Raw genomic sequence first — 55652 nt, 5'->3', positions numbered from 1 at the left:
AGTCCAATCAAATTCCAAGCATTTCTTATGAATTAGATATCGTAAAAGTTGCTAGCTCTCTCGGAATTGATCAAGATCGCTTATTGGCTTATGTGTATGCAAACTCGGACTCGAAGAAACAATATGAGGTAAAGGAAACCTTTCCCGACTATAAAAGTGGCTGATTGTATAAAAAAAAGCACTACAACATAATGGTTGTAGTGCTTTAATCGTATTAAACCATGATTTTGCAGATATCGTTCGTAAATTCAACCGGATCTTGTAGGGGCAATCCTTCGATTAAGAGCGCTTGATTGTACAGCAGGGCCGTATAAAGATTCAGCTTTTCTTTGTCTTTGTCAAAAGCGTCTTTTAAGGATGCGAATACTTCGTGATTGATGTTGATTTCCAGTACCTTTTCAGCCTTCACGTTAGGATTATTCGGCATCGCATTTAAGATTTTTTCCATTTCGATCGTCACATCGCCGTCCGTTGATAAGCACACAGGATGCTTTTTAAGACGCTTGGATGCTTTTACGTTTGTAACCTTACCCGACAACAGGTCTTTCATATAATCGAAAAGCTCTTTGTTGTCATTTTTGTCAGCCTCGGTTTCCGTTTGGTTGTCATCCACTTCAATACCAAGATCACCGCTTGAAACGGATTTAAACTCTTTTTCTTTGTAGGTCATGATCATTTTGATCGCGAACTCATCGATATCATCAGTGAAATACAAAATCTCATAGCCTTTATCAGTGACTAACTCTGTTTGTGGAAGCTTATCGATTCTTTCCATCGATTCTCCAGAAGCGTAGTAAATGTACTTCTGATCTTCCGGCATTCTTGCCACATATTCGTCCAGCGTAACCAGCTTTTTCTCCTTGGAGGAATGGAACATCAATAGATCCTGCAAGAGGTCCTTATGGCTTCCGTAATCGCTGTAGACACCGAATTTGAGCTGTCGGCCGAAGGATTTGTAGAATTGCTCATATTTCTCTCTTTCGTCCTTCAGCAGGCTTTGCAGCTGGCCTTTGATCTTGCTCGAAATGTTTTTGGCAATCAGCTTCAATTGACGGTCATGCTGCAGCATTTCTCTGGAAATATTGAGCGATAGGCTTTCTGAATCAACCATTCCTTTAACGAAGCTGAAATAGTCAGGAAGCAGGTCCGCACATTTGTTCATGATCAATACGCCATTAGCATAGAGTTCCAAGCCTTTTTCATACTCTTTGGAATAATAGTCAAAAGGTATATTTTCCGGGACAAAGAGGATAGCTTGATAGACTACAGCTCCATCTGCGCTGACGTGAATATGTTTGAGCGGCTTGTCGAAGCCGTAATGTTTCTCGTGATAGAACTTCTCGTAATCTTCCGGAGTCAGTTCACTTTTGTTTTTTCTCCAAATTGGAACCATGCTGTTGACATGCTGCTCTTCTTGGTAATCCTCGAAGTCGCTTTCGCTGCCTTCTTTCAGCCTTTTCCCGGTAATGTCCATTTTAATAGGGTAACGGATGAAATCGGAGTACTTTTTGATGATCGCTTTTAAACGATACTCGTCTAAAAACTCGTCGAAGTTCTCATCTTCCGTATTATCCTTAATTTTCAGGATGATTTCCGTGCCCACTGCATCTTTCTCCGCCGTTTCGATCGTGTAGCCGTCAGCGCCAGTGGACTCCCACTTGTAAGCAACATCACTGCCTAAAGCTCTACTAATTACCGTAACAACATCTGCAACCATGAACGCTGAATAGAAGCCAACACCGAACTGGCCGATGATATTGTGGCCGTCTTTTGCTTCATTTTCTTTTTTAAAGGCCAAAGATCCGCTCTTCGCAATGATCCCCAGGTTATTCTCCAAATCTTCCTTCGTCATACCAATACCAGTATCACGCAGTGTGAGTGTGCGATTCGTTTTGTCGGCAATCACTTTAATAAAATAACTATCTTTGTCAAAAACCAACGTATCATCGGTTAAAGCTTTGTAGTAAATTTTGTCGATAGCATCGCTGGCATTGGAGATAAGCTCTCTTAGAAATATCTCTCTTTGCGTATAAATCGAATTGATCATCATTTCCAATAAGCGCTTGGATTCAGCTTGAAACTGTTTCTTTTCCAATGGGAGATCTCCTTTCAAATATGTAGAAATTAGTCAGAGATGATTATTAGCACTCTCAGTTGCTGAGTGCCATTCCTTACTTTTATAACACTCCTTAATTTTATTGTCAATATTTCATTCGATATATGAACATGAAAAAAGATTGCCAACCACCTGGTCGTGAAAGACCGGATAGGGGCAATCTTTATTTTATTGCTATTTAAAACCCAAAGTTTCATTAAAAGCTTTAAAGACCTTCTTAGGAGCTACAAGGCTCCAGGCAAGCATAAACATATTACGACATTCATCTCGCTGGATACGATCCATTCGAACAATCATGAACGCTAAGTTTTGGAAGCTTTCCGGCATCTGATAAACATCAGGATCCATCGTGGTGTAAGCAACTCGATCCTCTTTGGTCGTTTTAATTACGAGTGATACACCATCCGGTTGGATGACCGCAAAAATTTTGCTGCGTACATGAAAGGAAGGTTTGTCCCAATGGTCATGTTCTTCCGTCTCCGGAAATGACAACGCGATGCTTCTAATTTCATCAGCAGTAACCATAATTGTCTCCCCGAATTCTTCTCAAATGAGATTGATATCACTGCTCTCGATGATTGATTTTGGAAAACCTTGCTTGGCAATTTTTATCATTGCGCGTCCGATCTTTTCTGAAGTCGTAATCGAATTCGGGAACCATTTTTCTAACAAAGGGTAGAGAGGTTTCGATATGGTGTAAATGCTCTGGTACAGTTTAGTCTTGGACTTGACGCCGTGCAATGGAAGAATACCTCCTGGACGGAACATGTAAGCTGCCTTAAAAGGCAGTTTAAGCAAATCATTCTCCGTTTTTCCCTTAACTCGCGCCCACATACTGCGACCCTTTTCCGTACTATCGGTTCCCATTCCTGTTACATAGAAGAACGACATGTTTGGGTTCAATCTCACTAATGTCTGGGCAACATGCATCGTAATATCATAGGTTATAGCCCGATAGCGGTCTTCGGTCATACCCGCGGAAGAGACACCAAGGCAGAAAAAACAAGCATCGAAGCCCGATAGTTTATGCTCAATGTCAGTTAGATCCAGAAGATTAGCATGTACCTGTTCGTGCAATTTGGGATGATTCTGACCGGTGGTGTTTCTACCTACAGTTAGCACACTTTGAATTTGAGGATCGAGGAGGCATTCGCGCAGCACGCTCTGTCCGACCATGCCCGTAGCTCCGAAAAGAAGGACGTTCAATCTATCACACCTTTCACTTCAATTGTATCGAAATTACGTTAATGGTTATTTGCTTTCCCATCTCTTGGCCCATTTATCCATTTCTTTGAGAGCGGTCTGAAAATCAATTCCTTTTTCCGTTAATGAATACTCTACCATGATGGGTACAGTTGGAGTTACTTGACGTAGAACTATCCCGTTCTGCTCTAAATGCCGCAGCACATCCGTTAAGGATTGTGTCTTGACGATCGCTAAATCTCTATGAAGCTGTTTAAATCGTTTCGGGCCTTTAGATAGCTCCGCGATCACTAGAAACGCCCATTTCGCACCAAGTATGGTCAATACGGAACAGATGTTAGAGAAGTCATGCCCTTCTTCTTGCAGAGGTTCCACGTAGCTTCACCTTCTTACTTATAGTTAGTTAGTCAAAATTCTTGGATAATGTCCAAATAATTTGCCTTCTTACATTAAGATCGTAACATTATTATACTTCAATTAAACGATCACGGAATAGCAGAAAGGAATGAATCGAATGAATCGACTGTCTATCTACATCCTTGCCCTGGGGGTATTTCTAACGGCGACCTCGGAGTTGGTTGTTGCCGGAATTCTTCACGTCATCGCTGAAGACTTAAACATTTCTATCGCTCTTGCGGGGCAGCTAATCACAGCCTATTCTCTTGCGTTTGCGATTGGAACCCCCATCGTGGTGTCACTTACTTCCAGGATGGGGCGCAGGAAAGTGCTGCTCGGCTCACTGGCTGTATTTATCTTAGGCTGCCTGGCTTCTTTTGGGAGTTCAGAGATTTCGGTCTTCATGGTTTCTCGTATTATTCTTGGGGTAAGCGCAGGCGTCTATCTTGTTGTAGTGTTTGGCGCGGTTGCCAAATTAGTGCCTGCTGAGAAACTAGGAAGTGCGATCGGCACGATCGTTCTTGGGTTTAGCAGCGCTATGATCTTAGGGGTCCCAATTGGAATTGCCATTACCAACTGGTGGAGTTGGCAAGCCATTTTCATTATTTTAGGATTATTCAGCCTGTTAATTACTTTCGTAATCTTCCGCCTTCTACCAGAAATCGAGGGGGACGCACCGGTTCCATTCGGGCAGCAATTTAAAGTGTTGGGAAGTCTCATCATCGTAAGCGGTTTGTTCCTCACTTTCTTTAGGGAATCAGGTAACTCGATTTTATTTACTTATCTGACGCCATTTATACAAGACGTCCTTCATGTGAAAGCCTCCAACATAAGTATCATTATGCTTGTTTTCGGTATTTTCGGAGCCATCGGTTCTCGTTTAGGCGGTTATGGCGTTGATAGATGGGGAGCGGCTCGCGTCATTACGCTGAGTATTATCGTTCATGTAGCAGCTCTAGCTCTACTGCCTTTTTTTATAGAATCATTAGTTATCAGTTTAGTGTTAATCGCCCTTATGGTGTTCTCCATGTTCGTGACCGGTCCAGCTATCCAAACGTATTTTATTCAACAAGCGCCGCTGTCATCCAATCTCGTTCTCAGTTTGAATACATCCATCATTCATTTGGGATTAGCTGTGGGAGCTGGAGCGGGGGGAGTGATGGCGAACGCGACTTCGACTGTCTTCTATCATCCATGGATGGCAAGTATCATTGTAGCGCTCGGGTTGGCGGCTGCCTTCGTCAGTTTTAGGATGGAGAAGAAGATTCAAAGTTATCGTCCCGAATGATTTTTAACCTACCACACGCATCCTTACAATTTACGGAATGCTTGTTAAACATCTAACGGGAATCTAATAGTAATTAAACATTTCATCCTGAAAACTTTTAACATTGAATCGGTAATTAAACCGCTTTCAAATTATTTCACTTTTAACTATGTAAGGAAGAAGATCACAAGATATATCCGCTTTGAGATCAAGGATACATTGCAAAGCTTGCTTCTCATCAATACCCAGAATACTGGTTAAGTAAAATAGCATATGTTCATAGATCGAGCCGAAATTCTCTAGTTCGTTGGGGTTATCGGACAAATATGTTTGATGTTTCTTAACGAAATTCTCGCTGATAGGATTCAAAATGATATACCTCCAACTGGTTATAAAATCAATCTATCACAATTGGTTAGAGGTGAATAGGGATTTTTTTAATGTTTATGGATAACCATACATTTGATAAGCAACCTAATGGAAAGAGAACAGAGCCGCACGGGAAATTCGCCCGACTCTGTTACCAATTTATTTGTGAGTTTGTTCTCCTCTGTGCCCACCTTGCCAATTACCTTGATGATCTTGATGTTGCCCTTGCCATCCACCCTGTTGGCCGGTCCACTGTCCACTGTGCATACCATGATAAGGCATTGGATAGTGATGTGGATGGTGAGGATGATGCGGATATGGAACAGGATAAATGATCACTGGATGATGATGCATATGCGGATGATAGTGGTGATGAGGGTGATACGGGTGATGTGGATGATGTGGATGATGTGGATGATGCGGATTAACATAATGACCTTGGTTGTAACTCATTATTCAATCTCCTCCAAAATTTTGATACACCAACCTATGTAGAAAAGTAATAACTGGATGCTTGACTATATCGATTTGGGCATCCAAAAGGAACATAAGCAGCTTTTAGTGGGGCTCAGAGAGGCTAAACAGCAAACGTTCAAGACAATTCAAGCATGGAAGACACTAGGTGCTTTGATAGGAGTTGACGCAAAAGGAAGGACTGTGTTTTTACTAGTGTGGAATCAAGGGGGATGTATGAATCTGATTGGCCATCTTTAAAAGAGGTCAATATAGTAAAGGCTATAGCCAATTCATAGTAAATGTTCCAGGGCTCCCCAAAAGCTAGAGCTGGGCGATAGATTCCAAGTGACTTTTACTGAATTCGGTAGTATCGATGATTCTGTAAAAACAATGGTGGCAATTGATAAACTAGGAAATCGCTATAAAATGTCAAGGAAGTTAGTAAAACATTTGAAAAAGAGTAAACGGTACTGCAAAAGCACCAGATGCAGAATCAATTCACGAATTTACAGTAACTTACTCAGCTATGATAATCCACGATTAAGTTCTTTAGCACTCCACACGAGTGCCTTTTTTTTTGCCAATCAAACCGCATTTAAATGGTGAAATGATCCTTTTACGCAGAGGTCGAGGATACAGCGGGTGGGAGCGGTCTGGAAAGATCCCAACGGATAGTACTTATCGTTTCACTTTTTAAGTGCGGTTAATAACTCTCCATGAAGTGGTTGCATTGAACAAACCGAAGCGCGAGAAGAAGAAGCCTAAGCAGCTAAGAGCAGCAGAGAAGCAGAGAAGCAGAGAAGGCACATGATGGGTTGTGCAGTCGAATGGAATATGTGTTCTGTATCTGTAAATCGCTAGAAAGTGGCAATTTGGGCTTTGAAAGATGGATTAAAGGGGAGTTAGATGAATAGATTTTGAAGTAAAGAGATTACGGTACTAATAAGCTAATTCACTATTCAGGAGAGTGTAACTATGGAAACAGGTATGAATGCAAGAAAAGGATCGACTTTAACCAAAGGGATCAAATATGGAGTCGGTGGAGTTGCGATACTTCTTTTGATTTTGACTGCGTTTAGTACAGTAGAGAACGGTCATGTTGGGTTCAGAAAAACCCTAGGTAGTGTTAACCCGACAGTGCTTGAGCCGGGTCCGCATTGGAAGTGGCCGTTCATCTCAAGCATTGTAGAAGTCAATACGCAAGTAGCAAAATCGGAAGCTGACGCAGCAGCGTCTTCTAAAGACTTACAACCCGTACATAGTCATGTTGCTGTTAACTATACAATTCCTAAAGGAGTAGCTTATAAGTTACTTCATGACGTTGGTTTAGATTTCGACACCAAAGTCATTAATCCTCACGTACAGGAGATCTTTAAAGAAGTTACAGCTAAGTACAGTGCAGAGGAGTTAATTTCTAAACGTGAACGAGTAGCATTAGAAACAAACGAATTATTAAAGAAAGCTCTAGAGGCATACAACATCCAAGTAGGGGATATCTCTATTGTTAACTTTACATTCTCCGATGCATTTAATCAGTCTATTGAGCAGAAACAAATTGCGGCACAAAATGCAATGAAAGCTCAGAACGATCTAGATAAAGCTAAGATCGATGCTCAACAAAATGTAGTAAAAGCGGAAGCAGATGCTACAGCGGCGAAAGCTAAAGCGGATGCTGATCTATATGTTGCGCAACAAAAAGCAAAGGGTAACATAGAGCTTGCAAAGTCAATTACTGCTGACTTGGTAGATTATAAATTCCTTGAGTCTTGGAAAGGCGATGTGCCTGACGCTTGGGGTAACGGTTCTTTGATTAACATGTTACCAAGCAAAACTCCAGTGCCTACTGAAACTATTAAGAAGTAATTTAATAAGAGGAGAGTCGTAATAGTGATTTGAATGGACTATGAGACACTATAAAGCACATGACCTAATGGCCATGTGCTTTATTTATTCTCAATGGAATCAAAGGGGATGTATGAATTTAGATTTAAACGGCTGACGAAGAAAATTCGACGCATACGAACTCAGTGGTAGATATAAACGCCGTGCTCCTACACTGACGTTCCGTCCGCGCGGGCGAACCTGCGGGGTTCTCTCCCCCGACTCCACACAAAAAAACGCGATCCCGAGGGACCGCGTTTTTCTAGTATGGAATCAAGGGGGATCGAACCCCTGACCTCTTCGCTGCCAGCGAAGCGCTCTCCCAGCTGAGCTATGACCCCTTAATGTCGTTCAATTAATGTCGACTTTTCGTATTATACATGAATTATCCAGCTCAAGCAAGCCCTGCGTCGGAGAATTTTTCTATAGTTTTTCTTCCATGCATAACCATTTGACGTTTCTGTTGCAAAGGGCGGCAAACGTTGTTTTCAGCCGGTTATTCATGCTAACCTATTAGAATAAACTAGTTGATCGTGTGGGAGTGACGGAGAGTGTCGAATGCGGTGTTGTATTGGGTTTTCTTAGGTGCAGCTTTTGTAATTCCGTTTGTTATCGGTGTGTGGTTAATGCGGAAAACGAATCGATTAGGATTCTCTTTCTGGATAACGACAGCTTTGAATATGGTTATGACGTTGGCTGCTGCGTTTTGGTGGAAGTCTGTGACGGATGATCCGTTCCGCATGATGTTTGGGATGGCCTTTTATGGGGTATCCGCAGTAAATCTGATGGTTATTGAATTTTTTGCTTTATTCAGCATTCGTAAGAAAATGAATCCTTAAGGGGAATGATTCACTCATGTCGAAATCATATTCGAAATTTTATTATTATTTTTTCTTGACTGCTGCCGTCCTTTGGATGGCGTTTATTTTTTTAAAGTCGGCAGAATCGTATCAGCAGCAGAGCTTGCGGCCGCTGTTGGAATCCAAGCTTGCGGGCGTTCAACTGATGAACATATTCCCACATTGGGAGTTCTCCTATGACCACCAAAAGATCTCATGGCAAGACCCTATCGGTGTCATCGAGTTCTTCATAAGAAAAGCAGGGCATGTTAGCGAGTTCGCTATCCTTGCCCTGCTCTGGTCCTTAGCACTGCTGGCGAAGCCTGTAAAAGTCGTCATGGCACTGCTCACCTCCTCCATCATTTCGTTAGTTTATGCGGCTTCCGATGAATGGCATCAAACTTTTGTAAAGGGTCGAACGGGGCATGGGATTGATGTTGCGGTCGATGCCATGGGTATACTTCTGGCAGTTCTCTTTGTCCTAATGGTTCTTTGGATAAGAACTAGGATTAAACGAAGAAGAATAAGTTAGTTAGAAGCATGTAGACTTTTCTTTTTTTAATCGATTTCCATTTCCAATGCTCGCGAGCTTCGTTTTCCAAATCTTGCTGCTGCCATTGCATCAGCTTCTCGGATACGTATAGATCTGTAGGTTGCATACGGTTCACCTTCCTTTCTTTTCCTGTTAGATCTAGTTTACATCTAGAATAAGGGGAACAAAAAGAGTATAATTCTCTTTAACTATTTCCCCTTTTATGGAAAGGATGTTGAGTATGCAGCTTTTGACCCATTTCTTAGAGCTTCGAGCTAGTTTTGAACATGGGGTAGAACATGAACCACAGCCTATAACGTTAGATGAATTGGCAGATAGATTGTATTGTACAACACGTAATGTAAAGATTTTGCTTAAAAAAATGATGGAGCAAGGCTGGGTATACTGGAAGCCTGGAAGAGGAAGAGGTAATGTCTCCGAGATTACATTTCTTGTCTCCTCGGAGGATATGATTTCGAAGCAGGCGATGGAGTTGGCGGGCCGAGGCGATTATAAAGGAACGATTGAACTGATTCACCAATTGGGTAGAGGAGAGGCGCTGCAGGACTCTTTCATCGATTGGTTGTTCAGTTTTTTTGGTTATCGTGCAGTCGAACTTGAGGAGCGTTATAAGGACACACTGCGGTTTCCGGTCTACAAATGGCTGGTGACATTGGATCCGGCGCACTCTTTTTATGCATTCGACTGCCATCTCATTAATCAAATCTTTGACACGCTGATTGTGTACAATCCGCAAACAACGGTCTTTGAGCCCCATTTGGCCCATTATTGGGAAGTTAGCGAGGATGGCTTACATTACACGTTCTATTTGCGAAAAGGCGTGCTGTTTCATCATGGCAGAGAGATGACGGCGCATGATGTTTTTTACACATTTTCGAGATTGAAGGAGCTTGGCCTATCGGCGTGTCAAGGTTGGATGACCGAAAGTATTGAGAATATGACGGTACTGAATCGAAGTGCGATTGCTATCGAGTTGATGCAGCCGAATGTGCTCTTTTTGCAGCAGTTATCGCATTCCTCGATGGCCATCCTGCCGGAGGATATTTGTCGGGATAACGAGGGAATCTTTGGACGTATGCCCATTGGGACAGGGCCTTTCAGGCTTGAACGAAACGATGATTATATCTGTAAACTTCGTGCTTTCGATGATTATTTTGGGGTTAGGCCTCATCTGGATCAAGTGGAAATCTGGCTTTTGCCTCAGGATTTATCCGAGGTTGGCCCTAGTTGGGATATGGTGCAAGTGCTTTGCGACCATACGAATTCCCGGAAACCTGTAGGTGCTGTCGGTAAAGATACGGAATGGCATCAGATTGAGCAGTCGATTCTCGGCTGCAGCCTGCTTACTTTTAATCGGAATAAAAAAGGGCCTCAGCAGGATACTCGTTTCCGCAAAGCGATTGACCTGATTATCGATCGTGATCGAATGATTGAGGAGCTTGGAGGCTTCAGAGAAGCACCAGCCAGCAGTTTTTTACCAACGTTGGATCGCAAAGGAGCTGTCTCCGGTTATCATACTGATTTCGTTGAGGCTAAGCGCCTTCTTGATGAAATGGGGTATAACGGTGAGTCCCTTCACATGTACATCTATAGTAACAACAACGAAGATGCGCTATGGATCGTTGAGCAGTGTTCCAAAGTTGGAATTAGGATTGTACTGACAACCCAGAGTAAGTCAGATATGATGGGGCTGGACACGATTCAGGAAGCGGATCTCATATTCTATCACATTTGTATGGAAAGCGATTATGACCTTCATATTATTCAGACGCTTAAGCAAAGCAACAGCTACGTCCGCGCCCATTTAAATAGCGAACAAAAGGCCTGGGTTGATGCAGAAATCGATCAAATTCTCCAAAATGCAAGTCAAGAAACGCGTATATGCAAGCTAAACGAGTTGATTGAAGTGCTGCAAGAGGAGAAATCGTTTCTCTTTGTGCTTCATCGTTCTCAGCAAACCACGTATCATGATTCGATCAAGGGAGTGAGTATTAACGATTTGGGTTGGGTTGATTTTCGGAAAATATGGTTCACTCCTAGCGTTTGATAAATCCTATAAAACTGGAAATACTCTTCTTTATGATAGGTAACATTAGGAGGGTATGACATGAGAATTAAGCAGGCAAACATTGTTCGCTTCACGGAACGTAATGATATTCGGTGCGCCGATGTTGAAGTTAAAGCCAATGGCATAAAAGGGATTTTATTAACTGAATTCACAGCCTTGAAAGATAACGACTTTGACATGAGACATGTGTACCGCAAAGACGCATCGAATGAAATCGACTGGTATGATAACAATTTACATGAGGCGTTTAAAGATGTTTCTGAGGAATTGTTCAACAACAACGGACTTGATAAGGAGTGGGGCAAGCGCGAGGCGTTCATAGAAGAGATCCTGTCGTTCGGTTCGATTCGTAAAGAGCTGGAAGAGCATTTTCAACGTACTCACACAGCTTCGCTTTTTCATACAGACGATGTGGATGATCAGACCTTTTTACATTAATAAAAAAATAAACGACCCTTAAGGTCGTCTAGAATAGGGTTCGTAGCGGCTTTCCATGGCGTGCCAGCGTGCGTTAGCCACGAAGAATCCGATGAAGACGAAGACGAGAAGACGAATCGGTAGCCAAACCCATTTGAGCTCCTGAAAACTAAGAAATTCGATGACACTAAACAATAACGTGAGTCCGATGCCCCAAGGGAGCAGGCCGAACAGAATTAAATACTTGGATCTTCCCAGTTGTTTTCTTTTGTGCCAAACTTCTTTACGTGGATCGCTCATAGATAAACTCCCTTTTTCTTTTCATTATAGCACCGCTTCAAAAAAATCTCGAATGAGTGATCCATCTTTCAAATATAGTAACTTGTAGAAGCACTTGGCCGAAGGCTGGGTGCTTTTTTCTTTGAATAGGGATGACCAAACAAGGAAGATTATGGTAGGATAAGGAAGTCGAAAGGAGGGTTTATCGTGCTTATCAAATTACTTGTTTTCGGTTTATTATGGCGCCTTGTTGGTAATCCGTTTCTTGCTCTTCTTATTTTATTAGTCATTCTGTACGTGTTGGACAGAAGATTTGTCGGGTTAACACCAAACATATTCAAGCCATTTCAATTAAGCCGCAGAGCATCTAGATTGCGAAGTGACTTGCACGCTAATCCGCATAATACGTCAGCTAAATTGGAGTTGGCAAGGATTCTAATCGAGCGTAAAAAGTTCAGCGAAGCGCTCCCCTACTTGGAACAAACCCTGTCTATTATGGAAGAATCCGCAGATGTCCACTATGAGATTGGCCTTTGCCTCCTTAAGCTAGGGGATCTCATCAAAGGTGAAAGCTATATGCTCAAAGCGGTAGAATTAAATCCACGAGTCAAATTTGGTGAAGCTTATTTACGACTTGGTGAAGCTTTAGCTCCATCATCCCCAAAGAGAGCGGCGGAATTCATCGAGCAATTCCGAGACCTGCACTCTTCGTCGGTTGAAGCTTACTACCGTCTTGGCCAGCTGTACCAGCAGCTCGGCCGCGCAGAGGACGCTAAGCGCGCTTACCGCGAAGCGCTGGATATTCACCGCGGCTTGCCGCGTTACAGCCGCAGACAGCAGCGGCGATGGGCGCTATTAGCTCGCTTCAAATGAAAGAAGGTTCCGCTCAGTTGGCGGAACCTTTTCTTTGTGCGCTCGCATACAGCCGCACGAGCAGCCAAGAGCCAAACAGTCCGATGAGAATCGACGCGACTGTGTGGAGATCGTACAGCCATAGCTGCTCCTGCGCTGGCGCGATGCGATCCCAGAGCGTTAGCAGCACGGGATGCACGAGATAGATACCGAAAGAAGCTCCGCCTAAGGCAGATAACGCGGTGCCAAACGGTGAGCCGCTTTCCAGCCGCTTACGACCCCATTGGATGCAGCATAGCGGGATCGCCATACAATAAAGGAGAAGTGCTAGCTCGAACCATGAATTTTCGATAGATGCGAGCCCGTATTCATGGAGCAATAGCATCCCGACAAAAGCGACACCTGCAAGAAGCATGATGCTCCAAATCCAACTTGCATACCTTATAGACCAAGCAACAATCGCCGCATAATGAATGCCCATGAAAGCGCCGAAAGCAAATAGGGCTGAATAGCTTAGAAACAGTGAAGCGTATTCTGGAAGAGGATACACCCAATGATGAAAGCAATAGGCAGCTGCTTGAATCCCGATACCAATAGGAATAAGTCCTTGACGAAACCGATGCGACCGTCTAGCAGCCGTCATCATCAGGGGGAATAAGAGATAGAACTGAACAATAATGACCATATAATAGAGATGATAGCTGGCATTTCCCGACATGAGCAATTTGATTACGTGTATAACGTCAAAACCAATGTTGCCATGAAATATGAATTGATTGAATAGGTAGTAAAAAAGTGACCAAAGGACATAGGGAATCAGAATTTTTCGCAGCCGTTTTATCCAGAAAACCCGCGACATTCCCAGCTCCCAGCGGTCGTAATACGTATAAAATAGGACAACACCACTGATCCAAATAAAGAGTGGAACCGTGAATAAACTGGCCTTGTTGAGGATGAAAAATACGGCATGAGACCCAGTTCCTAACGGTAGCTGAGTCGCGCCTGAAGTACCATGAATGACGAGAACTGCGATGATCGCTATAGCACGCACGATGTCGATTTCGGTAAGTTTGGGCCTTGATAACATGTCTATGACTCTCCTTTTTTCACTTTTTTCACTCTATCATGAAAGAAATGAGAGAACAATACGGTTTCCAAGAGAATCTTGCTCGGCTTGACGCTCCCCCGTACCCACGATAAACTGAGAGTAGAATGAACCAAGTGAGAGTCAAGAGGGTGAATGAACGTGAGTTATGAATACGTCATGCAGGCTGTATTGTTAGTATTTCTGGTTATTATTACTTTTTTTGCAATGATGATTTGGACGAAATGGCGAAAAAGAGGACGGAGATAGCCCCATGTATTTTATTAACCATGAACAGATCAATCAAAGAATTCAGTTTCTGACTTCATTAGCTGATGCAAGCAAGCAATTAGAAGAGCAGTGGGCGAAAGGCACCAATGATCTTGTATGGCAGCTTGCGCAGGAACGTGTGCTGCATTTAGCGATCGAAACAGTGACAGATATTGGGAGCTTGCTGATTGATGCTTTTATACTAAGAGACGCTAGCAGTTATGAGGATATCGTGGAAATTGTACATGGAGAAGGCGCCTATTCAGAAACATTGAAAGAGACGCTGCTTCAGCTCGTGAAGCTCAGAAAACCTCTTGTCCAGGATTATGTTGACTGGAACCGCCAGGAATTAAACCCGTTAATCCCGAAACTTCCAGCTGCTTTTGAAGAATTTGCAGGTAGTGTTCGAGCTTTTATTAAGAGCGAATTGGAATAACATACATAGTTGTTTCTTAATTTACTTATGGTTAACAATGCTGTAAAATGAGACTTAAATGACAGTTCCGAGGTAGGTGAGAGAGTGAATCATGCACTTGAGACATCCACGCGTAAAGTGATTCTTTCTATGCTCAAAACTCAGGGACCGCTAAGTGTCCATGATATTTCCAAACAGCTCGGAATTACGGAAATGGCTGTCAGGCGTCATATCCATTCCTTGGAGAAGGATGATCTGCTTGAAACGAAGCTGGTTAGGCAAGCCATGGGAAGACCGTCTAACGTGTACACGCTAGCTCCGCAAGCAGATGAATTGTTTCCCAAGAAATACATGCAATTGACGCTCGATTTGCTAGATGAATTATTAGAAGGCGAAGGTCAGGAGAAGATCGAACGTCTTTTTGAAGGCAGGCAAGCTAAGCTTGAATCCCGGTATCAGCCGCGCATGAACGAGAAAAGCTTGGAAGAGCGGGTAGCTGAGTTAGCGCTTATTCAGAACGAGAATGGATACATGGTGGACTGGTCACAGCTTGGAGAGGACGCGTATATGTTTAGTGAACATAACTGTCCGATTACGCAGGTGGCGAATACATTCACGCAAGCTTGCCAGTGTGAGTTAGCCTTGTTTCGGAATTTGCTTGACGCGAACGTGGAGCGAACCGAGTGTTTAGCGAAGGGTGCTAGCAAGTGTGTCTATATCATAAGTCAAAATAAATAACCATCAACCTCGCATACGGAGGAAGATGGTTTTTTTGTGTGCCCTAACGCGAAGCAGCAAGAAGACTGGCAGCTTTATCTGTAATCCACTCGAAGCGGCCTGCTTCGATTTCTTTTAGATTAATTAAGGAACCACCGATTCCTAGTCCGTAACAACCAATGTTTAGGAATTGTTTGATATTCTCTTCCGTAACCCCGCCGACGGCTATCAAAGGAATTTGGTCAAGAGGACCCATCAATTCTTTGATATAAGTGAGACCTAAGCTCGCACTCGGAAATACTTTAACAGCTGTAGCGCCTGCCTTCCATGCTTTAACGATTTCTGTTGGTGTCATTGCGCCTGGGAAAATCGGAATCCCCTTCGTACTAGCCCAAAGGATAACTTCCTCATCCATATTCGGAGTTACCAAGAATGAAGCACCAGCATGGACTGCTTTCTTAGCATCTTCTAGATCTAGTACAGTACCAGCGCCAATAAACATGTTCTGACCCGATTTATCCTGCAGCTCGCTAATCATTCGCAGAGCCCCTGGTGTATTGAGTGTGACCTCCATTACGGTAATGCCGCCTTTAAGAAGTGCGTCAGCTAAAGAGAGAATGTGGTTTTCTTGCACACCTCGAACGATGGCAATGATACGGGTGCGTTCGATTTCTATAAGTCCTTGCTCTCTGTTCATCTTAGTCCTCCAAGTGTTCTAGTTTGATTTGTTTTTATTATGACAGGTCTCAGAAATTTTTCCAGCTTTTTTGTGTCAAAACAAGCTGCTCCTACCTATACTGTAGTAAATCATAGGCATTCGTCTAGAAGCCGTCATCCACCCTCACAGCTGTAAGGTCCAGGAGGTGCCCGTCATGACATGGATAGAGATAAGTATCGTCAGTTCAGCAGTTGCCTTTATCGTGCTCGTCGGCTTTGCCATTCGCATGTTGATTACCATTGTGCAGATACTAGGCAAGTTGGGCGATACGGTTGTTCAAGCTAAGATGAACGTAGCTGAGACAGCAGAGCAAGCGGAGCAGTTAATGACGAAGGTAGGGCTGCTCACCGAAGAGGTGCATATGCAGATACTTACATTAGAGCCGAGTATCCAATCTGTGGAGAAGGCAGGAGCTGCTATAGGGGATGTCGCTTCTGCACTTCGCAAAGCCTCACGAGTGATGAACGAATCGATTCATGGTGCGGAAAAGGTTGTACATACCCACCAGAAGCGAATCCAAGACGCCATGGAGTGGGCAACGACGGGTTTTGAGCTGTGGCAAAGATGGCAAGCGCTTCGGAATGCCAAATCAGACAATTAAGGAGTGGATTTCTCATGTCCAATGAAAAAAAAGGTAAAGATCTTCTCATCGGTGCGGTTGTTGGAGGCTTACTCGGAGCGGCAACTGCGCTTCTATTTGCACCGAAATCCGGCCGTGAATTGAGAAGTGACATTGCGGAGCAAGCTCAAGTGGTTAGTGATAAAACCGTGCAAATCGCAAACAACGTAAGTCAAAAAACGCAAGAAGTTGCGAAAACCGTGAGCACAACAACATCTGATCTGTATGGAAAAGCAAAAGACACAGCCGTAAACGTTGTGGATACCGTCCGTTCCTGGAAAGAGACCAAAAGTGACGAAGAGCTGGACGCCCCGGTTGAAGAAGTAAGCGAGGCTGCGGAAGATTTGGTCATTCTAGGAAATCGTTAAAAACAAAAAAAGCAGAAAGCTCCGAGAATAGAGCTTTCTGCTTTTTCTTTTACCACTTGGAAGGATCGATTTTGCGAATATCTAAACCTTCCCAAACGTTCTTGATGTTCGCAGTTTCCGGATGATCGAAGAGAAGCCACGCTGTAGGGAGGTAACGTTCCCCGTATTCACTTGATGGCTTGTTGATGATCTCATTCTTATGAACGAGCACCGTTGAGGCTCCGCCGTCTAAATTCGCAGCCGTTACAGCGCCATGCTCTAGGAAAATCTGCTGTACATCATACAGCGTCGCTCCAATGCTATGCTTCTGTCTGCCATCGATGATGGCGAATAGAATGGAGCCGTCCTTCGTCTGCGCCATACTGGTCCGCGGAGCAATTCCCCAGCCATCGGCTTGGCTCTTAATCTGCCCAACCCCATTCACAATGAACCGAGGGCTGAACGAAACAGCTTCCTGTACGCCCATGTCCACAAGCTCGGAAACCTTGTACTTGCCTGCAATCATGCGGCCTTCTTTATCGATACCAACAACCTGCACAGTACCGTTCATGCCTTTGTCATTATAAAAGATTTTGCCTCCGGAGATGACAATTCCTTCAGGCTGGAAGCCGTTTCCTTCCCAATTGGGATCGATGAATCCTCCGCCATTAACACCGAGAATAGCTCCGGTTCTTTTGACCATAGAGGAAACCTTCTCCCCTTTACCCACTTTCTCAGGTACGGCAATTCTAAGCTTTTTTGGATCCGAAATCGTGACGAGCTGTCCTTTGAAATTTGACCCCGAAATCGGCTCAATGGTGACCAAATCTTTCTTGGCAACAACTGGGGCAAGAGGGGAGTTAGGTTCAATTTCAACGAATCCTTTATCTTTCTCATCGCCCATTTCGTCGAATTGCTTCCAATAGGCTTCCACGCGCTTCTGCAACTCTGTAGATCCTATCAAATATTTGGCCCACTCCCGGTGTTGGGTTGTAATCAAGGTGTCAGCCATCATTAATCTTACATTTGAACCAGAGGAAGTAAGGAAAAACCAACATAAGGACATTACAGAAAGTAAGGTAAACCCAAGTACCCCATACACGATAAAGCTCATTCCCACAGACCTTTTGCGTTTAACTCTCGTTAGACTAGAAGACTGCTGGGAAGTGGTTTGTTGTACAGCCATGTATTCTTTACCTATCCTCTCTGCCAAAAAATCATCTAACCTTCCATATAAATAAACGAAAAGAAAGGAGAAAAAGTTTCATAAATGACTAAACTTTTCTCCTTTTTTTGTAAGTTGTTCCTAAATAGGCCGCTTTAAAGTCTGGAAAAGTGAATCCGATACGGAGTTACGGTCGTATTGAAACTCCAATCCCATTCCTGTGTTACTTGCTACACTGCGGACGATTAAATCATGGTATTTCTTCTGACGAATCGCAGCGATAACGACAAACTTGCTGACACCTAGAGGGTCAAAATAGAGTTTTCCTTCTTTTTCGATGTACTTCTGAACATGATTGAGGTTGACGAATAAGTCTGTATCCATCTTCTTAAATCCTTGTTCTTCAAGCTTATCTAGAAAATGACTGAAATCCAGTAATGAATTCACACTTCGGCTAACTTTGCCAATTCGTGTATGGTAAGTAATTTCCTTCGTACTGACTTCGATAAACAGTGTATCCGACACAGGGACTAGCTCTTGCTCATTGATTGCATGGACGTCCTCTTTTTCGAGATACCCGGCTTTCTCCATAAGTTCTGTATATGAAAAGTTGTAGGCATCCGACAGCTTTTTCAGCGTGACAGGAGAGGGTTTGATTTTCTCATTGGTCGAACGATTACGCTCTAGTTCAAGGTCTCTGATGTAGGCATGCGATAGCCCGCTTTTATGAGCCGCTTCACGCAAAGACATCTTGCCCCGCAAGCTTTCCAAAAATTTACCGAATCCTTCAAATTGTTTCATAATAACGTATCCCTCCATATGTTTTAATTGTAAATGAATTCGAATGAAATGAACATATTTAAGGCGCGAATTGGTGCCAATTACCTCAAAATCCAGCCAAGAACCGCTGCGTGAATATTTAAGCACTCAATTTGGTAAATTAGTAGCAATATCTTGGAAAGAGGCTGATGGAATGGCAAGAGATTTACCCATAGGAAACGGGAATGTACTCATTAATTTCGACGCTGCTTATAATATTCGTGACATGTATTACCCTTTAGTAGGTCAAGAGAATCAATCTAGTGATCATCTTTCACATTTTGGCATTTGGTGTCCGGAAGGATTCTTCTGGATTGACGATCCAGAGGTTTCAAAAAAGCTCAATTATTTGGAAGATTCGCTTGTTACTAACGCGGATTGCGCCCATGAAAGGTTAGGTCTCAGCTTCGTTATTCGTGATGGGGTCGATGTTCAGCAGAATGTGTTTTTACGCAAGGTGAAGGTAGAAAACCGCTTTGATGTGGAAAGAGAAATTAAATTGTATTTTCATTTGGATCTCCAAATCTATGGAAATGGCGTCGGAGACACGATTTATTATGATCCTGAGTTGAATTCACTTTTATTTTATAAGGGTCATCGTTATATGTCACTATCTTGCTTGTCTCCAGACGCTGAGAAAGCAATACCTAGCGGTTATGCAACAGGACAAAAAGGGATTCACGGTTTGGAAGGAACATGGAGAGATGCTGAGGATGGTCATCTAGGGGGAAATGCCATCGCGCAGGGATCTGTTGATGGTGTGATTGAATTGACGATGAAACTACCGCCAAAAAGCGTGAAAGAAGCTTGGTTCTGGGTCTGTTTTGGACGTACGAAGCAGGAGGTAGAGCGTTTAGAGCGATTACTTCGCACAGCAACCCCGCAAGCATTATTACAAAGAACTCACGATCATTGGGTGAAATGGGTGAATCAGGATGCCCACCAGCTCTCACTGTTGAAGCCTGATTTGGAATCATTTTATAAGCGATGCTTGTTGATTACCAGAACAAACGTCGACAATCGAGGGGCCATCATTGCAGCGAATGATTCAGATATTTTGAAATTTGCCAAGGATACTTACTCGTATATGTGGCCGCGTGATGGCGCTTTGGTATCTCATGCGCTTGATCGGGCGGGATATTATGAATTATCCAGGAAATTTTTTGACTTCTGTAAGAAGGTACTTACTCCTGAAGGTTATCTCATGCACAAATATAACCCTGACAGTTCAGTGGGCTCGAGCTGGCATCCCTGGGTGGATAGTCGAGGGAATAAGCAGCTTGCGATTCAAGAGGATGAGACAGCTCTTGTGCTGTATACGTTATGGCATCACCATAAGCTGGCTGGAACAATAGAGAGCTCACGTGAGGATTATGAGAAATTTGTGAAGCCCGCAGCGGACTTTCTCGTTCGTTACCGGGATGCATCCGGACTTCCTTTGCCTTCCTATGATCTCTGGGAAGAGCGTTATGGTGTATTAGCATTCACAGTGTCATCGGTATATGCCGGTCTTATAGCTGCAGCACGTTTTGCCGAATATCATCAGGATAAAGTGCGCTCCATTTATTATGCAGATATCGCAGGACAAGTAAAGAAAGCAGCTGAACAGCATCTGTATGCTCCCGATCAGAATCGCTTTTTGCGGGCTTTATATTGGAATTATGAACAAAATACGTATGTGCCGGACTACACGCTCGATATGAGTATGTATGCACTATTTGACTTCGGCTTGTTTGAGCTTGAAGATCCGCGGATTGTGGCAACGATGAAGATTCTGAAAGAGAAATTGTGGGTACAAACAGATATCGGCGGTATCGCTCGTTATGAGAACGACTATTATCATCAAGTCACCAATGACGTAGCTAAGGTACCGGGCAATCCTTGGTTTATATGTACCCTTTGGTACGCTGAATGGCTAGTGGCGTCTGCCAAAACCGTTCAGGACTTGTTGGAAGCGGAGAAATTGATGCGCTGGGCTATTCTTCATGCTGCGCCTTCAGGGGTGATGGCTGAGCAAGTACATCCTTTCACAGGAGAGCCTATGTCCGTTTCACCACTGACTTGGTCACATGCTTCCTTTATTAAAGTGACGCAAGAATATTTGTCGAAATTAAAATTATTGACCTCGAAGGGAACGAAGCAAGCTGTTGATGCGAGTGAGGATAAAGTGCTGGAGCCCGTCGTTCATTAGTTGGAAGGAGAGGAAGTAATGAAGGCAATTCGCGTCAAGCAACTTCGACAGGGGAATCCGACTATTCAGCTTGAAGATGTGAAGAACCCCGTGATTTCAGGGCCGCAAGAAGTTATTGTAAAGGTAATTGCAGTTGGACTGGACGGCACAGACAAGGAAATTCTACAGGAGAAATACGGCGTTCCTCCCGGAGGTGAAGATGATTTGACCACGGGGCATGAGTCGCTAGGGGTTGTGACCGAAGCTGGGGCGGAGAGTGGATTCCAGCTAGGGGATCTCGTAACCGCCATTGTAAGACGGCCATGCAGAAATCAAAGCTGTGTGAATTGCCGCAATGGTCATTCGGATTTTTGTCAGACTGGTGAGTTTGTAGAACGGGGCATTAAAGGGGCTCACGGCTTCCTCTCCGAGTATTACAAAGAGGAAGGTCGATATTTGGTTCAGGTGCCGAAGGAACTGCTGAGGCATGGGGTGCTAGTTGAGCCGCAGAGCATCGTAGAGAAAGTTTGGGACCAAGTGCTGCGTGTCCAGCAGCGGTTAATCTGGGAGCCGAGAACTGCGCTCATACTCGGGTCTGGACCGCTTGGTTTGCTTGCTGCGATGACCTGCCGCCTGCTGGGGCTGGAAGCGTATGTTTGGTCCAAATCTCCGCAGGACAGTCTACAAGCGCAGCTTGTGAAGGACAGCGGAGGTGTGTTTAAGGAGGCCGGCGATGACAGCGGCAGCGCGGCGACTATGACGGCTTATGCCGAGGGTCTCGGCAAGCCGATAGATCTGATCCTCGAATGCACGGGCTACAGCCCGTTAGCCTTCGAGGCCATGTCTGTTCTAGCGCCAAACGGTGTGTTGGCGCTGCTGGGGGTCACTCCAGCGGACCGTAAGCTGGAGATCTCATCCGACATGCTCAACCAGAGCATGGTGCTGGAGAATAAGTGCGTGATCGGCTCGGTCAACGCTTCGCGCAAAGATTTCGAGACCGCCATTTACCGCTTACAGCAAATGGAGAAGCAGTTTCCAGGCTGGCTCGACCGCCTGGTTACGAATCGGATGACTTTGGAAGACGTGCCAAAGCTGGATTTTAACAACATATCGATCAAAGCCGTTGTGGATATTGTTCCCGTGGAACAGTGGGATGATCTCGTGAAACAAACGAATGAAGTGGTATATAGTTTCTCCGTTTAAATGGAAGTGGCCAAGCAGGCTTGTTGATGCCTGCTTGGCCACTTTTCGCTCTTGTTAGACTTCCTTTCACAATTTTTTTATAATAAGGAGGAAGGGGAGGACGAGATTTGATGTCAAACAAATGGTTAAGAGATAATGGCATGCACTTATCATGGCTTCTAGCGTTATTAGCCACATTGGGAAGCCTGTATTTCTCAGAGATTATGAACTTTATTCCTTGTAAATTATGTTGGTATCAACGTATTCTTATGTATCCATTAGTTGTCCTATTAGGGATTGCAGCCGTGCGCAGAGACTACAAATTAACCATTTATGTGCTGCCGCTGACCATCTGGGGAGCTTGTATTTCAATCTACCATGTTCTGCTGCAATCGGGTGTATTTCATGAATCAGCAACAGGCTGCGGCCCTATTCCATGTGATGTCGATTACTTAAACTGGTTGGGCTTCATCACGATTCCTATGCTTGCTGGAACTGCCTTTATTCTCATCACGATTCTTCAATTTATGACGTATCGAGCTACGAAATAAACACCTTTCACCTAAAATAGGCAGGGAATTTGTCTAGCGCTGTCGAAATGAATATGTGAGTATTCATTCCAAAACGAGGTGCTACAATGACATCAATTACCAAGAGTGCTGCACTACTGATCGTTCTAAGCGCATCATTGATCGGTTGTGCAGACAAAAGCCTGTTATCCCCAGACTTGAGTCAATCCCAAAATAATACGCCACAAGCAACAACAAGTGCAGTGGCAACTCCAACTCCTAAATCAACAGTTAAACCCATACCTAAACCTCAATCCACACCTGTTCCTAGTGCGACACCGAAGCCAACAACGGCTCCAGAGCCAACCGCAACACCAAAGCCAGCAGTGGTAGGCAACTTTTCTAAAACCAAGTCAGTGACTGGCGATCGCGTACCGTATTCTTGGTATTACATGAAAAAGAAAACGGGGCAAGTTCCTGATTTTCCAAAGGAAACAAAATCCTTCACGGAGGACCAGAAAGCGGTTTGGGTCGGGACCGGCAAAAAGGTTTATTTAACGATCGATGCTGGAGGTCCCTTGATTGAAGTTGATCTCATGCTTAAATCGCTGAAAGAAAACGATGTGAAAGCAAACTTCTTTATTTCGGGCAATAACATTAAGAAAAATCCGGAGTATTTGAAAAAGGTTGTAGCTGATGGTCATTTCGTTGCCAACCATACGATGACGCATAACGACTTTAATGAGATGACCGATGATCAGATTCGCAAAGAGATTACGGATTTCGAAGCCTTATATAAAAAACTTACTGGTAAAGAAGTCGAGAAATATTTCCGCTTTCCGTATGGGCATTACAATCTACATAACTTGAATTTAGTATCCAGCATGGGCTACACTTCTGTGTTCTGGTCTACGGCTATGCGGGATTGGGAACCGAGAGCCAACGGAGCCGAGGATCCATACAATGACATTATGAATAATTTGCATGATGGCAATGTGATTTTGATGCATCAAGGATCTTTAGAAAATATGCAGGCACTGGCTCGTATTTGCAAAGAGATCAAGAAAAAAGGCTATGAATTCGGGATTGTGAGTGAACTCCATTCCTAAAAATTAGGTGTCAGACCAGAAATCTGATACTTTCACCTAGGTACCTTTCAGCTTGTTCGCTCATATCCTATCCATGTGGTTACGTAATTCATTAACCGGCAAAGGAAGCGGATAGGTGTGCAGCAAGCGATAGCCGTACTGGACTCCGGAGTCGGAGGATTAACTGTAGTAAAAGAACTAATGAGACAGCTTCCGCAGGAAAAAGTGATTTATTTCGGAGATACAGCTCGAAGTCCGTATGGTCCCCGCTCTGCTGGAGAAGTAAGAACTTTCACTCGGCAAATCGTCGAGTACTTAATTCAATTTAATCCTAAAATGATCGTAATCGCTTGTAATACAGCAACCGCAGTGGCTATAGAAGATATTCGTGAACGGGTATCTATTCCCGTGATTGGCGTTATTTCGCCAGGAGCGAGAGCCGCGATCAAAACTACACGAAGCGGCGTTATCGGAGTTATCGGTACGGATGGGACGATTCGCAGCAATGCCTATGATTATGCATTAAGGTTGATTTCGCCGAACATCCAAGTGTATAGCGAAGCTTGCCCGCTGTTAGCGCCGTTCGTAGAAAAAGGGCTTTTCGGTGCGGATCGTGCAAACGAGGTTGTCGAGCAATCACTCAGACAGCTAATCGGCAAGCCGATAGATTGCTTAATCCTAGGCTGCACCCATTACCCCTTCCTAGTGGAAGCCATCTCTCGTGTCATGGGACCGGATGTGACGTTGATTTCTTCGGCAGACGAAACGGCAAGAGAGATCAGCACAATCCTTTACCACCGCAACATACTGGCATCATCGGGGAAACTTCCAATCCATCAATTTTTTTGCAGCGGTGAGCCAGAATTATTTAAGAAAATTGCGCAAAATTGGCTGAAAGAGCAAATTTCTATAACGCCTGTCGTTTGGCAGGTGCCAAATATTTTATAAGTGATGTGAATAGACCCTAGTGGGGGTCTATTTTTTATTTCTAGAGGAAACTAAGTTGAATAGCATGATAAAGGTATCTCCGCATGAATCCGCATGATTCTAAGCGGGCGGGCATAATCATAGCCATACGAACTAAGTAAATGGGCTGTGAGGTGGTCGTGTGTTAGGATACGGGTATTGGACACTTTGTGAAGAACTGAATCGGCTCTGCAAGATATATCCTTTTCTTCATGTAGAAGAGATAGGCGCAAGTGTGATGGGGAAAAGCATACCAGCTCTGCGAATTGGTCAAGGTACGAAAGAGATTCATTTCAACGCAGCGCTGCATGCGAATGAATGGATAACGACACCATTACTCATGCAATTCGTGGAAGACCTTGCTTGCTCCTATGCAAGAGGGACGGCATGGCATGGCAGCAATATTAGACGGCTCTTATCGGAGTATTCGCTTTGGGTTGTACCAATGGTGAATCCCGATGGTGTGGAACTTGTTCTGTCTGGTGTTACCGAGGAACATCCCTACCAAGAGCCCCTATTGAATTGGAACGGAGGATCGCTGGATTTCAGGAATTGGAAGGCCAATATTCGTGGTGTTGATCTCAATGACCAGTTCCCTGCACACTGGGAAGAAGAGGCAATACGTAGAGAGAAGGTCCGACCTGGTGAGCGCGATTACGGTGGAGAGGCACCGTTAACGGAGCCGGAGGCAGCAGCTTTAGCTCAATTTACAGAATGCCATGACTTTGAGCTTGTTGTGGCACTGCATACCCAAGGTAGGGAGATTTATTGGAATTATCGCGACTATGAGCCACTGGAATCTGAGGCATTTGCCGAGCGATTAGCCTTAGCCAGCAGCTATCAGGCAGTTAAACTGACAGACAGTGACGCTGGTTACAAAGACTGGTTCATCCAACAATTTCGTAGACCCGGCTTTACCGTTGAAGTAGGATTTGGGGTAAACCCCCTGCCAGTGGAATCTTTCGCAGCACTCTATGAGGAATTAGTTCCGATCCTATTGACGGCGATGGAATTTTAAAATTTGCGATAGACAAGTATAACGAACTTGAGCATGCTTCCCAAGAACCGTTCCGCCCAGACTTCATATACTGAAGGAAGGAAACTGTTGGGAGGCGTGGATATGGCACCACCTAAAGGGAAGGGCAAGGCATCCAAGAAGAAAGAACTTTCATCCAGAGTGCAATACACGATGAGGCTTGTGGAGTCGTCCACATGTGCGGTTTGTAAGACACCGTGCACAAGAGGGCTTCGGTATTTGGCCATGATGTCTGAGCCAGGAGCCGTTGGTAAAGGTGTTCCGTGTATTTTGACAAGAAGAAAAGTCACTTAATGCAAAAGTCCACGCCCTTGTTATTTAAGGCGTGGACTTTCTTTATTGCGGGATATGTTCGCTTGGGATGGAACACTTATTTTCTATAAAACGAATTTGATTCTCAAGTCGATTCCGATGCTCTTCTTGTTCTTTGTCGGAAGAGGCTGCTTGTCCTTGGAATTGTTCAAGTTCTTGTTTTAAGCTATGCAGGTCAGAGCCCGCATTCGCACAGTCATAATTGCTTTCTAACTGATCGAGCATATATCGGCCTCCTGAAGTGGAATATCGTTATTTCTTACCTTTCTTGTTGCTTTTTTGATCTGTTGTTCGTGTCGTTGTATTTTGTCTGGCGTGCCCTTGCTGCTTATGATCTTCTGACATTTGGTTGTTCACTCCTTAAAATGTAGGATTTTGGGCGGTGCGAGATTATTATAAGCATTCGGCTGAATTTGATACGATAAAAAATAAGAAAACCTCGATCGAGGCCATTGAAGGATGTGGGATCTAATGAAAAAAGCCCCGCGAGCGATTAGAAATCGTTCGTCAGGACTATGTGCGGTGAGCGTGGATATGGATTAATGGTTCGGTGTCAGCAATTTATCTTCTAAGGATTGTTTAACCTTCTTGATTGCATCTGTCTCTAATTTGTGGTTTTGGTTAAATTTAGTGCCTGTCAATGCAAGCGCTTCCTTAACCGTCATTTCCACACGAATCAATTCTTCACCTTGCGGGATTTGCACGGAATTGTTGCCCATTTGTATCACTCCTATGTCAACTTTTTGAAGTGGAAACCTTGATTTGACGCACTTTTAATATAACACACCATGTAAGGTTAAACAAGGGTTATTAAGACCTATTTTAGAAAAAAGAATGTCGGAAACTCAGGTTATCATTTTGCTTTTTTCGGCAGCAAGGACGGTGTGTTTGAGCAGCATTGCGATGGTCACTGGGCCTATTCCAGCAGGCACAGGAGTAATTGCGCTGGCCTTTTTGTGACAACCATCGAAATTGACATCGCCAATGTTACCAGCGTTATATCCAGCATCTAAAACGACAGCACCTTCTTTCATCCATGTTCCTTGAATAAAGGCAGGTTTACCAACTGCTGCAACGACAATATCAGCTAATCCGATGATTAGAGGGAGATTATTTGTTTTTGAATGGCAAATGGTCACGGTTGCGTTTCTATTCAGCAGCATAAGCGATACGGGTTTACCTAGAATTAGACTCCGACCAACGATTACCGCGTGCTGCCTTCAATTGGAATCTGATAATAATCGAGAATAGCGATTCTTCTGGAATCAATGCCTAGCCGCTTACATGCGCTGCTTTTCGCAACAAGTTTACCATCCAAAATTAATTTTTCTGAACTCATTTTACCCTCAACCCTTCATTGTTTATAAAAACACAAAGAGGTAAGGGGGATCAATCCCCCTTACCTCTGCCCAGGCGTACGACTGTAACATCAATGTGCTTCCTCATGGGTATCCATGCTTCGCCAGTCACACATCAACTTTTAATTGATCTAATCATAATGGCAGGTTATGGAATGCGCAACTCTTAAAATGATTTATGCGTGTTGTTGTTTGCCTTCGATCAACCATAACAACGGATTTCTACAATCTCTGCCCGTTCCGTCCCGTTTGTCGCTTCAACGACCACACGAAGTCGATCAGTCGTCACAGCTTCCGGCAAAAGATGAACATGATTGCGCGTATGATTATCGAGCCCTTCAGCCACTGTGGTCCAGTCACCGCCGATGAAGGCTTGAAGTTTATAGTCTTTGACCAGTTCAGGAATGATCTCGAATTCCGTCCGATGATGATGCAAATTAATTAAATCTTCGTTCACGTCATCATTGAAAGTGAGATGTACGCTGCGAATCCGCACAGCCTCCGGCCAACTGGCTTCAAGCCACTCTGGCTGGGGGGCATCCAAGCCAGCCGACGACCACAGATGAGGGCCTCCGTAAGGACGCTTATACCCATCGGCGGCTTTATCGGCTGCGAATGCGGATGTGGGAGCGAGCAGACGGAAGCAGATTGGCTTCCGGATGAATGCTTTCGCGCTCCAATCAATGACCGGCTGATGATGATACATATCACCGAAATCTACGGTGTCTTCTGATGCAGCATCATGTTTGAAGGACAACACGCCCGTTTGTGGTCTGCCGGATAGATGGACGGAAAGCGCCGGGTTGCTTCTGAGTATGATAAAAGCATTCTGAGCGGTTTCAGGGTGCCAAGAAAGCGCAGCCTTTACCCACTGCTGAGAACCCTTAGCCACAGCTACTTGAATGGACGTCACCTGTGTGTGTGGGACGTAGTTCTGCGGCTTCCCAGTGCTCCAGAGCTCGACTGTCAGCTCCGTAGCTTCCGAAGCGTCTAACAGCAGCTCGATGCCTTCAATGAACGGATCTGCGGGCACGAGAAGCGCCACATGCGCGATCAGCGGCAGCACCGACGCAGATTGCTCGAGAGCAAGTCGCGTCAAGGTGCTGGACGCTGTCATCTCAGCGCGGAGCACGAGGTCTGCCGCATCCGCGTTCTTCAGACCAAGGACGGCTGCATCCTGTCGAAGCAGCGTCTGCTGAAGCTCGCTCAAGTGGCTGCTGTGCAGCTCGCGGGGGGAGATGCCCTTTGCCGTGCAGAGCGCGGCTCCTGTGCCCGCGGCTTCGCCTATGACGGCACAAGTCGCCATGACGCGCGTCGTGCCAAAAGCCACGTGGGACGCGCTGATGTTGCGTCCCGCCATCAACATATTCGTCACGTTGACGGAGTAGAGAGAACGGAACGGGATATGGTAACTGCCATCCATATGCATATGTTTGGAGCCTTTAGCTGTGGCATACATCCCTTGTGGCGGATGTAAGTCAATGGACCAGCCGCCGAAGGCGACCCGGTCTTCAAATAGCTCCTGTGCGATGATATCGTTCTGATTCAGCACGTAGTCCCCAACGAAACGACGATATTCCCTTTTCCCTGGAATAGAGCCGATCCATTCGAGCGTCAGGTTTTCACTCTCGAATTTACCGGAATTTTTGATATAATCCCAAATGCCGTAGATAACAGAGGACAGCTCATCCCGGATTCGCTCATTTTCATGAACAACATCATGCTCACCGCCCCATTCAATCCACCAATAAGCGCATCCATTATCTCCGCTGCGAATGACGCGTTTCATGGGGATGGAGGTTTGTGTGATGTCTTTCGCGAAGCTTGGTGCGATATATTTGACCGGACGGCCTGCATCTTTCGTATAGAATAGTAGGGTACTCCCAAGTGTAATATCGTCCGCGACGAGTGGTGCCCATTCCTCATTGAACTCCTCTTGTGCTTCACGGCCAATGCGATATTTCGCACCTGCGAGGAAACCGACTAACCCGTCGCCCGTACAATCGAGGTAAACACGACTATCGAAACGAATACGTCGTTCAGATCCCATCATCCAACCTGTGACAGAACGAATCGTTCGAATAGTCTCGTCACCCTCGGCATGGGCCTCATGGACATCCGTGTTTAAGAACAACGTAATATTCTTCTCTGCTTTGACTTTTTCAAGTACGATCAGGTCCCAGATATAAGGATTTCCGTCGATATTACGGTACTGGTTCTCTACGAATAGTTCACCCATGATGCCAGTTTCTCTGGCATTTCGATGAGCACCGTGGGAAGTAGCGCCGCATACCCAGACGCGAACTTCGCTGCTGGCATTGCCGCCAAGGACAGGACGATTTTGGACGAGCGAGACAGATTGGCCTAACCGAGCTGCAGCGATTGCCGCGCAAACACCTGCTAATCCTCCACCGATTACGGTTATGTCTGATAAAACAATTTCATGCTTCATAACTTAGCACCTCACTAATTCATAGAATATCTTTAATTTCATTGTAAAATATCCTATTCCCATTGAACATGCAGACAGTTACAATAGGCATATACTTTATTTCATTATTGAAGAGGTGAGAGCGTGGCTTTCCGTGATGTGACTATTAAGCTCATCTCCCATGTCTATTGGCACCATAAGGTGACGTTTATGCTAGAGGAAGACGAGTATCCATGTTGGACGATATTTGCCGTAGAAGATGGCAGATTCTTCTATCGTGTTGGGGAGCGGAAAGGGGAAGCGGGGTTCGGAGACTTTGTTATTTGTCCACCCCACACCGTGTTTCAGAGGAAAACACTCGAACCCCTGTCCTTTCACTTCCTGCAGTTTGTATGGTTATCTGAACCTAGTTTTGGCGATGAAGCCTTCTGGAAAGGAAAATTGACGATTAACGATACAGATCGTTTATCTTCCAATTATCATTATTTGAGACAGCTTCCCGGCTGGGATGAAGAGAGCACGCTGCACAAGCAGCACATGGTGAACGATTTATTACGTTTAGTCAAAATGGAGCGAGATCGCAAAGATGACCCTTCCACAGAAGTCGATTTGTTGATGGAGAAAGCCCGAAGGTACATGACGGAATATGCTTATGCAAGTTTATCCCTGTTGGATTTGGCTGTCTCTCTTGGACTCACCCCCGTACAATTCACCCGTAAGTTTCGCAAGGTGTTCGGACAAACTCCTTCTGAGTTTTTGAATGAGATGCGTCTCACAAGAGCTCGGCATTTGTTAGAGGGATCAACGCTTACCTTGGATGCGATTGCCGGGAAATGCGGATTCGAAAACGGCTTTTATTTGAGTCGCGTTTTTACGCAAAAAATGGGCATAGCTCCATCAATATACCGAAGCAGGCATCGCGTATAAAAAATGCCCCAACTTTTCCTTTATGAGGAAGTTGGGGCATTTTTCAACGGTGTAATCCGTATTTTCAATCATTAAGGTCCACTATAAGGTAATTTACCTTGAACATACTCATCTTCAGGCTTACGAATCCAGCGTTGAAGGTAGCCTTGCGTGTACAGAGCTTTGATCAGAATGATCAACACTGGCGAAAGGATTACACCAGCAAATCCAAAGAGAGAAAGGGATACGATCATGAAGGCTAAGGTCGTAAAGGCCGATACTCCGAGTGATTCCCCAGTGATCTTTGGCTCCATAATTTGTCTGACGAGGATGACGACCAAGAGTAAGGAACTGAGCCAGATCGCTAATGTCGTTTGACCAACAATAAACAGGTAGATGATCCATGGAATGAACAAAGTTGATACGCCGAGTAGTGGCAGTACATCAAAGATGCCTGACAACAGCGCGATGGAGAAAGCATTATTAACGCCGAGCAGGAGCAAGGCGAAAAATACGACAACGAACGTCAAAGAGATTAGTTTGGCTTGCGCTTTTATGTAGGAGACGATTCCCTTCACCACATTTTCTTTGAGAAAAAAGAAGACGGATTTGAAGGTTTTTGGTGTTTTTTCACCTGCAAGGCGTTTCCAAGAATCAATTTCAATGCTAAGGAAGTAGGCTAAGATAATCCCGACGATGAAGTTGAACATGAAGGTTGAGAAGGATGTCAGCGAGGCTACCAATCCAGATAAGAAAGCAATGATAAACTTGGAGGCATTACCTGCGATTTGCCCGGCATAATCTTTGGCTTTCACAATAACGTCAGTTGGCAGCGCTTGGAATTGGTCATTCAATTCGCTAATTTTTTGCACAATTTGATCGTTGAACACCGCTTGATATTCATCCACTTTATCGACAAGACTCATGATCTGGCTGGTGAATATGACAGCGGCACCGGTTAGTGCGCCAAGGATAATAAGGACGAATACTAAGGTCGAAATCGCCGAAGCGATTGACTTACGTATACCTTTGCGGTTCAAAAACCGAGCAAAAGGCTCGATCATCATGAAAATGATCAGAGCCAGGAAGATTGGGGTAGCAATGCGATACAGGTAACTAAATAACAGCATGAATAAATAGACGGTTAGAACAATGAGAGCAATGTCAAAGGCTGTTCTCCAATATTTCTTGTAAAAAGAAATCATGCATGTTCCTCCGGTATCATTATTGTTCGGTTAAAATAATCGGTCCTTGACTGGTAATGGCAATTGTATGTTCATATTGAGCGGACAAGCTGCCGTCATAAGTTCTTGCTGTCCATCCATCTTGATCTACTTTGGAATGGTATTTACCTACATTCAGCATCGGTTCAATCGTGAAGACCATGCCTTCTTTAATCCGCGGCCCTTTGCCAGCTGGTCCATAATGAGGCACTTGCGGCTCTTCATGCATTTCGGAACCAATCCCGTGTCCGATAAAATCTCTTACAACGGAAAAACCATGAGATTCAGCATACACTTGGATGGCATGCGACACATCGCCGATACGGTTGCCGGGAACGGCTTGCTCAATTCCTTTGTATAGAGATTCTTTCGTTACTTTCAGCAATTTCTCGGCAACCGGAGAAATGTTACCCACCGCATAAGACCACGCGGAGTCTGCCAACCAACCATCTATACGTACAACCATGTCGATGGTTACAATATCGCCGTCATTCAGAGGCTCTTTCTTAGGAAAACCGTGACAGATCACATCGTTTACGGATGCGCAAGTGGCATATTGATAACCGTGATAACCTTTTTGCTCGGGAGTGGCCCCGTGCTTAGTCAGAAAGCCCTCTACGAATTGGTCGATTTCCCAGGAGGTTATACCAGGTCGAATCATTTTGGCAATTTCTTTATGGCAATCAGCAAGGATGCGACCCGCTCTGCCCATCTTTTCAATTTGTTCTTTAGATTTGATGGTGATCATCAAGCTCCACTCCTCTGGTGATAGTCCCTAATTATTCATTATGTCCACTTTGCTGACCATAACTTCATTTCTTTTATTATTTGATGCAAATCCTGGCCTTTCGGTGTCAAGGTATACTCGACCGTAACAGGAACCGTAGGGTAAGCCATTCGTTCCAAAACCCCATGTTCCTCGAGGTGACGAAGGATATCCGTTAATGATTTAGGGCTGACTCCAGTTATCTGGCGCTGCAGCTCGCCGAAACGTTTCGTTCCGCAAAATAATTCGCGAAGCACGAGAAAAGCCCATTTTCCACCAATAACTTCAAGTGTTCTTTCAACCGAGCATTCGATTTCTTTGGGTACTTTAGGAACATAGTTGCTGAGTGGAGCGACTTTTTCATTCTCTAGGGTTGACATAAGACCGCTTCCTTTCGAATTGAATGTATGGAACTAACTTTTATGTAAGTTAGTTACTTCCGTGTAATTAGTGCTCTTTGTGCTCACTACTATGTATTTTAAAGTTCGTTTAGTGAATTAGCAAGAAGTAAGGGATGACTTGGGACAAAGGTTGATTTCGTGCCTTAGATTCTTTACAATAAGAAATAAAAATTAATGTTTCAGGAGATGTGTACATATGAACGTCAAAATTTCGCGTAATGCTGCAAAAGTACTTCAATTGGAGCTTGATAAAGAAGAAAACAAAGGATTATTGGTTCGCGTTCAAGTGACTCATTCGCACGGTGACCATGCTCACTATGGTTTGGGTCTTGACGATAAATCAGAAAATGACGTCCTTGTAAGCACAGATAAAGGTATTGACGTTATTCTAGATAAAAATGAACCTTTGCTGGATGGTATCCGTATTGATTACTTCTACACACCAGAAGAAGGCTTCATGATTACGAACCCAAGCAAGGGGAATCACGGAGATCACTAATGCGCAATGATATTCGCATTTGTGATAAATGCAAACACATGAAAGTGAAGACCGCCCTTTCTAAGATAAGTGTCATTGCACCCGATGCTGAAGTCAAAGTTGCCTGCAAATCATATTGCGGTCCGTGTTCCCGGTTTGCATTTATATTTATTAATGGACGCTATGTGACAGCACCAACAGAAGACGAAGCGATTGAAAAGGCAAAAAAGTATGTAAAATGAGAAAAAGCATCCGCCCACTTTGGGGTTGGATGCTTTTTTACATTCAAACAAAATTAGGCATGAACAGCTGATTTCTCTAACAGCTTGCGAATTTGGCTGTCTATTTTGCTTGGTGAAGTGGTAGGGGAGAAGCGTTTAATCACATTGCCTTGCTGATCAACTAAAAACTTTGTGAAATTCCACTTGATGCTTGAGCCGAGAAGACCAGAAGCCTGCTTTTTCAGGTGTTGGTAAAGCGGATGGGCGTCTGCGCCGTTAACATTGATTTTGGAGAACAACGGAAAGTTAACACCGAAATTAATTTGGCAAGCTTGCTCGACTTGAGCATCGTCGCCGGGTTCCTGGTCCTTAAATTGATTGCACGGAAATCCTAAGACGCTAAAACCTTGTTCCTTATATGTGTCATGGAGCTCTTGAAGTCCTTCGAATTGAGGAGCAAAGCCGCACTTCGTAGCGGTATTCACAATAAGCAGCACTTGACCTTGGTAATCAGCAAGAGACTTTTCTTCACCGCGGATCGTGCGAACTGTAAATTGATGAACATTCAAAAGGGCCGCCTCCTTTGTTTTATTTTACACAAATTAATTTTACACAATTTTAAAAAGTTTGAACAGCTATTTTTAATTTACAATTTTTTCATATCCCTCTGATATTCCACGAATATATAAACATTATGCTTATCACAGTGATAGTTTATTAGATGATGGAGGGTTCATATGAAAAGATTACTGAGAAGAAAGCGACTGCTTATTGTACTTGCGGCCATTTGTGCCGTTTCTACAACAACTGTCGTATCCGCAGGACAAGCTACGTTAGAGGCTATTGCTGTGAAGTTTCAACTAACTTCCGGTGGGAAAACGCTTACCCTTGATAAAGATCCCGTTGTCATTAACGGAAGCACATATGTTCCTCTTCGCACCATTGGTGAAGCACTTGGTAAACAGCTCGAATGGAATGAATGGAATCAATCCATCTCGCTCAAAGATATTCCTAAAGTGACTGGTAAATTTGAGTGGAAAAATGCTCCTGTGCTTGAAAAAGGTATCCAAGAAGGCGGGTTCTCAGGTCTTGTTCACTTACCTAAAGATGCTGCAGATACGTTCTATACGTTGGCGGATCGTGGACCCAACGGTGAAGTAGGTAAAGATAAACTTCGCACATTCCCGATCGACAACTACATTCCACGTATTTATAAATTCAAAATTACGAACGGAAACATTGAAATCTTGGAGACGATCAAACTATCGCTTCCAGATGGCAAATTAGATAAAGTAAGCAATAGCAAATACATAACAGGACTGCCGAACTTGATTGGAATCGATGAAGTGCCGTATGATGAGAAAGGTGTTACGAAGCTGGCTTATGATCCGGATGGTCTTGATTTGGAAGGTATCGCTTATAGCCCAACTGACGATACATTTTGGGTTTCAGATGAATATCGCCCATCCATTCTTCAAGTGAAACGCGATGGCACGATACTAGGACGTTATGTCCCTAAAGGCGCTAAAGACAAGCTCGTTCAAGCTGGTGCTCAAACGCCAATTTTTGATACACTGCCTGAGGTATACAATACACGTATTTCCAACCGTGGATTTGAAGGTGTGACTATTTCTCCAGATGGTAAATTCTTGTACACATCCATTCAAAGTCCAATGGCAAATCCAGATAAGAAAACAGGGGAGTCTTCGAGAAATCTGCGTATCCTCAAAATGGACTTAGCCACAAAGCAAATCGTGGGCGAGTATGTTTATGTCGCTGAGCAAGCTGGCATGTTCGTCAAAGTGAACCAAAAAGATATCGTGATCAGTGATCTCTCCGCACTATCCAGTAATGTACTGCTTGTAGATGAGCGGGATAAGAATGCGGGCGCTGACGCACAGCTGAAACGAATTTACAAATCGGATTTCTCTAAGGCTACGAATATTTTAGGAAAAGATACAAGCAAAAACCTGGAAAGCCTATCCGTTCAGCAGCTCAAAGATCAAGGTATTCAACCAGTTAGCAAGGAATTAATTGTCGATATTGCTAAACTAGGATACCCGTATGAGAAGATTGAAGGCTTGACGGTTGTTGACAAAAATACGATTGCGATTGTAAACGACAATGACTTCGGTATTAGCTATGATGATAAAGGCGTATTAACACTAACAAGCGCGCCAACTCAATTACAACTTATTCAAGTTTCTGACGACTTATCCACGAAATAATAAGTAAACGAAAACCCAGCTCATCGAGGCGCACTCGGTGGTCTGGGTTTTATTATTTAAACAATATCAGCGAGGGCTTTGTCTACGAAAGAATACTTAAACGTAAAGCCATGCTCTAATAATACGCGAGGGAGTACCTTCTGACCTTCCAAAAGCAGCGTAGATAACTCACCGAACATCATTTTTAAAATAAAAGCAGGAAGCGGGAATAGATTTGGTCTTCGCATCGCTTTCCCTAATGCCCGTCCAAACTCCCTGTTCGTGACAGGATTCGGCGCTGTCGCATTAACAGGACCTATAATCGCTTCGTTCTGAATGCAAAAATCAATAAGCCTCACCATATCATCAATGTGAATCCAGGAGAGCCATTGCTTGCCGCTGCCTATGGGACCGCCAACACCAAGCTTATAAGGCAATGCCATTTTTGGGAATGCGCCTTCCTTGTCGTCTAGAACAAGTCCAACGCGGACTTTTACGATGCGTGTTCCCTGTATCTGATCAGCCGCGTCTTCCCACTGTTCGACTATCCTCGATAAGAAATCGACAGGACGGTGCGGACTTCGTTCGTCAAAGGTTTCGGTTTCTGATGTACCATAAACGGACATTCCTGAAGCATTAACGACGACTTTCGGTTTCACTTCCATGTGTTCTACAAGCTGAGCCACTTGTTCAGCTGCCTTTAGCCGAGAACCAACGATTCGTTCCTTGGCCGCAGCTGTCCAACGCTGATTAATCGACTCTCCAGCCAAATTCACTATGGCATCCAGTCCTGCGAATGCGCTTGAATCCGTCTTTAGTTGATCCCAAGTAACGGTGCGTACATGCTCTACAACAGCTCTGGGTGAACGTGAAATATTGATGACTTCATGACCTTGCTTCTGCAAATGAGAAATCAATCGTTTACCAATAAACCCGCTGCCACCGGTTACTGCTATTTTCATCCTTCAGCACCTCCTTTCTTTTATTATAGGGCCTATATACAATGTTTTCCAACTGATGTTATTCTTCTCTTTACATTACTGTGTTATATTGGAAATAGGGAGGGATGCCAAATGTTTCGTTTTTTATTCCGAAAATCACCCAAACCGTCCAAGAGAAGCCGCATAGGGAAATCCAAACCGAGCTTTCGAGCTTCAGATTTACCCCAAGGGCTTGGTTTGCTAGAAGGTGTTCCGTTAGAACGAATCGTTACTAAGCTGAATAGTGCTCTTCCACTTGATTATGTAGAAAGACTCCAATATCGCGTAAAAGCTGGGAATTCTTCCATGTCCGATGACGAGTTTGCCTGTAAATGGTTTGAATTAAAACGATTTTTCCTGATGAATCTCATTTTAAAAAGAACCCCGATGTTTAGCAGCGAAATCGATGAGATTTGGCATGAGATGCTAATGTTTACGAGAGAATATCAGCGGTTCGGGGATCAATTCGCAGGTGGCGCTATTCATCATTCACCTGAACGCGAACCGAAGCAAATGCCGGGTGAACGTGCTTGGTTCGATTGGGTATATGCGCACTTGTTCGAGTTCGCTCCAACGAGTTCGCGGTGCTGGAACGGATTTTTCCGCAATCCGCTGGATGAGCAGCGAACAGATTTGCTTCGCAAAGCGAATGATGAAGAAATCGCCGAGCAATGGTTCGATATGGAGCAGGCGAAGCGGTATCCAGAAGTTGCAGAGACGATCCGCATACTAATCACGCAGGCGATTAACGAAGCCAGACAATCAACGAACAGCCGCAGGTTTGAGGATACAGGATGGAAGGATTCGATAACAAATCCGAACAACATGGTGTATATGGCAGGAGCCATGATGTTCTTCTCCATTCAGGATAATAATAACTATACAAGCGGGATGAACGCTCAGTGGCCTGCGAATGAAACCAATAACCCAAATAACAAGCAAAGTAACTGCTCTTCATCGGGTTGTGGAGGTTCTGGAGGCAGTGGCGATAGTTCTGGAGATCAAGGCGGCGGCAGCAGCTGCAGCTCCGGATCGGGCTCTTCATGCTCGTCAGGGTCGAGCTGCGGGTCTGGTTGCGGGGGAAGTTAGGTTAAGTTGTGAAAGCAGTATTCCGTTCGTGGAATCGGATGACTCTGACAAGGCTTCATGCGGGGAAGCGAATGGACATTATAAACACTTTTTGCACTCTCTGCCTGAGAGTGTTTTTTGTTTGGAGCATACAAGGAGACCGAGACTAAAATGGGGAAACCCATCCCCAACCATCCTGTCACGAACCCGTAGCCCCAAGTCCACAGATTCGAAATTAGAACAAATTGGAGACACATATCGTCATTTTTCGTGTATAATTGGAATTCGGTGTCGATTTCTTTGACCTACGGTAAATTAAGCGGCGATAGGAGTCCTTTCAAATGAATCGGTTACGTGGTTTTCTAAGTTCTTATCATCCCATTGTACATACGTTAATTCTTGGAACCGTAATGGCTAGGGCTGCGTCCTCCATGAGTTTGCCTTTTCTCGCGATTTATTTAGCCAGGCATACGTCGATGAGTGCGGTGATGATCGGAATTGTCATCGGGATGGGTTCTTTGGCTGGAACCGTAGGCGGTTTTATAGGGGGCACCTTATCGGACCGATTCGGAAGACGTATTATCATGCTGGCTGCTCTTTTCGGCTGGGCGTTCGTGTTCTTAGGTTTCGGTATGGTTAAACTACCAATCCTGTTTATGCTGCTCAATATGCTGAACGGCTTGTGCCGATCTTTTTATGAGCCCGTGTCGCAGGCTTTGATGGCAGACCTCACAGAACCTGAGAAGAGACTTAAAGTATTTTCGATGCGGTACATGGCGATTAATGTTGGTGTTGCTGTTGGGCCACTTTTGGGTGCTTTTTTCGCTACGATGAACGGTGCGCTGCCTTTTCTCATCACTGGAATCATTTATTTTATTTATGCGGTCACCCTTTACGCACTGCTCATCGCGTTTGGCATCAAGAAAATCGAGGGTGAGAAGAAATCTTCGGTTACCTTTGGTTCTGCTTTGCGAGTGATTCGCAGTGATTTGACTTTTCGCTTGTATATCCTTGGCGGTATTATTGGAGCTATCGGTTACTCACAGGTGATGGTGACACTTTCGCAATATTTGGAGCAGAACTTTGTAGACGGTGTGAAAATGTTTGCGATCTTAATGAGTGTAAATGCGATCGTGGTTATTGCCATGCAGATTCCACTTACTCGTTTGGCAGAAAAGTACACGCCCCTCGCTGCGATTATATTTGGCAACCTAATGTTTGCGTTAGGGGATGTTGGCTTTGCATTCTCCCACTCGCTGGTATGGCTTATTATTTCGATGGGTATTTTCACCCTTGGTGAGATTCTAAATTACCCTGCTGCTAATATGTTGATTGACAAATTAGCTCCCGAGCAAATGCGTGGCACTTATTTTGGCGCTCAAACATTAACGAACATAGGCCACTTTATTGGGCCTTGGTTAGGTGGGTTTTTGCTCGTTTCTTATGGTGGGAATACGTTGTATGTTCTTATGGCTGTTCTTACAATTACGGGATCCATTTTCTATTGGAGAGGCACGATTCGTCAAATTACGGCGAAAAATACGTCGAAAAAAGAAAATTTTTGAAAAATATTGCAAAATTAGTTCTTTGGAACTATTCGATTTCAAATCGAGTTCCCGTATCCTTGAGAGTGTAGATATTTATTACTCTTAACTCTTCAGATATTTAGTAAGACATCTCGACAAAGGCAAAGCTGGCGAAAGCCAGTGACGCAAAGCTAAAGGGGCTTACTTGTCCTGCAAACCGGACTCGCAGCCAGCCAGCCGCCGAACGATTGGGTATCAACATCCGAACCCCTCCGATCGGTTCACTATGGTGGGGTTTTTTCTCTGTCATAACAAATTTATGTAAAAATAAAAGGAGGATCCAGCAGCATGCAGTCTGAAGGAATACTACAAGAAGAACAAAAAGTGACTTCGCTATGTGGTAATCATGTTGCCCGTTTGGTGCCTTCCTCGGATGGACCAAAGCTCATGATCAATCGGGAAGAATACGCGTTAAATGAGGCTTGTTGGGATGTTGAAATGTTTCACGGGAGAAACAATAGCATCTTGATTTTCTACTGGAAGGGCGAAGTTAAGCTTTCTGTAAAAATGCCGCCGATGTCGCAAATTGAAGCATTTTTGACAAGGCTTTATCAATGTTTATCATCCAAATTAAGAACGGTACAGCCTATCTAGGCGTACCGTTTTTTTTATTGCCAGCTGTAAGGGAATTGTAAAGACAAAATCATTGTCACAAATTGACACGAGCTGATGTAATGAATGTCAAATGTTTTAGTAGTGCTTTGGAACTGTTATTAGGGGGATACATAGCATTATTTTGGCCAATGTCCCTTATGTAGCAGGTTGTGGCTTGTGGTTCGATCATCATTCCAGTGAACTTGAGCGGATGGGTGAAAAGGTTGAATTTAAAGGGGAACCCGAATTGCGCCAAGTGCGGCACGTGTTGTTTATGATTACTATGGAGGGCGTGAGACCTTCGGCGATACCGATGATATTATGCGCGGGGTAGATAAAGCGGATTCGGCGCAGTTCAGCAAAGAAGATATTTTGAATCCGAGTGGATGGGATTTATTATCTTTTATCATGGATGCTCGAACGGGTTTAGGGCGATATCGCGATTATCGGATTAGTAATTATCAATTGATGGAAGATCTTGTGCAGCACTGTGCAACGATGTCCGTTCATGAGATTATGGAATTGCCGGATGTGAAAGAGCGTGTGGCGCGACCCAAGTTGACTATGTGCACGCTGAGGAAGTTTTGAAGAAAATTGTTGAAACAATGAGAACTGACGGATAAAATAAGTGAAACGGACCGCAGGAGGGGGAGTTCCCGGAATGCGATTTTTCACTAAATGGGGACAGGGGGGAATGGAGTGGAGTTAGAACAAATTCATCATGTGGCGATCATTAGCTCCAATTATGAGCGATCGAAACACTTCTATGTCGAATTACTTGGATTAACGGTCATACACGAAACGTATCGTGCAGAACGTGACTCCTATAAGTTGGATTTACGCATCGGGAAGACCGAACAGCAGATCGAGTTGTTTTCATTTCCGAACCCTCCGCTGCGAGTTAACCAGCCTGAGGCAAGGGGTCTTAGGCATCTGGCTTTTGTTGTGCCGAATATGGTACAAAGCGTTAAGGAACTTGAGAGCAAGGGGATTGCGGTAGAACCGGTGCGGATTGACCCTATTACCGGTGACCAATATACTTTTTTTGCAGATCCGGATGGACTGCCCTTGGAGTTGGTGGAACATGCGAAATGATCACCAAGAAAGGACAGAACAGGAGCCGAAGCTGCGGTTTGCCAAAGGCTGCCTATGGAGTTTTCTTGTGTCCATTCCCCTATGGGCGTTGTTGATTTGGTTTTTGTTTATAAAATAAAATCCCTCACTAGCTTGGTCTGACCCACTGCATGCATGCAGTTAGGTCGGATGAGCCGTTGAGGGATTTTTATTTTACTTGTCCGTTTGTCTGCGCGGTGGCAATGGTCCAAGATACTGGAATAGGTTGCATTCGATCCGTCCATTAAATAGTTTACGCTTCTTATCCGCGCGGCGGTTCATATAGTGCTCGAGCTGTGTGCTCGGGCTTAGGATAAACATGCTCCATGACGGCATGGGAGCAGTGAGTGCACCGAGTTGGCGCAGCGCCACCTCTACATCTTGCGCTTCACCAAGCCGCTCTCCATAGGGAGGGTTGGTGATCAAGCAGCCGTAGTCGCCGCGCGGTCGGGCTTTGGCTACTGGTTCCACGAGCAGCTTGAACTGCTTCGTCAAGCCGGCGGCCTTCGCGGCAGCCTCTGCCACTTCGATGGCAGAGGGATCGATGTCACTGCCGATGATGTTCAGCGGAACATCATCTTTAACAGCGTCGAAGGCTTCGTCGCGAGCCTTGTCCCACAGCTTGCGTGGGATATTGCCCCACGCCTCGCTAGGGAAGCTGCGCCGCAGTCCTGGCGCGATGTTCCATCCGATCATAGCTGCCTCGATCGGAATCGTTCCCGACCCGCAGAACGGGTCGTAGAGCGGTCTGTCGACCTTCCAGCGGCTCAGGAGGATCATCGCAGCCGCCATGGTCTCCTTGAGCGGCGCTTCGGTCACGAGCTTACGGTAGCCGCGCTTGTGCAGGCTGGCGCCGGTTGTGTCGATCGTCAGCGTTGCAATATCGTTCAGGAGTGCGACTTCGATGACGTAGCGAGCCCCGTTCTCAGGGAACCACTCCGTTCCGTAGCGAAGCTTCAGCTTCTCCACGACGGCTTTCTTCACGATTCCTTGGCAAGCGGGAACGCTAGATAATTGTGACTTATGGGAACGCCCTTCCACAGGGAATTCGGCATCGTTCGGAATCCAGTCCGGCCAAGCAAGCGCTTTGGTGCCTTCGAAAAGCTCATCGAAAGTCACGGCATTGAATTGGCCCATGTGTACCAAGATGCGATCAGCGGTTCTGAGCCAAAGATTGGTGCGGCAGATGGCCAGCTCGTCTCCAAGAAAACGGACACGACCATTCTCGATAGTCACCTCGTTGTAGCCAAGATCACGGATTTCGCGAGCAACGATGGCCTCAAGTCCCATTGGGCAAGTTGCGATTAGTTCAATTTGTTGTGGCATGTTTAGATTCCTTCCATCCGGGTTGTGCATCGCTCATAAAACTCATACAATTAACAAGTATAGGACAAATAGGTTACAGTTACAAACGATACACGCAAAGTGGAGGCATTGATGCTTTTCTAAGGAGGAAAAAACATGGAAACCATAACAGCCGAGAGCTATATGGAAGGTTTATACGAAGAAGATACAGTTCTAGAGCGAGTAAAGGAAGTCATACGCACCCATAATATGCCCGAAATATCGATTGCACCTGGATATGGCAGATTGCTCACTATGATGGTCACGATGATTGGCGCGACAAAGGTGTTGGAAATAGGTGCTTTGGGCGGTTATAGCGGGATTTGTTTGGCGAGAGGCTTGAAAGAAGGCGGCAAGCTGATTTCGCTTGAGTTAAAACAAGAATTTGCTGATGTAGCCAAGCAAAATTTAACTGAAGCGGGCCTTGGCGAGCTCGTTGAGTATCGGATTGGCGAAGCACTCGTTCACCTGAATGGGCTTCTTGAGCAGGGAGAGCGATTTGATTTCTTTTTTATCGATGCGGACAAGGTGAATTATCCGAATTATTTGGAGCTCGCAATTAAACTGGCGAATCCTGGTGCCATAATTGCAGGGGATAACACGCTGATGCGAGGAAAAGTCGTCGACGCGAACCAAACCAAAGCCTCGGTCCAAGCTATGCGTACCTTCAACCAGCTGATCGCCTCCGATCCGCGTTTGGAAAGCACCATCCTGCCAGCTTATGATGGCTTGGCTTTAGCGCGAGTGAAGTAACACGGTTTGTACAACATCACAGCGTATAATCTTTAGAACTTCCTCTTTGTACGGAAAAATGCTCTAAGCTAGCAATAGCTTAGAGCGTTTTTCATTGACAAATAATGTTCTGTGGTATTGGGTGAGCGAAGCTTACCCCTTATTTAACTTTAAGATGCTTTTTGATCTGGTATATGGAAGTCAGACTCGCTTAATTTGCCAGGAGTAATTGGTTTGATTTGCGTTAACGGAGGCACTGGTTGTGATGTGGTCCTAGGGTGAGTGACTTCTTGCTTCTTGAAAGAAATAGCACTGATGCCGTTCCAATAGATAAATAATAACTCTGCACATACGACGATCAAAACAATTTTACGCCAGTTCAGGCTCATGGATGGCATCCTCACTTTCAATGATACGCCTATATTATCATATTGTGGAAGGAATTCCCATGATTATTTTCACTCTTCATTTATGAACCAGACCTGTAGTAATCTCTAGTTCATAACGTTGACATTCCGGCATTTGTGCGGCGTAAGCCAAGCGAACAGCACATTCAATATCATAAGGAACACGCACGAATTGAATCGCAAACCCAGCTTGAACATTGCCTTCGGTTTCCCCCTCCAAAACGCAGTAGCAGGCTTGTGGAATGCCGTCATAGGGCGTTCCCACACTACCAACATTGAAGAGCATCAGTCCGCTGCTCGCGTGCTTCACAGAGCGTTTCTCCGATGGGTTTTTGATCGTTATGAGATAGGGAATATGAATGTCTCCGTAGCCGACAATATCAGGCTGTTTCCCATCTGTCGACTCACCTGTCATCTCCGTATTTTGAAACATTGCGAGACGTTCTTCCTTGGATGCTTTACGTTTCACTCTATGATAAACACTTTGCGCAGAAGCGTGGAACAGTCGGAACAATTTGCCGCTTACATTCAAATCAACGGAGAAAGGCAGCTGTTCCAAATAAGCGAGCCTATCCTCACCAAGCTGCTGCTGATGCCACAATCCTGCGGGCTGCTCCTGCGGAAGGGTAATCCCCAAATCCCAGTTTCCTTGAACAACAGATTCACATACCTCCTTGATACGGTCAACGACAGAAGCGGAATCAGGCCCTTTACCCACAAGGTCGCCCAAACATATAATGCGTTTAATTCCTCGACGTTCAATATCTAAAAGCACAGCTTCCAGTGCGGGTAAATTACCATGAATATCCGATATGATTGCGATTTTCTCCAACGTTTTCGTTCCCTTTCTCTGATAAACTCAAATGACCTTCGTTATGCTTCAGTTATACCACAAGGATTATGAATCTGAAAATGAGAGTCTCTTACTATTACCCAACGAGGGATTCTTCTGCTATAATTTGTAGGGGGAAAGGGGAATGTTTTGATTGGAATCCAGACAAGATCGTCACCGTAAACCGAAAAAAGAACGCTCTACGACCAAGAAGACCCCGCTCAAAGTAATTGGGGGACTCACGCTTGCCGCAGCAGCTTGTTTTGCTATTGGCATAGGCGCTTCCTATTGGACATCGAACAGTAAATCAGCAGAAGAGCAAGATTCAGCATCATCACCAGTGGCTAGTGTTTCGCCTGTTCCAACCAAACCAACGAATACAGCGAGCACAGCTAGTGCGGAGCCAAGCGCAAAGCCTAGCCCAGAGTCTACGGCAAAAGCCGTTATCTCGACTCCTGCTCCTAGCGCAACGAATAAGCCCACAATTAGTGGCGGGCAAGTGAAGTTAACTTTTGTGGGTGATGTGTTGATGGCCTCCAAAGTGGAAGATATTTTAAAGCAAAAAGGCTATGATTACCCCTACACGAATGTTAAAGACTTTCTAACCAAGCCTGATTATACGATTGCTAATTTAGAAACACCTATAACGACTAGAGGTACAGTTCAAAGTAAGGATTACGTCTATCGTTCTTCACCGATGGCATTACCTGCTTTGAAAGCTTCCGGTATTGATCTCGTTAATCTAGCGAACAACCATGTAATGGATTATGGTACGGAAGGTTTGCTAGACACGTTGGATGCCCTTGATCAAGAGGACGTTAAGCGAGTTGGAGCGGGCAAAGATTTAGAAGAAGCTTACCGACCGGTCATCGTGGAAAAAGAGGGTGTGAAGATTGCCTTCTTCGGCTTCAGCCGTGTCGTTCCTGAGGCTTCATGGAAAGCAGGTCCTGGCCATCCGGGTGTAGCTGAAACGTATAGCTACACGCTGCCGGTCGAAGCCATACAAAAAGCAAGAGAAAGTGCTGATCTGGTCGTTGTCGTTGCCCATTGGGGAGTAGAAAGAAGCGATAATCCGGATAAGTATCAGAAAGACCTGGCCCATCGCTACATCGATGCCGGTGCTGATCTGGTCGTGGGTGGTCATCCACATGTTTTACAAGGCTTTGAGCAATACAAAGGCAAATGGATTGCTTATAGTCTAGGCAATTTCATTTTTACAACCAATGATACCCCGAAGACTTGGGAGACGGTTATTCTAGAGGCTGCATGCTCTAAGGATAAACAATGCGATATCCACCTTGTGCCTATTTTGACCAAAGCAGCATTGCCTACACCCATGAGTACGGAAGATGGCGCAAAGCTCTTTCAGCGTTTGAGTAAAATCTCGATAGGTGCTCAAGTGGACGCTCAAGGAAATGTTAGCAAGAAATAAGAGGAGGAGCAATCAACATGACAGAAGCTGTTCGCAATATTTACTGCGTAGGTCGCAACTACCGGGCACATGCCGCCGAACTGGGGAATGATATTCCCGATCAACCCATGATTTTTACCAAGCCGACACATGCACTCGCCCCAATTAATGGGGGAGAGTTGACTCTTCCCGGTGATCAAGGTGAGATTCACTATGAAGCCGAGCTTGTCCTACATATCGCTAAGCCTTATATAGAAGGCATCCAAGTGGATGAGATTGTCGACAAGTATGCACTCGGCATTGACTTCACGCTTCGGGATGTTCAGAACGTCATTAAGAAGAAGGGGCAGCCATGGCTGCCTGCCAAAGGTTTTCTGAAGTCTGCACCAATCAGTACATTCCGACCATTCCCAGGCGCTTCAAAGCTGGCGGAAGCGAACTTCCAGCTTCGTCAGAATGGACAGGTTGTGCAGAACGGCAATATCAGTAATATGATCTTCGATCTTCAAACCATCATTGATTACATTGCAATGCATTATGGTTTAGGTGCTGGCGATATCATCTATACGGGGACTCCGGAAGGGGTAGGTCCTGTGCATCATGGTGATCGCTTGGAGCTAGAATGGGGAGAAGAAGTATTCGGAGCTGTTACGATTAACATTTAACAGATCAAAGGGCAGTCTCTTAAGGTCAATTATGACCTGAGAGAACTGCCCTTTATTTATCCTTGATTAAACTTCTGTTGGATCCTCTAAAGCAGCATCCGAATATTGCTCACGAACTCGAAGGATGGCCGGCCATTGTTGAAAAAATGCATCAACCACTTTCGGGTCAAAATGCTCGCCCTGCTCCTCTTTAAACAAAGTCAAAATCCGATCGAGCTCCCAAGCTTTTTTGTAAACACGCTCACTGCCGAGTGCATCGAATACGTCAGCAATCGCTGTAATTCGGCCATAGATGTGGATGTCCTCGCCTTTGATTCCGCGTGGGTATCCGCGCCCGTTCCATTTCTCATGATGCTCATAAGCGACAACAGCAGCCGTTTTCAGAATATGGCGATTGGAGTTCTTGAGCAGGTTATAGCCAATTAGCGTATGATTCTGCATCAATTTGAATTCTTCATCCGTTAATTTCCCTGGTTTGTTTAAGACACTATCAGGGATAGCCACCTTACCGATATCATGCATGGGCGAAGCCATTTTCAACAATTCAGCTTCTTCTTGACTCATACCTAATCCTAAGGCAAGGAGATATGAATATTCCGCAACACGCTTCACGTGATTTCCTGTCTCCTTGGACCTGCTCTCACCAATTTCCCCCATTCTAAAAATAATTTCCTTCTGCGTTTCCTCGATCTCGTTCGTAAGCAAAGCAGATTCTAGGGACTTACCCGCATAGGAGGAAGCTAACGTTAGATATTCCATGTCTTTATCTGAAAATTGTTCGCTTGCCGTCAACTTATTAATGGCTTGGTATGCACCCATAATTTGACCTTGGCTATTTCGGAATGGAATAACCATCATAGCTTTTGTGTGGTATCCTGTGTGTTGATCCATTTTCAAAGCCCCATTCACGAGATAGGACTTATATTCTTCATTCGTATAGGCATCATGAATAAATACGGCTTTATCATTCGTTACCGCATAGCCGACAAGACCAGCCGTACTAGGAATGCGAATTTCGTCGAGGCCATGAGCGACTTTGGACCATAACTCATTTTTGTTCGTATCAAGCAACCAAACCGTACATCGATCAGAGACAATCATTTCTCGTCCCATATCCGCCATCAGCATAAGTACATTGTCTAGGATTCGTTCGTTCGCAATTTTGGCTGCATAGTTAAAAATGACGCGCAGCATCTCCTGAGGATCCAGGTCACTTTTTAACTGGGACGTTATATCGATTTGTTCGTTCAACATGTCAGCCTCCTAACTTCACCGAACTTAGTTTACCATAAATTTCTTAGAAATTGGGTAACATCCTACTGAATTAACCGAATTTTTAGATGAATTTGTCGATGCTTAATAAATGTATAGTAAACATGAAGACTAGAATACGACTATGATACAATAAGAGAGATTTTTGAACGTTTAAAAAGGCAGGGAAGAAGATAGGAGTGCTATATGTGGAGTGGATTTGGGGTTTAGCGGGAAGCTTGATAATCGCAGGAGCGGCCTATTGGAAGGGATCCTTATCCTTATCGGGCTTGGCTGCTGCTGTGCTGCTCGGTACGTCGATGTTTGCACTGGGAAACTTAGCTTGGTTTGGGACACTTATCGCCTTCTTCGTATCTTCTACCTTATTGTCTAAACTCAAGCATCAACGTAAATCCGCAGCAGAAAGCGGTTATGCCAAAGGTGGAAGACGCGATGCCGGACAAGTTGCAGCAAATGGCGGTCTTGGTTTAATGCTATGTATAGGGAATGCGGTTTGGCACGATCCAGCTTGGTGGATTGTATTTATTGGGGTTATGGCAACCGTCAATGCAGACACTTGGGCTACGGAAATCGGTGGAATGAGTGTATCTACACCGCGTTCAATTATTAACGGCATGCGTGTTCCGGCTGGCACATCGGGTGGTGTAACGGGATTAGGACTGCTGGCTTCATTACTGGGAGGAGCATTCATTGGTTTGGTAAGTGGGTGGTTTAATCAGATAGGCGGCTCGGGATATAAGGTAGGGACACTTGCAGCGCTAATCATACTGGGTGCAGTTTCTGGCTTGATTGGTTCTTTGGCTGATTCTTGGCTCGGGGCGACGTTTCAAGTGATGTATCGGTGTAACGTTTGCGGGAAAACCATCGAGAAACAGCTTCATTGTGACCATAAAGCCACACAGATTCGCGGTATGAGATGGATGACAAATGACAATGTCAATGCAGTGTCCTCGCTAGTCGGAGGCATTGTGTGCTTAGCATTCAGTGTTTTGATATTTTAAAATAACTACAAAACAACCCTTCTGCAATCTGGGGCTGTTGACAAACACAATATTGAGAGGTTTTTGTAGAGACTGCGTAGAATTTAATTCTATGCAGTTTTTCTATTTGGAGGGATACCGATCATGATGGGGGTTAACGGAGATAAGCAGCACCAGTTTATTTTTTTAAACTTGGAGGATTATGTGCCAAAAGATCACTTGCTGCGAATTATTCAACGAGAAGTGGACGTCACTTTTATTTACGACAAAGTGAAGCATCTATATTCCCTCGTTGGTCGAAAATCTATTGATCCTGTGCTTCTCATGAAAATGATGCTCATCGGGTATTTATACGGAATTTCCTCTGAACGCAAGTTGGAAGAAGAAGTGAAAATGAATCTGGCGTATCGCTGGTTTTTAGGACTAGATCTCATGGAATCCGTTCTGGATCATTCTACTCTTAGTCAGAATCGTCGACGCCGGTTTAAAAACAGCTCTATCTTTCAAGAGATATTTGATCACATTGTGACATTATGCATACAAAAGGGAATTGTAACAGGCGATGTTATTGTAACGGATTCGACTCATGTTAAAGCGAGTGCATCGCTAAGCCATTCTGAAAAAGTAAAGGTGGACAAGAAACCATCGGAATACTTGGAGGAATTAGAAAAAGAGGCGCGGCGGCTTGAGAGTCAGCGGCAAGTAGAGCGCGATGCCGGAGGAAAGAAGAAGTGCGGGAGAGTCAAACAGGATCGCATGACTACCACTATCCAAACAGAAGTTACTCAAAGCCTGACGGATCCTGAGACTGGTCTGATGAATCGGCCCAAAAAGCCGATCGGATTCCATTTTCTTAGCCATACCAGTATCGACACGACCTACGGTATTATCACGGATATCCATGTAACTCCAGGTAATGTGAATGACCACGAACCCTACGCTGGGCGATTAGCTGCTCAGCAAGAAAGGTTTAATCTTGAAATTAAAAAGGTTTGTGCTGACAAAGGATACGACTGCGCAGTGGTGCATCACGCTTTAGAAAAGCAAAACATTGAAGGGTACATCTCACCAATCGTAAAAGAAAGCAGTATTGAGGCCATTGGAGGTAAACCATTCCAATATGATGAAGAATTAGACACTTACTTGTGTCCTGAAGGAAAGACATTGAAGTTTACGCATGTCGAGGGTGATGGAATGAAGACCCCTTATCGAAGTGTGTATGCGGCAAAGACCAAAGATTGCAAAGCATGCCCGCTGCGTGAACAATGTTTTGGAAAGTCGAAGAAATATCGAGTCATTCGGCGAACTCTTTTCCATGAAGCAACAGAACGCAACAAGGAACGGGCTAAGAGCGAAGAGTATCGGAACTTCAAGCGTCTTCGGAGTATTTGGTGCGAAGGCACATTCGGAATCATGAAACAATCTCACAATCTAAGCAGAACCTATAAACGGGGCATCCGTAACGCTACGGAACACTGCCTCTTTTCGGCGTTGGCGCTAAACATAAAACGAATGATTAAGGCGACAGTGTAGATGGAAATGTTGCTCTTCCATTCAACAAAAACTCTATAATACAGCAAAATGGGTTGAGGACAAGATCCTCAACCCATTTTGTCAACAGCCCCAATCTGTGCAGCAGGGTTGTTTTTGTATGCTTAATGAACCGTTGAACCACTTGGTTCGGTTTGCTCTTTATTATGCGCCGGTTGCGGGGGAGCAGGGGGGAACAAGGCATCCTGCAGCTGCTTTTCCAAATGTCGAACTTTGCGCTGCAGCTTGTACTGACGCACCATCCCGAAGAGGCCGACAATCAGACCGCCTAACAAGGTTGATGTTAAAATGACAAGGATCAGGGGTGTGGATGTCTGAGCAAACATGAAATTTACTTGAACCGGTTCGACGTTAATGACGGCAAAGACAGCCGTTATGAGGGCGAATACTAAAGCAGATATAAGAATCCATTGCATCTTCATCCATCATTCATCCTTTCACCTGAGAAAAGGTTGAAGGCATACGCCCTCAACCTTATTAGAACAATTACTTCGTTAACTCTTCCATTTGATCAAGCAGGGAGCTGAAGACACTCATCGCTTGCTTGATTGGTTCCGGTGTGGACATGTCTACACCGGCTTTTTTCAAGATGTTCAATGAGTAGTCACTGCCGCCGCTTTTTAAGAAGCCCAAGTAACGGTCTACGGCAGGCTGGCCTTCATCCAGAATTTGTTTCGCAAAACTGGTTGCAGCCGAGAAGCCAGTTGCATATTTGTACACATAGAAGCTGTTGTAGAAGTGAGGAATTCGAGCCCATTCCATCTCGATATCCTGATCCACGACCATGTCATTCCCATGGTACAGCTTATTCAAGCCATAGTAGATTTCACTGAATTCCTGTGGTGTCAGGGAATCTCCATTTTCTGATTTCTCATGTGTAATCATTTCGAATTCGGCAAACATCGTCTGACGGAATACCGTTTGTTCTGAACTGATCCGCGTAGTAAGTAAGCAAGTAAAGCTTTTCTTTCGGATCCGTTACGCGTTTCAATAAATAGTCCATGAGCAGTGCCTCATTAAGTGTAGAAGCGACTTCCGCAAGGAAAATCGTATACTGCGCATAGCGGTATTCTTGGTTCTCATCAGACAAATACGAATGAATGGCGTGACCCATTTCGTGTGTCAATGTGAACATGCTGTTCAAATTGTCCTTATGATTCAGAAGCACGTAAGGATGTGTGCCATAGGCACCCCAGCTATAAGCGCCGTTCCGCTTATTTTTGTTCTCATACACATCGATCCAATGGTTATCGAAGCCATCTTGAAGAATTTTCAAGTAGTTTTCGCCCAATGGGGCTAAGCTTTTCTTGATTTCTTCTTTAGCTTGCTGGTAGGTGATGTCCATCTTGAACTCTTCAACCAGCGGGGCAAAAAGGTCGTACATATGTAATTCATCGACTTTAAGCAGCTTCTTGCGGAGCTTCAGGTAACGCTGCAGCTGCGGCAAAGAATCGTGAATAGTGGAAATTAAGTTCGTATACACTTCTTTCTTAATATTGTCCCCAAATAGGGTAGATTCAAGAACGGAAGGGTATTTACGAGCTTTAGCATAGAAGATATTCTTATTAATATTTGCGCTAAGCGTTGCACCAATTGTATTCTTATTGTTGCGATAAGTTTCGTAGACAGCATGGAAGGCATTTTTTCGAACTTCGGCGTTGCGGCTCTCTAGGAATTGAATGTAACTTCCATGAGTAAGTTCGACTTCTTCACCTTTTTCGTTCTTAATTTTTGGGAATTTCAAATCGGCATTGTTCAGCATACCGAAGATGGTGCTTGGCGCTCCGGCCATGTTACCCGCTTGAGCAAGCAGAGCTTCCTGATCCTTGGACAGCGTATGCGGCTTCTGGCGAATCATTTCTTCGAGTGTGTCCTTATAGAAAGATAAAGAAGGATCTTCCACCAGCTGCTTAAGCTTTTCATCCGATAAACTGAGAATTTCTGGTGAAACAAAGGAGAGCGCTTCTCCTACTTCGACACTAATTTTTTTTGCTTTATCAGATAAGGCCTGGTAGGTTGGTTCTGCTGTATCTTCATGGTGCTTCATGTTGGCATAAACATACAGTTTTTCTGTTTTCACAGAGACTTCATCTTCCAACTGGAAACACTGCTTTACCGTAGCGGGATCGCTTAGTTTTCCTTGGAAGGCGCTGATTTTGCCAAGCGAGTTTTTCACATTCTGAAATTCCTGTTCCCAAGCCTTCTGATCGGCAAATAAATCCTCTAGATTCCATCGGTGCTCGGCCGGTACTTGCTTGCGTTCCAATATTTGAGTCATCGGAGCCCTCCTGTCCTTGTTTTGAGATTGGGGTAATCGGTTATCTTTGGCATGTAATTCGGCTGCTGGGATCGAGCTTAGAAGAAGTCCCATTGCCGCAGTCACATAGATCCAGCGCATTACGGTCACGCTCCCGGCATATTCCCACATGGGATGTGCTTGATAAAATCCCATAACATGGTTTTCACCTAGTATGACCGTTAACCCATTCATTTATGATTATATGAAAAAGCTGGAAGGAAGTAAATTTACATTCCGGCTCCAAAGAAGCTAATTAAGATAAGTACAAACGATAACGAGACCATGATAATCGCCAGTAAGGCTAGGTACCGTTTCATTTGTGCCGGAAGGCTGTCTTTTTTCATAATCAAAATGATGGCTAGGCAGAAGGATACGAGTACAAATGTGATGATAGATCCAGAATCGGTCATTGTTGAATCATCCTTATCCCTATAGAGTATGACAATTGCTAACTAACGCATGATAGTAACTTTCGCTGTGCAAATCAAAACTCCTTTATCAGCCAGCATGCTGCATCGTTTCATCAGGATCTTCATCATCCTCCGCTTTGACCAATATGAATTTGCCGCGAGAATCCATTTTGACGGTAAACCGATCTTCGGCAGCAATCTGTGCTTCATCGCTTAATTCCTTAGGAAGTGTAAGCTGACCGCTGTCCCCAACTTCGACCTGGTAGCCAATCATTTTCGACCATTTGCCTGCTGCAAGCACAACTACGATGAGCAAACCAATAAATAACCATTTGCCAAGCGGATTTGAGTTGAAATAAGGGGCAAGGAACTTCTCGCCAGTAATCATTTTTCCAGCGGTTAATACGAGCACACCTGCACCGATGTATAGGATCGACGGATACTTCTCAATCCATTTGATGAACAGCGTACTGCCCCAAACAACGATAGGTACACTAACCAGTAGCCCGATAATGACAAGTACGAAGTTACCGTGAGCAGCGCCAGCTACTGCGATGACATTATCAAGACCCATCACGGCATCAGCCACAATAATTGTGCGAATAGCTGCCCAGATGCCATCCTTGGCCTTAATGTCTCCGTGATTCTTCTTTTCACTAAGCAGTTTATACGAAATCCAGAGGAGAAGAATACCGCCGGCCAGTAGAAGACCAGGAATTTTCAGAAGAGTAACGACAGCCATTGTTGCTAGAGCACGAATGATGATGGCGCCTATCGTACCCAATAGAATGACTTGTTTTTGTGTTTCTTTTTTCAAATTACGAGCAGCCATACCGATAACGATCGCGTTATCTCCCGCAAGTACCAAATCAATGAGAATAATGCTGAGCAGTGAGACGAAGAAACCTGTTGATAACCAATCCATGAGCGAACACTCCCTTTAGCGTATTTTTGAAAAAAATAGAGCCTAGCACCGGTGACCGGTGAAGGCTCTAATTCATCAAAAAAGACCTTCACCAATAAACATGGCAAAGGTCTTGCTAACAACGTTGTCGTTGCCAATAAAGCCGGGACCTGATGAGGATCCGAATTGACGACTTTACTGTATCAGCTACTCCCCTTTGGAGTGATACGTATGAACTTATAAGTTAATTATAAGAAGGGTGGATGTGAAAGTCAAGGCATTTGGACCAAAGATTTAAACTTCTTTGAAAGCATCCATGATGGCTTGCCATTCTTCATCTGTGCCTTGGAATTTGTCTTTGGCAAACCGCTCACTGGCCCAGTGTAACATAGCTGGTCGTCCGATGAAGGTGTGGCACTCTTCGCCCCATTGATCGGTTATTTCGGTCAGTACGATTTTGCTGCCTTGTACCTCGACATTCAGCATGTTCCATTTATCTTTTTTGTAAATAACGTGTTTCTTGAAAGGTTGATTTGACACTTGTTTTCCTCGTTTCTGCATTGAGCTCAAAGATATAAGCAATCGTACCACAAAAAGTGGCGATTTCCAAACAAGCAGCTGTCAATTTCTTGTTGCCTCCAATCATGGTCCTATGATAAAATCCTCCTAATCCTTTCCATAGGGAATGGGTTATGAGGCAGTTAGGCAGGGCCAAAGAGTTGAGCAGAGGAGAGATGAGCATGGAACAAAAGCGTATTTATGAGCAAGTTGGGGTTGCGATGACCTCAAGATCGTACGCAGAATATGAGAAAATGTTTATTTTGCAGACGGAAAATTTAATTGGTAAGCGAGTCTTAGATGTTGCCGGCGGTGCATCTTCCTTTACGGTAGAAGCGCAGCAGCTAGGTATATTCTCAGAAGCGGTTGATCCTCTGTATGAGAAGTGTGCAGATGCGATTGCAGAGCATGGATTGCAAGAAATCGAGCTTGTTGCAGCCAAAATGGAAAAATTAGTAGATGTGTATGATTGGACGTATTATGGTTCTGTTGACAAACACAAAGCTGGACGCATTAAAGGCCTCAAGCAGTTTGTAAATGATTTCTCGAGTAAAGATACAGCTTCCAGGTATCATGCTGGTTGTCTTCCTTCACTTCCATTTGCCGAAGCGAGCTTTGATCTCGTTTTATGCAGTCATTTTCTCTTTCTATATGAAGAACAATTCGACTACGCTTTTCATCGGGCAGCTGTTAAGGAACTGCTTCGTGCTTGTAAGCCTGGTGGCGAAGTGCGTATTTATCCGTTATTGAATTTTCGGCAAGCCGAATATAGCAAGCTTTCAAAATTAATAAATGAGCTCACAAATGAAGGATATTTGGTACGAAAAAGGGAAGCTAGACTG

General features: G+C 44.5%; 62 protein-coding genes, 1 tRNA gene, 2 pseudogenes and 2 riboswitches (2 of these 67 cut by a window edge). Of the genes and pseudogenes, 34 read left to right on the top strand and 31 right to left on the bottom strand.

Features of this window, described 5'->3' with window-relative positions:
* A protein-coding gene (locus QFZ81_RS25555) for a hypothetical protein (protein WP_261301978.1) crosses the window boundary here: on the top strand, nt 1-164 show its 3' portion. 10 nt of this gene lie to the left of the window's left edge; only the last 164 of its 174 coding nucleotides appear in the window; the start codon falls outside the window, past its left edge; the stop codon is at nt 162-164.
* Nucleotides 165-214: 50 nt separating this feature from the next.
* On the opposite strand, the gene htpG is transcribed toward QFZ81_RS25555, so the two are convergent.
* The 4 genes from htpG to QFZ81_RS25535 all read right to left on the bottom strand — a co-directional run bounded on the left by htpG (nt 215) and on the right by QFZ81_RS25535 (nt 3694).
* Nucleotides 215-2095 carry a molecular chaperone HtpG gene (gene htpG / locus QFZ81_RS25550; RefSeq protein ID WP_307605298.1) on the bottom strand — a complete coding sequence of 627 codons (1881 nt, stop codon included), beginning with the start codon at nt 2093-2095 and terminating at the stop codon, nt 215-217.
* A 195-nt stretch (nt 2096-2290) separates the two neighbouring features.
* Nucleotides 2291-2641 (bottom strand): MmcQ/YjbR family DNA-binding protein, encoded by a 351-nt coding sequence (locus QFZ81_RS25545; RefSeq protein WP_307605297.1) that lies wholly within the window; start codon nt 2639-2641, stop codon nt 2291-2293.
* A gap of 21 nt (nt 2642-2662) precedes the next feature.
* Nucleotides 2663-3322 (bottom strand): NAD-dependent epimerase/dehydratase family protein, encoded by a 660-nt coding sequence (locus tag QFZ81_RS25540; RefSeq protein ID WP_307605296.1) that lies wholly within the window; start codon nt 3320-3322, stop codon nt 2663-2665.
* Between the two features lie 45 nt (nt 3323-3367).
* On the bottom strand, nt 3368-3694 hold the full coding sequence (locus QFZ81_RS25535; RefSeq protein WP_307605295.1) for a winged helix-turn-helix transcriptional regulator: 327 nt from the start codon (nt 3692-3694) through the stop codon (nt 3368-3370).
* A gap of 139 nt (nt 3695-3833) precedes the next feature.
* Between QFZ81_RS25535 and QFZ81_RS25530 the strand changes: the two genes are divergently transcribed.
* Nucleotides 3834-5003 carry an MFS transporter gene (locus QFZ81_RS25530; RefSeq protein WP_307605294.1) on the top strand — a complete coding sequence of 390 codons (1170 nt, stop codon included), beginning with the start codon at nt 3834-3836 and terminating at the stop codon, nt 5001-5003.
* Nucleotides 5004-5129: 126 nt separating this feature from the next.
* Here the strand turns inward: QFZ81_RS25530 and QFZ81_RS25525 are convergent, their stop codons facing one another.
* Nucleotides 5130-5351, bottom strand: coding sequence for a hypothetical protein (locus QFZ81_RS25525; protein ID WP_307605293.1), 222 nt, complete (start codon nt 5349-5351; stop codon nt 5130-5132).
* A 159-nt stretch (nt 5352-5510) separates the two neighbouring features.
* Nucleotides 5511-5804, bottom strand: a complete 294-nt coding sequence (locus QFZ81_RS25520; protein ID WP_307605292.1) for a hypothetical protein — start codon at nt 5802-5804, stop codon at nt 5511-5513.
* Nucleotides 5805-6782: 978 nt separating this feature from the next.
* Between QFZ81_RS25520 and QFZ81_RS25515 the strand changes: the two genes are divergently transcribed.
* Nucleotides 6783-7670, top strand: coding sequence for a prohibitin family protein (locus QFZ81_RS25515; RefSeq protein ID WP_307605291.1), 888 nt, complete (start codon nt 6783-6785; stop codon nt 7668-7670).
* Between the two features lie 286 nt (nt 7671-7956).
* Here QFZ81_RS25515 and QFZ81_RS25510 read toward each other — a convergent pair.
* Nucleotides 7957-8029 (bottom strand) — tRNA-Ala (locus QFZ81_RS25510).
* A 210-nt stretch (nt 8030-8239) separates the two neighbouring features.
* Between QFZ81_RS25510 and QFZ81_RS25505 the strand changes: the two genes are divergently transcribed.
* Both QFZ81_RS25505 and QFZ81_RS25500 read left to right on the top strand, forming a co-directional pair.
* Complete coding sequence (locus QFZ81_RS25505) at nt 8240-8527, top strand: hypothetical protein (RefSeq protein WP_307440299.1); 288 nt, start codon at nt 8240-8242, stop codon at nt 8525-8527.
* Nucleotides 8528-8543: 16 nt separating this feature from the next.
* On the top strand, nt 8544-9059 hold the full coding sequence (locus tag QFZ81_RS25500) for a VanZ family protein (protein ID WP_307605290.1): 516 nt from the start codon (nt 8544-8546) through the stop codon (nt 9057-9059).
* Here the strand turns inward: QFZ81_RS25500 and QFZ81_RS25495 are convergent.
* Entirely contained in the window at nt 9037-9186 is a 150-nt protein-coding gene (locus tag QFZ81_RS25495; protein WP_173185497.1) for a hypothetical protein, read from the bottom strand. The two genes, QFZ81_RS25500 and QFZ81_RS25495, sit on opposite strands and share 23 nt — an antisense overlap.
* 114 nt (nt 9187-9300) lie before the next feature.
* On the opposite strand from QFZ81_RS25495, the gene QFZ81_RS25490 reads away from it, so the two are divergent.
* Nucleotides 9301-11127 carry an SgrR family transcriptional regulator gene (locus QFZ81_RS25490; RefSeq protein WP_307605289.1) on the top strand — a complete coding sequence of 609 codons (1827 nt, stop codon included), beginning with the start codon at nt 9301-9303 and terminating at the stop codon, nt 11125-11127.
* Between the two features lie 60 nt (nt 11128-11187).
* Nucleotides 11188-11586, top strand: a complete 399-nt coding sequence (locus QFZ81_RS25485; RefSeq protein WP_307440306.1) for a hypothetical protein — start codon at nt 11188-11190, stop codon at nt 11584-11586.
* An 18-nt stretch (nt 11587-11604) separates the two neighbouring features.
* Here the strand turns inward: QFZ81_RS25485 and QFZ81_RS25480 are convergent, their stop codons facing one another.
* Nucleotides 11605-11865 (bottom strand): hypothetical protein, encoded by a 261-nt coding sequence (locus QFZ81_RS25480; protein WP_307440308.1) that lies wholly within the window; start codon nt 11863-11865, stop codon nt 11605-11607.
* A gap of 186 nt (nt 11866-12051) precedes the next feature.
* On the opposite strand from QFZ81_RS25480, the gene QFZ81_RS25475 reads away from it, so the two are divergent.
* Nucleotides 12052-12717 carry a tetratricopeptide repeat protein gene (locus QFZ81_RS25475; protein WP_307440309.1) on the top strand — a complete coding sequence of 222 codons (666 nt, stop codon included), beginning with the start codon at nt 12052-12054 and terminating at the stop codon, nt 12715-12717.
* A 13-nt stretch (nt 12718-12730) separates the two neighbouring features.
* Here QFZ81_RS25475 and QFZ81_RS25470 read toward each other — a convergent pair whose 3' ends face one another.
* Nucleotides 12731-13783 (bottom strand): acyltransferase, encoded by a 1053-nt coding sequence (locus QFZ81_RS25470; protein ID WP_307440312.1) that lies wholly within the window; start codon nt 13781-13783, stop codon nt 12731-12733.
* Nucleotides 13784-14054: 271 nt separating this feature from the next.
* Between QFZ81_RS25470 and QFZ81_RS25465 the strand changes: the two genes are divergently transcribed.
* Nucleotides 14055-14486, top strand: a complete 432-nt coding sequence (locus tag QFZ81_RS25465; RefSeq protein ID WP_307440314.1) for a DUF86 domain-containing protein — start codon at nt 14055-14057, stop codon at nt 14484-14486.
* An 84-nt stretch (nt 14487-14570) separates the two neighbouring features.
* Nucleotides 14571-15203 carry a helix-turn-helix transcriptional regulator gene (locus QFZ81_RS25460; RefSeq protein WP_307440316.1) on the top strand — a complete coding sequence of 211 codons (633 nt, stop codon included), beginning with the start codon at nt 14571-14573 and terminating at the stop codon, nt 15201-15203.
* A 43-nt stretch (nt 15204-15246) separates the two neighbouring features.
* Here the strand turns inward: QFZ81_RS25460 and QFZ81_RS25455 are convergent, their stop codons facing one another.
* A complete protein-coding gene (locus tag QFZ81_RS25455) occupies nt 15247-15879 on the bottom strand; it encodes a bifunctional 4-hydroxy-2-oxoglutarate aldolase/2-dehydro-3-deoxy-phosphogluconate aldolase (protein ID WP_307440318.1) in 633 nt (210 codons plus the stop codon).
* Between the two features lie 175 nt (nt 15880-16054).
* Between QFZ81_RS25455 and QFZ81_RS25450 the strand changes: the two genes are divergently transcribed.
* Nucleotides 16055-16501, top strand: coding sequence for a DUF948 domain-containing protein (locus tag QFZ81_RS25450; RefSeq protein WP_307440320.1), 447 nt, complete (start codon nt 16055-16057; stop codon nt 16499-16501).
* Nucleotides 16502-16515: 14 nt separating this feature from the next.
* On the top strand, nt 16516-16887 hold the full coding sequence (locus QFZ81_RS25445) for a YtxH domain-containing protein (RefSeq protein ID WP_307440322.1): 372 nt from the start codon (nt 16516-16518) through the stop codon (nt 16885-16887).
* A gap of 49 nt (nt 16888-16936) precedes the next feature.
* Here the strand turns inward: QFZ81_RS25445 and QFZ81_RS25440 are convergent, their stop codons facing one another.
* Nucleotides 16937-18052 (bottom strand): phosphodiester glycosidase family protein, encoded by a 1116-nt coding sequence (locus tag QFZ81_RS25440; protein WP_373462598.1) that lies wholly within the window; start codon nt 18050-18052, stop codon nt 16937-16939.
* Between the two features lie 120 nt (nt 18053-18172).
* Nucleotides 18173-18832: a helix-turn-helix domain-containing protein gene (locus QFZ81_RS25435; protein WP_307440324.1), complete on the bottom strand. Its 660-nt coding sequence runs from the start codon at nt 18830-18832 to the stop codon at nt 18173-18175.
* A 172-nt stretch (nt 18833-19004) separates the two neighbouring features.
* Between QFZ81_RS25435 and QFZ81_RS25430 the strand changes: the two genes are divergently transcribed.
* The 7 genes from QFZ81_RS25430 (at nt 19005) to QFZ81_RS25400 (ending at nt 26095) form a co-directional block, all read left to right on the top strand.
* On the top strand, nt 19005-21041 hold the full coding sequence (locus tag QFZ81_RS25430) for a glycoside hydrolase family 15 protein (protein WP_307605288.1): 2037 nt from the start codon (nt 19005-19007) through the stop codon (nt 21039-21041).
* Nucleotides 21042-21059: 18 nt separating this feature from the next.
* Nucleotides 21060-22223 carry a glucose 1-dehydrogenase gene (locus QFZ81_RS25425; RefSeq protein WP_307605287.1) on the top strand — a complete coding sequence of 388 codons (1164 nt, stop codon included), beginning with the start codon at nt 21060-21062 and terminating at the stop codon, nt 22221-22223.
* A 110-nt stretch (nt 22224-22333) separates the two neighbouring features.
* Nucleotides 22334-22753 (top strand): disulfide oxidoreductase, encoded by a 420-nt coding sequence (locus tag QFZ81_RS25420; protein WP_307440330.1) that lies wholly within the window; start codon nt 22334-22336, stop codon nt 22751-22753.
* An 86-nt stretch (nt 22754-22839) separates the two neighbouring features.
* Entirely contained in the window at nt 22840-23820 is a 981-nt protein-coding gene (locus QFZ81_RS25415) for a polysaccharide deacetylase family protein (RefSeq protein ID WP_307605286.1), read from the top strand.
* A 117-nt stretch (nt 23821-23937) separates the two neighbouring features.
* On the top strand, nt 23938-24747 hold the full coding sequence (gene racE, locus QFZ81_RS25410; protein ID WP_307440333.1) for a glutamate racemase: 810 nt from the start codon (nt 23938-23940) through the stop codon (nt 24745-24747).
* A gap of 160 nt (nt 24748-24907) precedes the next feature.
* Entirely contained in the window at nt 24908-25783 is an 876-nt protein-coding gene (locus tag QFZ81_RS25405; protein ID WP_307440334.1) for a M14 family metallopeptidase, read from the top strand.
* A gap of 102 nt (nt 25784-25885) precedes the next feature.
* Nucleotides 25886-26095 (top strand): hypothetical protein, encoded by a 210-nt coding sequence (locus QFZ81_RS25400; RefSeq protein WP_057307023.1) that lies wholly within the window; start codon nt 25886-25888, stop codon nt 26093-26095.
* Between the two features lie 42 nt (nt 26096-26137).
* Here QFZ81_RS25400 and QFZ81_RS25395 read toward each other — a convergent pair whose 3' ends face one another.
* The 4 genes and pseudogenes from QFZ81_RS25395 to QFZ81_RS25380 form a co-directional block, all read right to left on the bottom strand.
* Nucleotides 26138-26338 carry a hypothetical protein gene (locus QFZ81_RS25395; RefSeq protein ID WP_047686271.1) on the bottom strand — a complete coding sequence of 67 codons (201 nt, stop codon included), beginning with the start codon at nt 26336-26338 and terminating at the stop codon, nt 26138-26140.
* Nucleotides 26339-26652: 314 nt separating this feature from the next.
* Nucleotides 26653-26832, bottom strand: a complete 180-nt coding sequence (locus tag QFZ81_RS25390) for a hypothetical protein (RefSeq protein WP_171690084.1) — start codon at nt 26830-26832, stop codon at nt 26653-26655.
* A 126-nt stretch (nt 26833-26958) separates the two neighbouring features.
* Nucleotides 26959-27368: pseudogene (locus QFZ81_RS25385) on the bottom strand (bifunctional 5,10-methylene-tetrahydrofolate dehydrogenase/5,10-methylene-tetrahydrofolate cyclohydrolase); the annotation flags it as partial.
* A 145-nt stretch (nt 27369-27513) separates the two neighbouring features.
* Nucleotides 27514-27593: riboswitch (ZMP/ZTP riboswitch) on the bottom strand.
* Between the two features lie 80 nt (nt 27594-27673).
* Nucleotides 27674-29923 carry an FAD-dependent oxidoreductase gene (locus QFZ81_RS25380; protein ID WP_307605285.1) on the bottom strand — a complete coding sequence of 750 codons (2250 nt, stop codon included), beginning with the start codon at nt 29921-29923 and terminating at the stop codon, nt 27674-27676.
* A gap of 123 nt (nt 29924-30046) precedes the next feature.
* Between QFZ81_RS25380 and QFZ81_RS25375 the strand changes: the two genes are divergently transcribed.
* On the top strand, nt 30047-30829 hold the full coding sequence (locus QFZ81_RS25375) for an AraC family transcriptional regulator (RefSeq protein WP_307605284.1): 783 nt from the start codon (nt 30047-30049) through the stop codon (nt 30827-30829).
* Between the two features lie 71 nt (nt 30830-30900).
* Here QFZ81_RS25375 and ytvI read toward each other — a convergent pair whose 3' ends face one another.
* The 3 genes from ytvI to QFZ81_RS25360 are packed head-to-tail and all read right to left on the bottom strand — an operon-like array spanning nt 30901 to nt 33177.
* Nucleotides 30901-32013: a sporulation integral membrane protein YtvI gene (gene ytvI / locus QFZ81_RS25370; protein WP_307440344.1), complete on the bottom strand. Its 1113-nt coding sequence runs from the start codon at nt 32011-32013 to the stop codon at nt 30901-30903.
* Between the two features lie 19 nt (nt 32014-32032).
* Nucleotides 32033-32779, bottom strand: a complete 747-nt coding sequence (gene map, locus QFZ81_RS25365; protein WP_047686259.1) for a type I methionyl aminopeptidase — start codon at nt 32777-32779, stop codon at nt 32033-32035.
* Between the two features lie 38 nt (nt 32780-32817).
* Complete coding sequence (locus tag QFZ81_RS25360) at nt 32818-33177, bottom strand: winged helix-turn-helix transcriptional regulator (RefSeq protein WP_029199371.1); 360 nt, start codon at nt 33175-33177, stop codon at nt 32818-32820.
* Nucleotides 33178-33394: 217 nt separating this feature from the next.
* Here QFZ81_RS25360 and QFZ81_RS25355 point away from each other — a divergent pair, with 217 nt between their 5' ends.
* Both QFZ81_RS25355 and QFZ81_RS25350 read left to right on the top strand, forming a co-directional pair.
* The gene (locus tag QFZ81_RS25355; protein ID WP_029199372.1) at nt 33395-33697 is read left to right on the top strand and encodes a heme biosynthesis protein HemY; all 303 of its coding nucleotides are present in this window, start codon (nt 33395-33397) and stop codon (nt 33695-33697) included.
* On the top strand, nt 33697-33918 hold the full coding sequence (locus QFZ81_RS25350; protein WP_307440352.1) for a YuzB family protein: 222 nt from the start codon (nt 33697-33699) through the stop codon (nt 33916-33918). Before QFZ81_RS25355 ends, QFZ81_RS25350 begins: the two co-directional genes overlap by 1 nt.
* Nucleotides 33919-33971: 53 nt before the next feature.
* Here the strand turns inward: QFZ81_RS25350 and QFZ81_RS25345 are convergent, their stop codons facing one another.
* A complete protein-coding gene (locus tag QFZ81_RS25345) occupies nt 33972-34466 on the bottom strand; it encodes a glutathione peroxidase (protein WP_307440354.1) in 495 nt (164 codons plus the stop codon).
* A gap of 168 nt (nt 34467-34634) precedes the next feature.
* Here QFZ81_RS25345 and QFZ81_RS25340 point away from each other — a divergent pair, with 168 nt between their 5' ends.
* Nucleotides 34635-36125 carry an esterase-like activity of phytase family protein gene (locus QFZ81_RS25340; protein WP_307605283.1) on the top strand — a complete coding sequence of 497 codons (1491 nt, stop codon included), beginning with the start codon at nt 34635-34637 and terminating at the stop codon, nt 36123-36125.
* A 56-nt stretch (nt 36126-36181) separates the two neighbouring features.
* On the opposite strand, the gene QFZ81_RS25335 is transcribed toward QFZ81_RS25340, so the two are convergent.
* Nucleotides 36182-37066, bottom strand: a complete 885-nt coding sequence (locus QFZ81_RS25335; RefSeq protein ID WP_307605282.1) for a TIGR01777 family oxidoreductase — start codon at nt 37064-37066, stop codon at nt 36182-36184.
* Between the two features lie 111 nt (nt 37067-37177).
* Between QFZ81_RS25335 and QFZ81_RS25330 the strand changes: the two genes are divergently transcribed.
* The 5 genes from QFZ81_RS25330 to gloA2 all read left to right on the top strand — a co-directional run bounded on the left by QFZ81_RS25330 (nt 37178) and on the right by gloA2 (nt 41427).
* Nucleotides 37178-38173, top strand: coding sequence for a glycine-rich domain-containing protein (locus QFZ81_RS25330; protein ID WP_307440361.1), 996 nt, complete (start codon nt 37178-37180; stop codon nt 38171-38173).
* A 320-nt stretch (nt 38174-38493) separates the two neighbouring features.
* A complete protein-coding gene (locus tag QFZ81_RS25325; RefSeq protein WP_307440364.1) occupies nt 38494-39717 on the top strand; it encodes an MDR family MFS transporter in 1224 nt (407 codons plus the stop codon).
* A gap of 111 nt (nt 39718-39828) precedes the next feature.
* Nucleotides 39829-39923: riboswitch (cyclic di-GMP riboswitch) on the top strand.
* A gap of 103 nt (nt 39924-40026) precedes the next feature.
* A complete protein-coding gene (locus QFZ81_RS25320; RefSeq protein ID WP_307440366.1) occupies nt 40027-40332 on the top strand; it encodes a hypothetical protein in 306 nt (101 codons plus the stop codon).
* Between the two features lie 321 nt (nt 40333-40653).
* Complete coding sequence (locus QFZ81_RS25315) at nt 40654-40920, top strand: hypothetical protein (RefSeq protein ID WP_307605281.1); 267 nt, start codon at nt 40654-40656, stop codon at nt 40918-40920.
* Between the two features lie 111 nt (nt 40921-41031).
* Nucleotides 41032-41427 carry an SMU1112c/YaeR family gloxylase I-like metalloprotein gene (gene gloA2, locus QFZ81_RS25310; protein ID WP_307605280.1) on the top strand — a complete coding sequence of 132 codons (396 nt, stop codon included), beginning with the start codon at nt 41032-41034 and terminating at the stop codon, nt 41425-41427.
* Between the two features lie 192 nt (nt 41428-41619).
* Here the strand turns inward: gloA2 and QFZ81_RS25305 are convergent, their stop codons facing one another.
* Nucleotides 41620-42771: a THUMP domain-containing class I SAM-dependent RNA methyltransferase gene (locus QFZ81_RS25305; protein ID WP_307605279.1), complete on the bottom strand. Its 1152-nt coding sequence runs from the start codon at nt 42769-42771 to the stop codon at nt 41620-41622.
* Nucleotides 42772-42906: 135 nt separating this feature from the next.
* Between QFZ81_RS25305 and QFZ81_RS25300 the strand changes: the two genes are divergently transcribed.
* On the top strand, nt 42907-43542 hold the full coding sequence (locus tag QFZ81_RS25300; RefSeq protein ID WP_307605278.1) for an O-methyltransferase: 636 nt from the start codon (nt 42907-42909) through the stop codon (nt 43540-43542).
* Nucleotides 43543-43691: 149 nt separating this feature from the next.
* On the opposite strand, the gene QFZ81_RS25295 is transcribed toward QFZ81_RS25300, so the two are convergent.
* The gene (locus QFZ81_RS25295) at nt 43692-43910 is read right to left on the bottom strand and encodes a hypothetical protein (RefSeq protein ID WP_307605277.1); all 219 of its coding nucleotides are present in this window, start codon (nt 43908-43910) and stop codon (nt 43692-43694) included.
* 76 nt (nt 43911-43986) lie between these two features.
* Nucleotides 43987-44760 carry a metallophosphoesterase family protein gene (locus tag QFZ81_RS25290; protein WP_307440379.1) on the bottom strand — a complete coding sequence of 258 codons (774 nt, stop codon included), beginning with the start codon at nt 44758-44760 and terminating at the stop codon, nt 43987-43989.
* 154 nt (nt 44761-44914) lie between these two features.
* On the opposite strand from QFZ81_RS25290, the gene QFZ81_RS25285 reads away from it, so the two are divergent.
* Nucleotides 44915-46192, top strand: coding sequence for a CapA family protein (locus tag QFZ81_RS25285; RefSeq protein WP_307605276.1), 1278 nt, complete (start codon nt 44915-44917; stop codon nt 46190-46192).
* Between the two features lie 17 nt (nt 46193-46209).
* Nucleotides 46210-46836, top strand: coding sequence for a fumarylacetoacetate hydrolase family protein (locus QFZ81_RS25280; protein ID WP_307605275.1), 627 nt, complete (start codon nt 46210-46212; stop codon nt 46834-46836).
* A gap of 66 nt (nt 46837-46902) precedes the next feature.
* Here QFZ81_RS25280 and QFZ81_RS25275 read toward each other — a convergent pair whose 3' ends face one another.
* Nucleotides 46903-48090, bottom strand: coding sequence for an HD domain-containing phosphohydrolase (locus QFZ81_RS25275; RefSeq protein WP_307605274.1), 1188 nt, complete (start codon nt 48088-48090; stop codon nt 46903-46905).
* Between the two features lie 206 nt (nt 48091-48296).
* On the opposite strand from QFZ81_RS25275, the gene QFZ81_RS25270 reads away from it, so the two are divergent.
* Together QFZ81_RS25270 and QFZ81_RS25265 are read left to right on the top strand one after the other, a co-directional pair.
* Nucleotides 48297-49109, top strand: coding sequence for a DUF92 domain-containing protein (locus QFZ81_RS25270; protein ID WP_307440390.1), 813 nt, complete (start codon nt 48297-48299; stop codon nt 49107-49109).
* Nucleotides 49110-49232: 123 nt separating this feature from the next.
* Nucleotides 49233-50621 carry an IS1182 family transposase gene (locus tag QFZ81_RS25265; RefSeq protein WP_307605273.1) on the top strand — a complete coding sequence of 463 codons (1389 nt, stop codon included), beginning with the start codon at nt 49233-49235 and terminating at the stop codon, nt 50619-50621.
* 122 nt (nt 50622-50743) lie between these two features.
* Here the strand turns inward: QFZ81_RS25265 and QFZ81_RS25260 are convergent, their stop codons facing one another.
* The 5 genes and pseudogenes from QFZ81_RS25260 to QFZ81_RS25240 form a co-directional block, all read right to left on the bottom strand.
* Nucleotides 50744-51061, bottom strand: coding sequence for a LapA family protein (locus QFZ81_RS25260; protein WP_307440392.1), 318 nt, complete (start codon nt 51059-51061; stop codon nt 50744-50746).
* Nucleotides 51062-51125: 64 nt separating this feature from the next.
* Nucleotides 51126-52917: pseudogene (pepF, locus tag QFZ81_RS25255) on the bottom strand (oligoendopeptidase F).
* A gap of 248 nt (nt 52918-53165) precedes the next feature.
* Nucleotides 53166-53348 carry a hypothetical protein gene (locus tag QFZ81_RS25250; protein WP_307440395.1) on the bottom strand — a complete coding sequence of 61 codons (183 nt, stop codon included), beginning with the start codon at nt 53346-53348 and terminating at the stop codon, nt 53166-53168.
* 88 nt (nt 53349-53436) lie between these two features.
* Nucleotides 53437-54273: a TerC family protein gene (locus tag QFZ81_RS25245; protein WP_307440398.1), complete on the bottom strand. Its 837-nt coding sequence runs from the start codon at nt 54271-54273 to the stop codon at nt 53437-53439.
* Between the two features lie 273 nt (nt 54274-54546).
* Nucleotides 54547-54813, bottom strand: a complete 267-nt coding sequence (locus QFZ81_RS25240) for a hypothetical protein (RefSeq protein WP_307605272.1) — start codon at nt 54811-54813, stop codon at nt 54547-54549.
* Between the two features lie 179 nt (nt 54814-54992).
* On the opposite strand from QFZ81_RS25240, the gene QFZ81_RS25235 reads away from it, so the two are divergent.
* Nucleotides 54993-55652: the 5' portion of a class I SAM-dependent methyltransferase gene (locus QFZ81_RS25235; protein WP_307605271.1), read on the top strand. 57 nt of this gene lie beyond the right edge of the window; only the first 660 of its 717 coding nucleotides appear in the window; the start codon lies at nt 54993-54995; its stop codon lies off the right edge, out of view.

The organism is Paenibacillus sp. V4I9, from assembly GCF_030817295.1.
In the GTDB taxonomy this organism is placed as follows: domain Bacteria; phylum Bacillota; class Bacilli; order Paenibacillales; family NBRC-103111; genus Paenibacillus_E.
The sequence above is the reverse complement of the archived record's forward strand: the minus strand, read 5'-3'. Positions and strand labels throughout refer to the sequence as shown.

Coding starts and splice junctions, on each gene's coding strand:
- QFZ81_RS25545 (WP_307605297.1), bottom strand. CDS start 2,641: ATGGTTACTGCTGATGAAATTAGAAGCATCGCGTTGTCATTTCCGGAG.
- QFZ81_RS25530 (WP_307605294.1), top strand. CDS start 3,834: ATGAATCGACTGTCTATCTACATCCTTGCCCTGGGGGTATTTCTAACG.
- QFZ81_RS25520 (WP_307605292.1), bottom strand. CDS start 5,804: ATGAGTTACAACCAAGGTCATTATGTTAATCCGCATCATCCACATCAT.
- QFZ81_RS25515 (WP_307605291.1), top strand. CDS start 6,783: ATGGAAACAGGTATGAATGCAAGAAAAGGATCGACTTTAACCAAAGGG.
- QFZ81_RS25500 (WP_307605290.1), top strand. CDS start 8,544: ATGTCGAAATCATATTCGAAATTTTATTATTATTTTTTCTTGACTGCT.
- QFZ81_RS25495 (WP_173185497.1), bottom strand. CDS start 9,186: ATGCAACCTACAGATCTATACGTATCCGAGAAGCTGATGCAATGGCAG.
- QFZ81_RS25490 (WP_307605289.1), top strand. CDS start 9,301: ATGCAGCTTTTGACCCATTTCTTAGAGCTTCGAGCTAGTTTTGAACAT.
- QFZ81_RS25485 (WP_307440306.1), top strand. CDS start 11,188: ATGAGAATTAAGCAGGCAAACATTGTTCGCTTCACGGAACGTAATGAT.
- QFZ81_RS25480 (WP_307440308.1), bottom strand. CDS start 11,865: ATGAGCGATCCACGTAAAGAAGTTTGGCACAAAAGAAAACAACTGGGA.
- QFZ81_RS25470 (WP_307440312.1), bottom strand. CDS start 13,783: ATGTTATCAAGGCCCAAACTTACCGAAATCGACATCGTGCGTGCTATA.
- QFZ81_RS25465 (WP_307440314.1), top strand. CDS start 14,055: ATGTATTTTATTAACCATGAACAGATCAATCAAAGAATTCAGTTTCTG.
- QFZ81_RS25455 (WP_307440318.1), bottom strand. CDS start 15,879: ATGAACAGAGAGCAAGGACTTATAGAAATCGAACGCACCCGTATCATT.
- QFZ81_RS25450 (WP_307440320.1), top strand. CDS start 16,055: ATGACATGGATAGAGATAAGTATCGTCAGTTCAGCAGTTGCCTTTATC.
- QFZ81_RS25445 (WP_307440322.1), top strand. CDS start 16,516: ATGTCCAATGAAAAAAAAGGTAAAGATCTTCTCATCGGTGCGGTTGTT.
- QFZ81_RS25440 (WP_373462598.1), bottom strand. CDS start 18,052: ATGGCTGTACAACAAACCACTTCCCAGCAGTCTTCTAGTCTAACGAGA.
- QFZ81_RS25435 (WP_307440324.1), bottom strand. CDS start 18,832: ATGAAACAATTTGAAGGATTCGGTAAATTTTTGGAAAGCTTGCGGGGC.
- QFZ81_RS25430 (WP_307605288.1), top strand. CDS start 19,005: ATGGCAAGAGATTTACCCATAGGAAACGGGAATGTACTCATTAATTTC.
- QFZ81_RS25425 (WP_307605287.1), top strand. CDS start 21,060: ATGAAGGCAATTCGCGTCAAGCAACTTCGACAGGGGAATCCGACTATT.
- QFZ81_RS25420 (WP_307440330.1), top strand. CDS start 22,334: ATGTCAAACAAATGGTTAAGAGATAATGGCATGCACTTATCATGGCTT.
- QFZ81_RS25415 (WP_307605286.1), top strand. CDS start 22,840: ATGACATCAATTACCAAGAGTGCTGCACTACTGATCGTTCTAAGCGCA.
- QFZ81_RS25400 (WP_057307023.1), top strand. CDS start 25,886: ATGGCACCACCTAAAGGGAAGGGCAAGGCATCCAAGAAGAAAGAACTT.
- QFZ81_RS25395 (WP_047686271.1), bottom strand. CDS start 26,338: ATGCTCGATCAGTTAGAAAGCAATTATGACTGTGCGAATGCGGGCTCT.
- QFZ81_RS25390 (WP_171690084.1), bottom strand. CDS start 26,832: ATGGGCAACAATTCCGTGCAAATCCCGCAAGGTGAAGAATTGATTCGT.
- QFZ81_RS25380 (WP_307605285.1), bottom strand. CDS start 29,923: ATGAAGCATGAAATTGTTTTATCAGACATAACCGTAATCGGTGGAGGA.
- ytvI (WP_307440344.1), bottom strand. CDS start 32,013: ATGATTTCTTTTTACAAGAAATATTGGAGAACAGCCTTTGACATTGCT.
- map (WP_047686259.1), bottom strand. CDS start 32,779: ATGATCACCATCAAATCTAAAGAACAAATTGAAAAGATGGGCAGAGCG.
- QFZ81_RS25360 (WP_029199371.1), bottom strand. CDS start 33,177: ATGTCAACCCTAGAGAATGAAAAAGTCGCTCCACTCAGCAACTATGTT.
- QFZ81_RS25355 (WP_029199372.1), top strand. CDS start 33,395: ATGAACGTCAAAATTTCGCGTAATGCTGCAAAAGTACTTCAATTGGAG.
- QFZ81_RS25350 (WP_307440352.1), top strand. CDS start 33,697: ATGCGCAATGATATTCGCATTTGTGATAAATGCAAACACATGAAAGTG.
- QFZ81_RS25340 (WP_307605283.1), top strand. CDS start 34,635: ATGAAAAGATTACTGAGAAGAAAGCGACTGCTTATTGTACTTGCGGCC.
- QFZ81_RS25335 (WP_307605282.1), bottom strand. CDS start 37,066: ATGAAAATAGCAGTAACCGGTGGCAGCGGGTTTATTGGTAAACGATTG.
- QFZ81_RS25330 (WP_307440361.1), top strand. CDS start 37,178: ATGTTTCGTTTTTTATTCCGAAAATCACCCAAACCGTCCAAGAGAAGC.
- QFZ81_RS25325 (WP_307440364.1), top strand. CDS start 38,494: ATGAATCGGTTACGTGGTTTTCTAAGTTCTTATCATCCCATTGTACAT.
- QFZ81_RS25320 (WP_307440366.1), top strand. CDS start 40,027: ATGCAGTCTGAAGGAATACTACAAGAAGAACAAAAAGTGACTTCGCTA.
- QFZ81_RS25315 (WP_307605281.1), top strand. CDS start 40,654: ATGCGCGGGGTAGATAAAGCGGATTCGGCGCAGTTCAGCAAAGAAGAT.
- QFZ81_RS25305 (WP_307605279.1), bottom strand. CDS start 42,771: ATGCCACAACAAATTGAACTAATCGCAACTTGCCCAATGGGACTTGAG.
- QFZ81_RS25300 (WP_307605278.1), top strand. CDS start 42,907: ATGGAAACCATAACAGCCGAGAGCTATATGGAAGGTTTATACGAAGAA.
- QFZ81_RS25295 (WP_307605277.1), bottom strand. CDS start 43,910: ATGAGCCTGAACTGGCGTAAAATTGTTTTGATCGTCGTATGTGCAGAG.
- QFZ81_RS25280 (WP_307605275.1), top strand. CDS start 46,210: ATGACAGAAGCTGTTCGCAATATTTACTGCGTAGGTCGCAACTACCGG.
- QFZ81_RS25275 (WP_307605274.1), bottom strand. CDS start 48,090: ATGTTGAACGAACAAATCGATATAACGTCCCAGTTAAAAAGTGACCTG.
- QFZ81_RS25265 (WP_307605273.1), top strand. CDS start 49,233: ATGATGGGGGTTAACGGAGATAAGCAGCACCAGTTTATTTTTTTAAAC.
- QFZ81_RS25260 (WP_307440392.1), bottom strand. CDS start 51,061: ATGAAGATGCAATGGATTCTTATATCTGCTTTAGTATTCGCCCTCATA.
- QFZ81_RS25250 (WP_307440395.1), bottom strand. CDS start 53,348: ATGACCGATTCTGGATCTATCATCACATTTGTACTCGTATCCTTCTGC.
- QFZ81_RS25245 (WP_307440398.1), bottom strand. CDS start 54,273: ATGGATTGGTTATCAACAGGTTTCTTCGTCTCACTGCTCAGCATTATT.
- QFZ81_RS25240 (WP_307605272.1), bottom strand. CDS start 54,813: ATGCAGAAACGAGGAAAACAAGTGTCAAATCAACCTTTCAAGAAACAC.